Origin of the sequence: Acrocarpospora corrugata (assembly GCF_009687845.1) — a bacterium.
Taxonomy (GTDB): Bacteria; Actinomycetota; Actinomycetes; order Streptosporangiales; family Streptosporangiaceae; genus Acrocarpospora; species Acrocarpospora corrugata.
Map to the genome: position 1 here is coordinate 34926 of NZ_BLAD01000053.1, position 56682 is coordinate 91607.

Genomic DNA, 56682 nt, shown 5'->3' on the forward strand with positions numbered 1-56682 from the left:
GCGGCGGCGGGGCGGGTCTCGGTGGGGCGGGCGGCGATCTCCTGGATCCGCTCGACCACGAAACGTTCGTTCATGATGCCGAGCCAGCGGTCGAGATCCACCGCGTACATCCCCCGCAGCGCGCGGTCCTTGATCGAGGCGACCACGGGGGCGACCGCGTCCAGGGCGGAGAGTTTGCCCTCGTTGGTGTTGAGGTCGAAGCGGGCGATCATGCTGCGGATGGCGAACGCGAACAGCGGCTCGCGGCTGGCGACCAGGTCGCGGACGGCCGCGTCGCCCTGCTTGACCCGCAGGTCGCACGGGTCCAGGCCGTCGGGCTGGACCGCGACATAGGTCTGGGTGACGAACTTCTGCTCGTCCTGGAAGGCCCGGAGTGCGGCTTTCTGCCCGGCCGAATCCCCGTCGAAGGTGAAGATGACCTCGCCCTGGCCCTGGTCGAACAGGATCCGCCTGAGCACCTTGATGTGGTCTTCGCCGAAGGCGGTGCCGCAGGTGGCGACGGCGGTGGGGACGCCGGCCAGGTGCAGGGCCATGACGTCGGTGTAACCCTCGACGATGACGGCCTGGGAGCGTTTGGAGATCTCCCGTTTGGCCAGGTCGATTCCGTACAGAACCGAGCCCTTGTGGTAGATCGGGCTTTCTGGGGTGTTGAGGTATTTGGGGCCGTCGTCGGCGTCCAGGAGTTTGCGCGCGCCGAAGCCGATGACGTCGCCGGTGATGTCGCGGATCGGCCAGATCAGCCTGCCCCGGAAACGGTCGCGGGGGCCGCGGCGGCCTTCCGCGGCCAGGCCGCCGCGGAGCAGTTCCTGGCTGGTGAAGCCGCGGCCCATCAGGTGGCGGGTGAGCGCCTCCCACTCGTTGGGGGCGTAGCCGATGCCGAAGTGCTCGGCGTCGACGCGTTCGAAGCCGCGCTCGGACAGGAACCTGCGGCCGACCGCGGCCTCGGGGCTGGACAGCTGGGAGACGTAGTACTCCGCGGCGACCCGGTGCACCTCGATCAGGCGGGAGCGCTCGCCCTGCTGCCGGCCGGGCACGTAGCCGCCCTGCTCGTAGCGGAGCTGGATGCCGGCCCGCTGGGCCAGCCGCTCGACCGCCTCGGCGAAGGTGAGCGCGTCCATCTTCTGGATGAAGGTGATGACGTCGCCGCCCTCGGAGCAGCCGAAGCAGTAGTACATGCCGCGCGTGGGGGTGACGTTGAACGATGGCGACTTCTCATCGTGGAAGGGGCAGAGCCCCTTCAGATTGCCGCCGCCCGCGTTGCGGAGCTGGACATAGTCCCCCACCACATCGGCGATCTGCGAGCGCTCCCGCACGAGCGCGATGTCCTCATCACTGATCCTGCCTGCCACATCGCGAGTCTATTGGCCGCGACCGACAGCCTCGGTGACGAATGGGATGATCACCGGCGGCTCCTCCTTCTCGGGCTTCTTGGCGGGCCGGGGTTTCGGCTGCTCCGGTTTGCCCGCGCAGAGCGCCGAGCAGGCCGGGAGCGTGCCAACCCGCTCCTTGGTCGCCTGCACCGCCGGGCGAGGGGACAGCGTGCGGTTGCCGTCCCACCAGGCGTCCAGGAACGGCCACGGATCGACCATGCCGCGCCGGATCCACCAGTACTGCGGCGGCACCGGCCAGCTGACCGCGAAGTAGAGGTTGCTGGCCGTGCTGCGGGCGTTGCCGGTGTTGCCCACCCGGCCGAGCAGCCGGCCCGCCTTGACCTTCAGGCCCGGCCGGACGCCGGCGGCGATCGTGTCCAGGTGGCCGCCGAGGTAGAGCACGCCGTCCGCGCCGAGCAGGGTGACGTAGCGGCCCTCGCGGTGGGAGCCCATGTCGGTGGAGGGCTTCCACTTGTTCTGCACGTTGACCTCGCGGACCACGCCGTCCACCGGGGCCACGAAGGAGCAGCCGCGCCCGGCCCAGATGGTGGTCTTGGGGAGGGTCAGGCGTTTCCGCTCGTACGTGGTCCGGCAGCCCTTGACCGGGAAGACGTAGGTGAACCGGGAGACCTTGGGCGGCGGCAGCCGGACCGGCTCGTCGCCGGGCGGCGGCATGACGGCCGCCGCGAAGGTCGGCCCGGGGGTGGCAGTGCCGTCCACGGTCGGGTCGGCCGACAGTGCGCTCGGCGAGGGGGGAAAGGTGCTCACGCCCGCCACTCCACCCGGTGCGCTGCACGCGGCCGTGAGCAGAACGAGCGCCAGAGTCCCCGATCGCATGATCTCCACCTGCGTGACGGTACCGAAATTAGACCTCTCTTTTGTAACTGACCGCGGTGTTGATCCGGACCTATTCCCTTTAGAAGGGTGTGTCGGGGTCGGCCAGTTCGGCCGGGTCCACCCGGCGGCCGGACCTGATCAGGGCCTGGATGTCGTCCACGACGTCCCAGACGTTGACGTTCATCCCGGCGATCGCTCGGCCCTCACGCAGCCAGAACGCGATGAACTCCAGGTCCGCGCCCCGGATGACGACCTGGTCGTGGCCCTCGATGTCGCCGGAGAACTCCATGCCCAGCTCGTACTGGTCGGTGTAGAAGTAGGGCACCAGGTCGTAGCTGACCTGCTCGCCCATCATGGCGCGGGCCGCGGCCGGGCCCTGGTTGAGGGCGTTGGCCCAGTGCTCGACCCGGATCCGGCGGCCCAGCAGCGGGTGCATGGCCTCGGCCACGTCCCCGGCGGCGAAGATGTCGGGGTCGCTGCTGCGCATCGCCTCGTCGACCAGGATGCCGCTGTTCACCTCAAGGCCGGCGTCCCTGGCCAGTTCGACGTTGGGCGCGGCGCCGATGCCGGCCAGCACGTCGTCGGCCGGGAGCGACTCGCCGCCGGACAGCTCGACCGCGCGCACGTGCCCGCCGGCGCCGGTCAGCCGGGTCACGGAGGCGCCGAACCGGAACTCGACCCCGTTGCGGCGGTGCAGGTCGGCGAAGACCTCGCCGATCTGGCGGCCGAGGGTGCGGTGCAGCGGCGTCGGCTCGGGCTCGACCACGACCACCCGGCAGCCGGCCTTGCGGGCGGCGGCGGCCGTCTCCAGGCCGATCCAGCCCGCCCCGATGATCACCACGTCACCGCCGTGCCCGAAGGCGGCCCGCAGCGCCTGGCTGTCGGCCAGGGTGCGCAGGTAGTGCACGCCGTCCAGGTCCGCGCCGTCCACCGGCAGCGGGCGCGGCGTGGACCCGGTCGCGATGAGCAGCCGCCGGTACGGCAGCCGCTCCCCGGTCGCCAGCTCGACCACCCGCTCCCCCCGCACGATCCGGCCGGCTGCGACGCCGAGCCGCAGGTCCACGTCGTGCGCCCGGTACCAGCCGTCCTCGTGCACGTAGACCTCGGCCAGCTCGGCCGAGCCCTGCAGGTAGCCCTTGGACAGCGGCGGGCGCTCGTACGGGCGCTCCTGCTCGGCCGCGAGCAGCGTGATCGGCCCGTCGAAGCCCTCGGCCCGGAGGGTCTCGGCGGCTTTGGCGCCCGCGAGGCCGCCACCGATGATGACGAACCGCGAATCGTGGTGTTCGGACATGGTCAGGATGCTCCTTCGTCACGCGGACACTCGCGCAGCCGGAGTATCCGCCTGGTTGCCGGTTTCGTCGACCGAAACCGGGGATTCATGCCGTCAGCCGCGCGTGCATGGCGATGGCCGAGGCGTCGGTCAGCGAGGCGATCTGGTCGACCACGGCGCGCAGCCGCCCCGCGTCGTCGGCGGCCTGTTCGAAGGCGGGCCGGAGCGCGGGCTCCAGCGTGTCGGGCGCGCCCAGCATGATCATCGCGGCCAGTTCGGCGATGATCTCGCGCTGCCTCCCCTGGGTGGCGTGGTGGTCGGCGCGGGTCATCACGTAGTGCGCGGTGACGCCCTTGAGCAGCGCGCACTCCAGCCGGGCCCGGCGCGGCACGACCAGGTCGGCGTCGTGCCGCCCGGCCGATTCGGCCGGATACGCGGCCCGGGTGGCGTCCTGGGCGGAGCGGCAGAACCGGCCGATCGTGGTGCTGGTGAGGCGTTTGAGCGCGGCCAGGTCGGCCAGGCCGCCGTCGAACCCGGTCGGCCAGACGGGGTCGGCGGCCAGCCGGCCGAAGATGTCCTCCAGTTCGCCCAGGTCGGTGCCGGGGGCGTACCAGTCGCGGGTGGTCCGGCAGACCTCGCGCCGCTCCTCCGGGTCGCGGAGCGCCTCGGGGGTGACGTGGCCGGAGTGCAGCGCGTCCTCCAGGTCGTGCACCGAGTAGGCGACGTCGTCGGCCCAGTCCATGATCTGCGCCTCGAAGCTGACCCGGCCGTCCGGGGCGCCCTCTCTGACCCAGTCGAACACCGGCCGGTCGTCGGGGTAGACGCAGTATTTGGGGCCGGACTCCCGGCTCCACGGGTATTTGATCGCGGCGTCCAGGGCGGCCCTGGTGAGGTTGAGCCCGGCGCTCCTGTCGTCCTCGGTGAGGACCTTGGCCTCCAGCCGGGTGAGCAGCCGCAGGCTCTGCGCGTTGCCCTCGAAGCCGCCGCAGCGGCGGGCCACCGTGTCCAGCGCGGTCTCGCCGTTGTGGCCGAACGGCGGGTGGCCGAGGTCGTGGGCCAGGCAGGCGGTCTCCACCAGGTCGGGGTCGCGCCCCAGGGTGCCGGCCATCTCGCGCCCGATCTGGGCGCATTCCAGCGAGTGGGTGAGCCGGGTGCGCGGGCTGTGCATGCCGCGCTCGCCGGGCGTGACGACCTGGGTCTTGGCCGCCAGCCGGCGCAGCGCGTCACTGTGCAGCACCCGGGCCCGATCCCGCTCGAACGGCCCGCGCGGGGTGTGGCCCGGCGGCTCGGGAACCCATCGTGCCTGGTCGTGTTCGGTGTACGGCGTCACGCGTCCCCCAATCTCGGCGAAGTCTCGGCGAGGGAGTGAGACAGTACCCGCAAACACCACGCTCAATGACAAACGCGATGGAAACAGTGGCTCCCGCTCCGCTAACGAGTGTCGGATCCGGCGCGGCTGAGCGCGGCCCGGCCCGCCTCCAGCCGGGCCACCGGGACCCGGAACGGCGAGCAGGAGACGTAGTCGAGGCCGATCTCGTGGCAGAACCGGACCGATTCCGGGTCGCCGCCGTGCTCGCCGCAGATGCCGAGTTTGAGGTCGGGCCGGGCCGCGCGCCCCTCCTCGACCGCGATCCGCATCAGGCGGCCGACGCCGTCCCGGTCCAGGGACTCGAACGGCGACACCCCGAAGATCCCCAGATCCAGGTATTTCCCGAAGAATGAGGCTTCGACGTCGTCGCGGGAGAAGCCCCAGGTCATCTGGGTGAGGTCGTTGGTGCCGAAGGAGAAGAACTGGGCGGCCTCGGCGATCTGCCCGGCGGTCAGCGCGGCCCTCGGGACCTCGATCATGGTGCCGATCAGGGCGTGCACGCCGACCTCGGCGAGGATCTTGAGCGCCTCCTCGCGTACGCTCTCCAGCTCCTGGACCGCGCCGACCAGCGGGATCATGATCTCGGCGCGGGCCTTGACGGACTGCCTGGCGGCCTGCGCGATGGCGCGGACCTGCATGGCGAACAGGCCGGGGATGACCAGGCCGAGCCGGACCCCGCGCAGGCCGAGCATCGGGTTCTGCTCGTGCAGGCGCTTGACGGCGGTGAGCAGCCGGTCGTCCTTGTCGGTCCCGGCGCCGGTGGCCACCTTGACCGACAGGTCCACCAGGTCGGGCAGGAACTCGTGCAGCGGCGGGTCGATCAGCCGGATCGTCACCGGCAGCCCGGACATCGCCTCGAACAGGCCGATGAAGTCGGCCTTCTGCAGCGGCTCCAGCGCGTCCAGCGCGGACTGCCGCTCGGCCGGCGTCTCGGCCAGGATGAGGTCCTCGACCAGCTGGCGGCGGTCGCCCAGGAACATGTGCTCGGTCCGGCAGAGGCCGATGCCCTGCGCGCCGAACCGCCGCGCCCTGGCCGCGTCCTCGGCGGTGTCGGCGTTGGCGCGGACGGCCAGCCGCCGGCCGCCGTCGGCGTGGGTCATGATCCGGTGCACGGCGGACACCAGCTCGTCGGCGGGAGGCGCGCCCTCGAAGTACTCGACCACCGGCGAGGCCACCACCGGCACCGCGCCGAGGTAGACCGCGCCGCTGGTGCCGTCGATGGAGATGACCTCGCCCTCCTCGACGACGGTGTCGCCGGCGGTGAAGCGAAGAGCCTTGGCGTCCACGACGATGTCCTCCGCGCCGCAGACGCAGGTCTTGCCCATGCCGCGGGCCACCACGGCGGCGTGCGAGGTCTTGCCGCCGCGCGAGGTCAGCACGCCCTTGGCGGCGATCATGCCGGACAGGTCGTCGGGGTTGGTCTCGCGCCGTACCAGGATCACCTCGACGCCCTGGGCGGCGAGCTCGACGGCGCGGGCGGAGGAGAAGACGGCCTGGCCGACGGCCGCGCCCGGGGAGGCGTTCATGCCCTTGGTCAGCAGGGTGTTGTCCGCGCCGTCGGCGAAGCGCGGGAACATCAGCTGGGCGAGCTGGTCGCCGGTGCACCGGATGACGGCCTCGTCCAGGTCGATGAGGCCCTCGTCGACCAGCTGCACGGCGATCCGGAAGGCCGCGGCGGCGGTCCGCTTGCCGACCCGGGTCTGCAGCATCCAGAGCTTGCCGCGTTCGATGGTGAACTCGATGTCGCACAGGTCGCGGTAGTGGCCTTCCAGGCGGGCCATGATGTCGAGCAGCTGGCGGTAGGAGGTGGCGTCGATCTCCTCAAGGCGCTGTAGCGGGATGGTGTTGCGGATGCCGGCCACCACGTCCTCGCCCTGCGCGTTCTGCAGGTAGTCGCCGTAGATGCCGCGCTGCCCGGAGGCGGGGTCCCGGGTGAAAGCGACGCCGGTGCCTGAGTCCATGCCGAGGTTGCCGAAGACCATCGCGACCACGTTGACCGCTGTGCCGAGGTCGGCGGGGATGCGCTCCTGACGGCGGTAGAGCACCGCGCGCGGCGCGTTCCAGGAGTCGAAGACGGCGCGGACGGCGAGCTCCATCTGCTCACGCGGGTCGTCGGGGAACTCCCGGCCCTTCTCGGTCCTGACGATCTCCTTGTACGTCCCGACCAGCCGCCGGAAATCCGCCGCGTCCAGGGCGAGATCCTCCCGGCCGGCCTTCAGCTCCTCCAGCGCCTCGTCGAACTTCTCCCCGTCGATGTCCAGCACGGTCTTGCCGAACATCTGGATCAGCCGCCGGTAGGAGTCCCACGCGAACCGCTCGTTCCCCGACTGCCCGGCCAGGCCCCGCACCGAGGCGTCGTTGAGGCCGATGTTGAGGACGGTCTCCATCATGCCGGGCATCGAGAACTTGGCCCCGGAGCGCACGCTCACCAGCAGCGGGTCCTCGGGGTCGCCGAGGCGCTTGCCCATCGCGGCTTCCAGCTTGGCCAGGTGGGTGGCGATCTCCTCGGCCGGGATGACCCCGTCCGCCAGGTAGCTCCGGCAGGCCTCGGTGGTGATGGTGAACCCGGGCGGCACGGGCAGCCCCAGGTTGGTCATTTCCGCGAGATTGGCGCCCTTGCCACCGAGCAGATCCCGGAGATCCTTGTTCCCCTCGGTGAAGTCGAAAACGTACTTCGGCACGATGAGCTCCTTCAGCAAACGCGGACCAAACCCGCTTTCGAGGACTCTACCGATAAAGGACACCATGAAACGTCACGACTGTCACGTGTAACCATTTATGCAGGTAGAGGCCCATAAACCGGTCTAATCCAATTCAGGGAAACGTAAAAATCGGCCATTCTTTCCGAGTCACCCAGTGGTATAAACCAATTTTCCCAGAAGTGCGAAATGTTGCCTGCACGTTAATTGGTGTAGACCATTTCCGGGGAAGAAGCCCCTGAGACTATCGGGGGTATTGATGAGGCGACTGGTGGCCGTTGCCGCGCTGCTGGCTCTGTGCGTGGCTCTGGGCGCGTGCGGCTCGACCGCGCCCGCCCCGACCACGTCCGCGCAGCCCGTGGAGATCACCTGGGGGGCGTGCGACCGGACCGCGCCGTCGGCCGGCTTCCAGTGCGCCACCATGGAGGTGCCGCTGGACTACGCCAAACCGGCCGGGCCGACGGTCGGCATCGCGCTGGTCCGGCTCCGCGCCGCCGGGCCCGGCGCCAAGATCGGCTCGCTGGTCTTCAACTTCGGCGGCCCCGGCGGCTCCGGGGTCGACACCCTGCTGGACGCGGCCAGCGCGTTCCGCACCCTGAACGGGCGGTACGACCTGGTCAGCTTCGACCCGCGCGGGGTCGAGCGCAGCGACGGCGTGCACTGCCTGGACCCGAAGCCGTTCGAGGCGTTCCTGGCGGCCGAGCCCAGCCTGGACGTGCCCACCCAGACCCGCCTGCTGACCGAGTTCGCCCAGGCGTGCCAGCGGCACTCGAGCGCGATCCTGCCCTACGTCGGGACGCTGAACGCCGCCCGCGACATGGAGACGCTGCGGATCCGGCTCGGCGACCCGAAGCTCAACTACCTCGGGTTCTCCTACGGCACCCACCTGGGAGCGCTGTACGCGACCCTGTATCCCGGCCAGACCGGCCGGATGGTGCTGGACTCGGCGCTCGACCCGTCGGTGGGGCTGCTGGAGCAGTCCAGGACGCAGGCGGTCGGATTCCAGCAGGCCTACCAGAACTACCTGGCCGACTGCGCCAGGCAGGACTGCCCGTTCAACGGCAACACCGCCGTGCTCGGCCTGCTCGCCGCGCTGAAGCGCAAGCCGCTCAACGTGCAGGGACGGCTGGTCACCGACGACATCGCGCGGTCCGCCATCGCCGAAGCCCTGTACAGCGAGCTGACCTGGCCGCTGCTCACCCAGGCCATCGCCGACGGGATCGCCGGCGACGGCGCGGGTCTGCTGAACCTGTCCGACTCCTACAGCGGCCGCAGACCGGACGGCTCCTACAACACCCTGCAGTCCTCGCTGGTGGCCATCCTGTGCGCGGACACCACCAACCGCCCCACCGTCGAGGAGGCGGTGGACCTGGCCAAGGAGATGACCAAGAAGTGGCCGATCTTCGGCCCGGACGTGGCCAGCGCGGGCGGCTGCAGCGTCTGGCCCGCCCCCGGCGAGGACACCAACCGGCACATCGACGCCTCCGGCTCCGGCCCGATCCTGGTGGTCGGGGTGACCCACGACCCGGCCACCCCGTACGAGTGGGCGCCCAAGCTCACCGAACAGCTCGGCACCGGCGTCCTGCTCACGCTCAAGGGCGAGGGCCACGGCGCGTACGGCCAGAACACCTGCATCGACTCCCTGGTGAACGGCTACCTGCTGGACGGCAAGGTCCCCGACGACGGAACCGTCTGCCCCTAATCCAGCGGATCGCCGTCCGGAGCCTCGCCGGGACTGGGCCCCGGCAGCCAGAGCACGAACGTGCTGCCCGTGCCCAGTTCGGAGAAGACCCGGACCTGCCCGCCGTGCGATTCCACGATCTGACGGACGATGGCCAGGCCCAGCCCGGTGTGCCGGTCCCTGCGGCTGGCGGGGCCGCGCCAGAACCGGTCGAACACCCGGTCCCTGTCGTCGGCGGCGATGCCGGGCCCGGCGTCCCTGACGGCGGCCCAGACCCAGCCGTCCCGCTCGCCGGCCGCCACGGTCACCACGGTGCCGGGCGGCGCGAGCCGGACCGCGTTGGAGATCAGGTTGCCGACGGCGCGGCGCAGCGCGTCGTGGTCGCCGACGGTGGACAGGCCGGGGCGCAGCAGCCGCCGCAGCGACAGGTCGCGGGTGACGGCGAGCGCGGCGAACTCCTCGCACGCCTCGTTGGCGATGGCGGCCAGGTCCACGTCGGCGTCGACGAAGGCGGGCGCCTGGCGGCGGGCGGAGGCGAGCAGGTCCTCGACCAGGCGGGTCATCCGGGTGGTGGCCCGGTCCACGATGGCGACCGCGCGGCGGCGCTCCTCGTCGGTGGCCTCCGGCGCGGTCAGCACCGCGTCCAGGTTGGCCCGGATGATGGCGAGCGGGCTGCGCAGCTCGTGCGAGGCGTCGTCGATGAGCTGGCGCTGGGAGCGGAAGGCGTGTTCCAGGCGTTCCAGCATGGTGTCCACGGTCTCGGCCAGGTCACGCAGCTCGTCCCTGGGCCCGGCCAGGTTGATCCGGCGGGCCAGGTCGGTGGCCTGGATCTCGGCGGCGGTCCTGGTGATCGACCGGATCGGCCGCAGCACCCGCCCGGCCAGCACCCAGCCGATCACCAGCGCGACCAGGAAGAGCCCGGCCAGCGTGGCGAAGGAGTAGTTGCGCAGCGTCTCCATGGTGCGCACGTTGACCGCGTTCTCCACCTCCTCGACCTGGACCACAGGGATCTTCCCCAGGTACTGCCCGGACCGGGTCTGCGCCTTGGCGTACTCCACCGTGTACGGCCGCTGCTCGGTGGTCTTGGACACCGCGTAGTAGATCGCCCCCAGCAGCAGCGCCGCCGAGGCGATCAGCAGCCCGGAATAGAGCACGGTGAGCCGGAACCTGATCGTCTGCACGAAGAGCCTCACAGCGCCCCCCGCAGCCGGTAGCCCCGGCTGATCACGGTCTCGATCAGCGAGTCGCCCTCCCCGGCCAGCTTGCGCCGGAGCGTGCCCACGGTCACCCGGACCGTGTTGGTGAACGGATCGGTGTGCTCGTCCCACACGTGTTCGAGCAGCTCCTCGGTGGAGACGACGTGTCCTGGCCGGGTCATCAGATAGTGCAGCACCCCGAACTCCTTGGGGGTCAGGCTGAGCGGCCGCCCGCCCCGGTAGGCCTCCACCCTGGCGGTGTCCAGCCGCAGGTCGCCGACCTCCAGCACGGCCGTCCCGCCGGCCGAGTCGCGGCGCAGCAGCGCGCGCACCCGGGCCAGCAGCTCCGGGAACGCGAACGGTTTCACCAGGTAGTCGTCGGCGCCCTCGTCCAGGCCGCGCACCCGGTCGTCCAGCCGGTCCCGCGCGGTCACCATCAGGATCCGGACCTGGCCGCCGCGCTCACCGCGCCGGACCGCCCGGCACAGCTCGAACCCGTCCCCGCCCGGCAGGTTCAGGTCGAGCAGCACCAGGTCGTAGGCGTTGACCTTCAGTTTCTGGTCGGCGGTGGGCGCGTCGTAGGCGACGTCCACCGCGTAGCCGGCCCGGACCAGGCCGACTCTGAGCGCGTCGACGAGATCTTCCTCGTCCTCGACCACGAGCAGCCTCATCTGTCGAACCTAATCCCGGATGATGCGTTCCGCGACCGAGGCCGCCCGGTCCACCGGGATGGCGAACCCGATGCCGATGTTGCCGCCGCGCCGCGACAGGGTGGCGATCACCGTGTTCACGCCCACCACCTCGCCGCGCACGTTCACCAGCGGCCCGCCTGAGTTGCCGGGGTTGATCGAGGCGTCGGTCTGCAGCGCGGTCTGCCGGCCGCCGCTGCCGAGCGTGACCTCCCGGTCCAGCGCGCTGACGATCCCGGAGGTGACCGTCCCGGCCAGGCCGAGCGGCGAGCCGATCGCCAGCACCTGGTCGCCCACCCGGACGTCGGCGGACCTGGCCAGCATCGCCGGGATCAGCCCGGACCCGGCCGCCACCTGGAGCACCGCCAGATCGTAGGCCGCGTCGGTGCCGACCACCTGGGCAGAAAGCCGCCGCCCGTCGTGCAGGATCACGGTCACCGAGCCGGCGTCGTCGACCACGTGCGCGTTGGTGAGCACGTGCCCGGCCTGGTCGATGGCGAACCCGGAGCCGGAGGCGCGCCCGGCCTCCACCGAGACCACGCTCGGCAGCACCGTCGCCGCCGTCCCGCTCAGGCCGCCCGCCGTCGGCACCGGCCCGGCCGCCGACCTGGGCAGCGCGACCGCCGCGCGCGGCTCCTCCCCCGGCCGCCCGGCGAACCACCCGGCCGCGCCGCCCGCCGCGCCGCCGACCAGCAGCGCCACCAGCGTCGCCGCCGCCAGCGCCCCCCGCCGCCGCGGCGGTTCCAGCCGATCCGGTACGGCTCGCGCCGCCGGCCGCCACTCGATCGGCGCCTGCCGGAACCCCGGCCCGCTGGGCGTCCCGAGTCCGATGGGATCTGTCACGCGCGCCTCACCTACGGAATCCGGGAGAACCAGAGCAGGGACGTGCCGGCCGAGATGACCGCGCCGAGCAGGCCGAGGCCGACGAACCACGGCCACACCTCCTGCCGCTCGGTCCGGTAGCCGACCGAGCTGCCGATGTCGTCGTAGACGGCCCGCAGCTCGTCGCCGGAGGCGGCCTCGTAGAAGCGGCCGCCGGTGGAGTCGGCCAGGTCCTTCAGGGCGGGGGCGTCCACCGGGACCTGGATGGTGCGGCCGTCCATCTGGATCATGCCGCCCGGCGTGCCGTACGCGATGGTGGAGACCGGCACCCGCCGGGCGGAGGCCGCGCCGACGGCCTCGGCGATGGAGCGGCCGGTGGTGATCGAGCCGTCCGAGAGCAGCACCACGTGGGCGGGCGGAGGGTCCGCGCCCGCCTGCGCGTCGATCGCGCCGATCGCGTCCAGGGAGGCGAACACCGCCTCGCCGATGGCGGTGCCGGCCGAGGTGCCGAGCCGGTCGACCGCGTCCAGCACGGCCTGCCGGTCGGTGGTGGCCGGGACGGCTATCGAGGCGTATTGCGAGAACGCCACCAGACCGAGGTTGAAACGAGGGGGCAGCCCCGCGGCGAACCGCCGTGCGGCCTGCTGGGCGGCGGCGAATCTGGTCGGTTCGACGTCCTCGGCGAGCATCGAGGCGGAGACGTCGAAGGCGACGATGACGGTCGCCCGCTCCCTGGGCACCGACACCTCCGCCGTCGGCCGGGCGAATCCGAACACCAGCAGCACGAGCATGATCGAGAAGAAGGCGGCGGGCACATGGCGGCGAAATCCCGGCCCTTTCGGCGCGACGCTGGTGAGCAGGTCGAGGTTGGTGAAGCGGACCGCGTACCGGCTCCTGCGCAGGTACGTGATCAGGTAGGCGGCGACGATCGCGGCCACCGGAAGGAGCAGCAGCAGCCACTGCGGGGCCAGGAAGCTCATCCGGCGCCGCCCGCCAGCCGGGCCAGCCGGCGTTGCAGCAGGACGTGCCTGATCAGGTCGCGCAGCCAGTCCCGGTCGGTGCGCAGGGCCAGGTGGGCGGCCCCGGCGCGGCGGATCGCGGCCCGGATGTCGTCGCGCTGGGCTTCGGCGGCGGCCCGGTAGCGTTCCCGCAGCCGGGCGCTGCCGCTGGCGACCTCCTGCCGCCGGCCGGTCTCCGGGTCGACCAGGGTGATCACGCCGACGTCGGGCAGGGTGAGCTCGCGCGGGTCGGTGACCTCCACGGCCAGCACCTGGTGGCGCAGGCCCAGGTGGCGGAGCGGGGTCTCCCAGGTCGCGGCCGGGTCCAGGAAGTCGGAGACGACCACGACCAGCCCGCGGCGCGGCACGCTCCGGCGGAGCTGGTCCATGGCGACGCCCATCCGGGGCTCCCCCGCGCCGTCGCGGGGCAGGGTCATGATGGTGCGCATCAGCGCCATCAGGTGCGGGCGGCCGGTGCGGGCGGGCAGCCGCAGGACCGAGCCGGACTGGAGCAGGTGCGCGCCGATCCGGTTGCCGGTCCGCTGGGTGAGGAAGCCGACCGAGGCGACGGCGGCCAGCGCGAGGGCGCGCTTCTCCATCAGGCCGGTGCCGAAGTCCATGCTGGCGGTGGCGTCCAGCAGCACCCACACCTCCAGTTCCCGGTCCGCGATCACATCCCGGACGTGCGGCGCCGCGGTGCGGGCGGTGACGTTCCAGTCCATCCGCCGCACGTCGTCCCCCGGCTGGTACGGCCTGGCCTCCGCAGGTTCCGTGCCGGGCCCCGGCAGCAGGCCGAGATGGTCGCCCTGCAGCAGCCCGTCCAGCCTGCGGGTGACGGTGAGTTCCAGCCGCCGCAGCACCTCCTCCGGCGGTCTCACGCCGCCTCCTCCTGGGTCGGCGCGATCATCGGTTGCGGGATCGCCCGGAGCAGCTGTTCGACCAGGTGGCGGGCGGACAGGCCGTCGGCGAGCGCGTCGAGGGAGAGCACCAGCCGGTGCGCGATCACGTCCACAGCCAGGTCGGCGACGTCGCCGGGGAGCACGTAGTCGCGGCCTCTGAGCAGGGCCAGCGCGCGGGCGGCGGCGACCAGGCCGAGGGTGGCGCGGGGGCTGGCGCCGAAGGAGAGCAGGCGGGTGAGTTCGGCCAGGCCGTACCTGTCGGGGGTTCTGGTGGCGTAGACGAGGCGGACGGCGTACTCGGCGACGGCGTGGTGGACGAAGACGGTCCCGGCGGCGCGCTGGAGGGCGAGCAGTTCGTCCGGGTCGAAGATCCGGGTGGCGGCCGGGGGGTCCACACTCATCCGGTAGAGGATGGCGAGCTCCTCCGACTCGGTCGGGTAGCCGACGTCGATCTTCATCAGGAACCGGTCCCGCTGGGCTTCCGGGAGCTGGTAGACGCCTTCCGACTCGATCGGGTTCTGGGTGGCCAGCACCAGGAACGGCATCGGCACCGGATACGTGGTGCCGCCGATGCTGACCTGCCGTTCCGCCATCACCTCCAGCAGGGCCGACTGGACCTTGGCCGGGGCCCGGTTGATCTCGTCGGCGAGCACGAAGTTGGCCATCACCGGGCCGAGTTCGGTGTCGAAGCTCTCGGTGGACGGCCGGTAGACCCGGGTGCCGACGATGTCGGAGGGCACCAGGTCGGGGGTGAACTGGATCCGGGCGAACGAGCCGCCGGCCACCACGGCCAGGGTCTCGGCGGCCAGCGTCTTGGCGATGCCGGGCACGCCTTCGAGCAGGCAGTGCCCCCGGGCCAGCACGGCGACGAGCATGCGCTCGACCATCCGGTCCTGGCCGACGATCACCCTCTTCACCTCGAACAGCGCGCGTTCCAGCCGCTGGGCCTCGCTCACGGTTCGAGCAGCGAGCAGTCGTCCACCACGAGCAGCAGCTCTGCCTCCGGCTGCGGCGCGGGCGCGGCGTCGGCCGGTCCCGCGGTCGCCAGCACCAGTCCCGAGGCGAGCGCCACGGCCTTCAATCGGGATGACATGGGTCCCCTTCCCAACGCAGCAATCACCCCATGTCAGCAAACCAACGCGAAAACCCCCATAAATCAGGGTTTTACGTTGTCTTTCGGAGTCGGTCGGTAACTTTCGGTGGATGACGCCGTTTCAGCGATACCTCGCCGAAGAAGTCGCCGAAGATCACGCCGACGGACTCATCCCGCGCCGGGAAGCCCTCAGCCGGCTGGCGCTGCTCGGGCTCGGGCTGCCCGCGGCCGCCGCCCTCCTTGCCGCCTGCGGGGCCCCGGAGGAGAACGCGGCCACCCCGCCGTCCGCTCCCCCGGCGGCGAGCACGCCACCCGTGGCGGCCAGTCCGGCCGGCCCGGCGCCGCTGCCCACCGAGGAGATCACCTTCCCGGGCCCTGAAGGCCGGTTGATGGGCGCGTTCGCCTCCGCCGCCGCGGAACCGCGCGGCGCGGTGCTGGTGGTGCACGAGAACCGGGGGCTCAACGATCACACCCGCTCGGTGGCGGGGCGGCTGGCCGCGGAGGGCTACTCGGCGCTCGCCATCGACCTGCTGTCCCGGGAGGGCGGCACGACCGCGCTCGGCGAAAGCGGCCAGGTCTCGGCCGCCCTCAGTGCCGCGGCCCCGGAACGCTTCGCCGCCGACATGAAGGCCGGGCTGGACGAGCTGGAACGCCGCGCGCCCGGGGCCAAGCTCGGCGCGGTCGGCTTCTGCTTCGGCGGCGGCATGGTCTGGCTGCTGCTCTCCTCCGGCGAGTCACGGCTGGCCGCCGGGGTGCCCTTCTACGGGCCGCTCCCCGACGGAGCCGACTTCGCCGGCACCGAGGCCGCCGTGCTGGGGATCTACGGCGAGGACGACGCCCGGGTCAACGCCACCAGGGACGCCGCCAAGGCCGCGCTCGACCGGGCGGGGCTGACCAGCGAGCTGGTCACCTATCCCGGCGCCGGTCACGCGTTCTTCAACGAGACCGGCGCCCGCTACAACCCGCAGGCCGCGGGTGAGGCGTACCAGAAGCTCACCGAGTGGTTCGGCGAGCATCTGGCGGGTTAGTCGTTCAGGTGCTGGCGCAGGTAGGCCTCGACCTGGTCGAGGGCGACCCGCTGCTGGGCCATCGTGTCGCGCTCCCGGATGGTGACCGCGTGGTCCTCCAGGGTGTCGAAGTCGACCGTGATCGCGAACGGGGTGCCGATCTCGTCCTGGCGGCGGTAGCGGCGGCCGATCGCGCCCGCGTCGTCGAAGTCGACGTTCCACCGGCGGCGCAGCTGGGCGGCCAGGTCCTTGGCCTTCGGCGACAGGTCGGCGTTGCGGGACAGCGGCAGGACCGCGACCTTGACCGGGGCCAGCCGGTGGTCCAGCCGCATGACCGTGCGCTCCTCCATCACGCCCTTCGCGTTCGGCGCCTGGTCCACCGTGTACGCGTCCAGCAGGAAGGTGAGCGTGGCCCGGTCCACGCCGGCGGCCGGCTCGATCACGAACGGCACGTACCGCTCGCCGGTCTCCTGCTCGAAGAACGTCAGGTCGACCCCGGACGCCTTGCCGTGGCTGGTCAGGTCGTAGTCGGTGCGGTTGGCGATGCCCTCCAGCTCGCCCCACTCCGAGCCGGTGAAGTTGAACCGGTACTCGATGTCGACCGTGCGCTTGGAGTAGTGGGACAGTTTCTCGGCCGGGTGCTCGTAGAGCCGGAGGTTGTCCTTGGCGATGCCGAGATCGACATACCAGCGCAGGCGCTCGTCGATCCAGTACTGGTGCCACTCCTCGTCGGTGCCCGGCTTGACGAAGAACTCCATCTCCATCTGCTCGAACTCGCGGGTCCTGAAGATGAAGTTGCCGGGGGTGATCTCGTTGCGGAACGACTTGCCCTGCTGGCCGATGCCGAACGGGATCTTCTTGCGGGCCGACTGCTGCACGTTCAGGTAGTTGATGAAGATGCCCTGGGCGGTCTCCGGGCGCAGATACGCCAGGCCGGACTCGTCCTCGACCGGGCCCAGGTAGGTCTTCAGCAGGCCGCTGAACTGCTTGGGCTGGGTGAACGCGCCCTTGGTGCCGCAGTTCACGCAGACCAGGTCGGCCAGGCCGTTCTCGGGCGCCTTGCCGTGCTTGTCGAAGTAGGCCTCTTCGAGATGGTCGGCCCGGTATCGCTTGTGGCACGACTGGCACTCGGTCAGCGGGTCGGTGAAGGTTTCCACGTGGCCGCTGGCGACCCAGACCTCACGGGCCAGGATCACGCACGAGTCCAGGCCGACGACGTCGTCGCGGCCCTGGACGACGCTCTTCCACCACTCGCGCTTCACGTTGTTCTTCAGCTCGACCCCGAGCGGACCGTAGTCCCAGGAAGCGCGCAGTCCGCCATAGATCTCGCTCGACGGGTACACGAGCCCGCGGCGTTTGGCGAGACTGACGATGGTTTCCATGACGTCGGTACGACGTGCCATGAGTGAAGCTCCATCCGGCTGGGTGTCGGCGCTGGGGATTGGTATTGGCCAAGCTTAGGGGACTCGCTCAGCCCTTCGCGTACACCTGCTCATAGCCGCTGGGCTCGTTGATCATGAGCGTCATCAGCGGATACATCACCATCCGCGCTGATGAGAGGGCCCGCCGGTAGAACCCGGCGCCCTCCCACTCACTGACCAGGGCCCACAGGTTGGGTTCGTCCACCGAGCGGCTGACCTGGCCGCGGACGAATCCGTCCTGGGAGGCGAACAGATCGAGGATCTCCCTGGCCTGGGTGGTGTACTGATCGGTCTGCGCCTCTGGCACCGAATAGCGGATCACGGCGAGCATGCGCCCAGCATGCCATCCCCCCGGGCCGGGTCGCGGCGTTAGGCTCGTGACCGTGGCCGACACCTCCAAACCCCGCCGTCCCGCCCATCCGCTGGCCCGCCCGCAGGCGCCCGGGCGCAAGCCCGCGGCCAAGCGGCCGCTGCCGCCGGGCGAGCAGTTCTTCACGCCCGGTTCGACCGGATTCCGGCGTACGGCCGAGCAGCGCAGCGCGGCCGTGCTGGTGTTCCTCTACCAGTTGCCGCGCTGGCTGGTCCCGGTCGTGCTGGTCGCGCTGCTGCTGGTCGGGTTCGCGGTCGCGGACTGGCGCGGCGGCCTGGCGGTGCTGCCGGTGCTCGGGTTCGTGCTCTGGCTGGCCTACATGTCCTGGCCGTCGCTGCGGCCCGGCGCGCGGGTGCTCAGGGTGGCGCTGGCGACGTTCCTGCTGCTGGTGGCGTTGACCAGGTTCGGCCTGTTCTGACACGACTGGCCGACAAATCGGACAGTTTTGACAACCGTTTTCATTTTCCTTCATACTCGCTAGCGTGATGTCCGGAAATTTGCGCTTGCGTAGTCTCATCGCGGTCACGGGTGTGGCCCTGCTCACCTCTGCCTGCGGATCCACCGATCGAACCCCCCAATCGGCCGCCGCCGGTGACGCGCTGCACCTGGTCGCCGCCTTCTATCCGCTCCAGTGGCTCGCGCAGCGGGTCGGCGGAGCCGACGTGGCCGTGGAAGGCCTGACCAAGCCCGGCGTCGAGCCGCACGACCTGGAACTGTCCCCCCGTCAGGTGGCCGACATCCAGAGTTCCGGCCTGGTCGTCTACATCAGGGGCGTGCAGCCGGCCGTGGACGAGGCCGTCCAGCAGCACGCCGCCGACCGGGGCTTCGACGCCGCGTCGCTGGTCACCACGCTCGCCGCCGGGCCCGACGACGGCCACGGCCACAACCACGCGGCCGGCGAGGACCCCGACGACCACGAAGAGCACGAGGAAGTCGGTTACGACCCGCACATCTGGCTCGACCCGCAGCGGTTCGCCACCATCGCCACCAAGCTCGGCGAACGGCTCGCCTCTGCCGACCCGGCGCACGCCGCCGGATACCGGGAGCGGGCCGCCGCCACCGCCGCCGACCTCACCGCCCTGGACACCGAGTTCCAGCGCGGGCTGACCACCTGCGCGAACCGGGCGATCGTCACCAGCCACACCGCCTTCGGCTACCTGGCCAGCCGCTACAACCTCGAACAGGTCGGCATCAGCGGCCTGGACCCGGACGCCGAGCCCTCCCCGGCGCGGCTGGCGGAGGTGGCCGGAATCGCCCGGCAGAAGAAGGTGACTACCATTTTCACCGAGGAGCTCGTCAGCCCCAAGGTCGCCGAGGTCCTCGCCAATGAGGTCGGCGCGAAGACGGCGGTGCTCAATCCGCTGGAGAGCCAGCCCGCCAGCGGGGACTACCTGACCGCGATGCGGGGCGACCTCGCCACCCTCCGTACCGCGCTTGGATGCACATGACCGCACCTGTCGCACACAACATGCCGTCCGAAGGCGCGGGCCAGGCGGCGCCCGCGCCTTCGGCGACGGCGTTCCGGATGACCGCCGGGCGGATCAGCCTGGACGGGCGCGAGATCCTGCGCGGCATCGACCTGGCCATCGAGCCCGGCGAGGTCGTCGCCGTGCTCGGCGCCAACGGCTCGGGCAAGTCCACTCTGATCCGGGCGCTGCTCGGCCTGATCCCCCTGTCCGGCGGCGGCACCGAGCTGTACGGCGTGCCCCCCGCCCGGTTTCGCGAGTGGTGGCGGATCGGCTACGTGCCGCAGCGCCTCTCGGTCGGCGGCGGGGTGCCCGCGACCGTGCGCGAGGTGGTCGCCTCCGGCCGGATCGCCCGCCAGAGCCGCCTGCGGCTGACCAGTGCGGCCGACCGGGCCGCGGTGGCCCGCGCGCTCGCCGAGGTCGGCCTGGGCGACCGGGCCGGAGACCCGGTGCAGTCCCTGTCCGGCGGCCAGCAGCAGCGGGTCCTGATCGCCCGCGCGCTGGCCGGGGAGCCGGACGCGTTCGTGCTGGACGAGCCCACCGCCGGGGTGGACGCGGCCAGCCAGCGGCTGCTGGCCGACACCCTGGCCGACCTGATCAAGGCCGGCAAGACCGTGCTGCTGGTCGCGCACGAACTGGGCCCGCTGGAGCCGCTGATCACCCGCGCGGTCGTGCTCAGGGAGGGCTGCGTGGTGCACGACGGCCCGCCCCCGCTCGCCGTCGGCGCGCACGCGCTGCCCGGCCACGACCACGTCCACCCGCACGCCCCCCAAGCCGGCGCGGAAGCGCTCTCCGGCTGGTCGGACGCCGCCCTCGGGGCGCCGCACCGAGAACCTGGATCTCTGACGTGATCGAACTCCTCTCCCTGGACTTCATGCGGTACGCGCTGGTCGCCGCCGTGCTGGTCGGCCTGACCGCGCCCGCCGTCGGCACCTTCATCGTGCAGCGGCGGCTGGCCCTGCTCGGCGACGGCATCGGCCACGTCGCGCTGACCGGCGTCGCGCTGGGCTTCCTGACCGGGACCGCGCCGGTGCTGACCGCCGTGGTGGTGGCGGCGCTCGGCGCGGTCGCCATCGAGCTGGTCCGGGCCAGGGGCAGAACCAGCGGGGACGTCGCGCTGGCGCTGCTGTTCTACGGCGGCCTGGCCGGCGGCGTGATGCTGATCTACCTGACCCCGGGCGAGAGCACGGCGTCGCTCAACTCCTACCTGTTCGGCGCGATCACCAGCGTGACCGGGTCGGACCTGCTGGTGATCGCGATCCTCGCGGTGCTGGTGCTGGGCGTGCTGGCGATCTTCGGCCGGGAGCTGTTCGTGCTCTGCCAGGACGAGGAGGTGGCCCGCGCGGGTGGCCTGCCGACCCGGTTCCTGGGCCTGCTGATCGCCGTGGTGGCGGCCGTCACCGTGGTGGTGGCCATGCGGGCGGTGGGACTGCTGCTGGTCAGCGCGCTGATGGTGGTCCCGGTGGCGACCAGCCAGCAGCTGACCCGGAGTTTCCGGGCCACCAGGGCGCTGGCCATGCTGTTCGGCGTGCTCGCCACGGTGGGCGGGCTGACCTCCTCCTTCTACCTGGACGTGCCGTCCGGCGCGGCGATCGTGCTGCTCGCCCTCGCGGGGTTCGCCGTGGCCCTGGCGATCGGTAGATTCGTACGGCGAAGCCGTACCCGGGAGTCCACATCATGAGCAGAAGCCGCGACGCGGTTCACGAGATCCTCCGCCGGAGCGAGAGCTTCCGGAGCGCGCAGGACATCTTCACCGAGATGCGGTCGGACGGCGCGAAGATCGGCCTGACCACGGTGTACCGGGCGTTGCAGGCGCTCAACGACGACGGCCGGGTGGACGTGCTCCGCACCGACGAGGGCGAGGCGGTCTACCGGGCCTGCGCCAGCGACCTGCACCACCACCATCTGGTCTGCCGCCGGTGCGGGCGGACCGAGGAGGTGGCCGGGCCCGACGTGGAGCGCTGGGCCGAGGCGATCGCGGCCGAGCACGGGTTCGCCGACATCACCCACACGGTGGAGGTCTTCGGCACCTGCGCGTCCTGCACGGGCCGATGAGTAGGGGCGCAGGAAGGCTTCCGGGGGGATACGCTTCCTGGACAAGCTAAATACGGGGCTCGACAGGAGTCAACATGCCATTCAGTCATGACATGGTGTACTCGCTCGCCACGGCGGTCGATCTGGTCAACACCCCGCCCGCGGACATGGAGGAGCTCGCCGCCTTCGTGCTCCGCCGGAAGGTCAGCGGGGTGGAGTTCCTGAACCCCGGCGATCTGGCCGAGGTGCGCGCGCTGGCGAGCGCCTTCTACGACGTCTTCACCGCGCCCGACGATCCGGCCGCGATCGACGGGCTGAACACGCTGCTCGGGCGGACCAGGATCACGCCCAGGCTGACCCAGCACGACGGGTTCCCGCTGCACGTGCACTACTTCGCGCCCGGCGCGTCGCTGGCCGAGCATCTGGCCGCCGACTGCGGGGTGGCGCTGGCGCACGTGCTGGTCGAGGGCGAGCGGGACCGGCTGCGCAGCTGCGCCGCCCCCGACTGCTCGCACGTGTTCGTGGACGAGTCGCGCAACCGGTCCCGGGTGTACTGCGACAGCCGTACCTGCGGGAACCGGATGCACGTGGCCGCCTACCGGGCGCGGCGGCGGGCCTAGACGGCGTTGGGGATCGCGCCGCCGTAGCGGCGGTCGCGCTGGGCGTAGAGCTCGCAGGCCTGCCAGAGGTCGCGGCGGTCGAAGTCGGGCCAGAGGCGGTTGAGGAAGACCATCTCGGCGTACGCGGTCTGCCAGAGCAGGAAGTTGGAGATGCGCTGCTCGCCAGACGAGCGGACGAACAGGTCAACGTCCGGGATGTCCGGCTCGTCCAGGTAGCGGGCGAAGACCTTCTCGTTCACCCGGTCGGGCTTCACCCGGCCGGCGGCGATGTCGTGGGCGAGCTTCACGGCGGCGTCCAGGATCTCGGCCCGGCCGCCGTAGTTGACGCAGAACTGCAGGGTGAGCGTGGTGTTCCCGGTGGTCATCTCCTCGGCGGACTGCAGCTCGGAGATCACGCTCTTCCACAGCCGGCCCGGCCGCCCGGCCCAGCGCACCCGCACGCCCATCGCGTTCAGCTCATCGCGCCGCCGCCGGATCACGTCCCGGTTGAAGCCCATCAGGAAGCGCACCTCGTCCGGCGAGCGCTTCCAGTTCTCGGTCGAGAACGCGTACGCCGACAGGTACGGAATGCCGAGCTCGATCGCCCCTTCGATGACGTCGAACAGCGAAGCCTCCCCCGCCTCGTGCCCTTTGGTCCTGGGCAGCCCCCGGGCCTTGGCCCAGCGGCCGTTGCCGTCCATGACGATCGCGACGTGCCGGGGCACGAACATGCGCGGGATGGCGGGCGGAGTGGCCCCTGACTGGTGTGGGGTGGGCGGGCGAACCATGCCCCGAGGGTATTAGCTCCAGGTGTGCGGAACGTGCGCGTTCTGTGTGGAGTCGGTGCGCTCCACGTGCCGGAGTGACCGGATCCCGTGTTCCAGGTGCCACTGCAGGTAGGCGGCCACCAGGCCGCTGCACTCGACCCGGTTGCGCTGCTCGGCCGAGTCGGCGGCCGGCCAGTCGCCGCGGAGCAGCGCGATCATGAGCGCGATCGTCTCGGCGGCCGGGACCGCCGCGCCCGCGGGCCGGCAGGCGCCGCAGACCACGCCGCCCGCGACGATGGCGAACGCCCGGACCGCGTCCGCGCCGCAGCGGGCGCACTCGGCCAGCGCCGGCGCGTAGCCGGCCACCGCGAGCGAGCGCAGGAAGAACGCGTCCAGCACCAGGCGGGGCTCGTGCGAGCCGTCCACCAGCGTGCGCAGCCCGCCGACCAGCAGCAGGAACTGGCGGAGCGCGGGTTCCTTCTCGGTCTGGGTGAGCCGGTCGGCGGTCTCCAGCATGGCGATGCCGGCCGTGTAGCGGGGGTAGTCGGAGACCAGCGCCTCGCCGTACGGGCGGAGGGTCTCGACCTGGGTGACCATGTCCAGGGAGCGGCCGGTGTGCAGTTGCACGTCCACGTGGGTGAAGGGTTCCAGCCGGGAGCCGAAGCGGGATTTGGTCTTGCGCACGCCTTTGGCGACGGCTCGCACTTTGCCGGTGCGTTTGGTGAGGATCGTGATGATGCGGTCGGCTTCCCCCAGTTTGTGGGTGCGAAGCACGACGCCCTCGTCACGGTAAAGACTCACCCGCTCATGCTACTCCGGGTCACAAATAGGGAAATTTCGGTAATAATTAGGGCTCCAGCTGGGCCGGAAAAGGCGTCCTCAGCTTGGACATCGGGTTGCCGTGGGGTAAACCTGGGGTGCGACGGCTTAACTGAAAGGTCACTAAGCTTTGGCGCGCTGGCGGGCTTCCCGTACCAGATGGTTGACCCGCCGCCTGGTAACCGCCGCCCCGACTGACCCCCCGCCTGAAAGGGTGCCATGACCCGCGTGGTCCTGCTGGGCTCCTCGCCCGGCCCGATCGGTTCCGAGGCCGGTGCGCCGCCCGTCCCCCCCACGGACCTGCCGCTCCCGTCGCTGCCCGGCGCCCCCACCGTGTACGGCAGGCTGCTCAGCCAGCTCGCCGACCTCGACCCCGACCCCGTCACGATCGCCAGGCCCGCCGACGCGGCGGCGTACCGCGGCTATCCGGCGCGGGTGGCCGAGAGCGCCGACGTCGCCGGTGATCTGCGCGCGCTGGCCGACGCGGTCCAGGACTCGACCGACAACGTGCTCATCCTGCCCGCCGACGCGCTCCTCCACGACGAGCTGATCTACCAGCTGACCAAGGCCAAGCGCGGCGCGATCGCGCTGATCCTGCGCGAGGAGCGGGACGAGAACGCGCCGGAGCCGCCGCCGATCGAGGAGGCCGAGCCCGAGATCGGGACGGCCGTGCTGGAGGGCCGGCCGCAGCGCACCCGGGCCGGGCGCGGCCGGGTGATCTCGGTCGGCACCGCCCACCACGCGGTCACCCGCCCGAACGCGGCCCTGCTCGGCCCGATCCACCTGCAGCAGCGGCACGCGGCGACGCTGGCCGAGGTGGCCCGCGAGCTCGCCGACCTGGTCCACCTGTTCGGCCCGGAGGACGACGTCGCCGAGCTGCTCGTGTTCGGCCTGGTCCGGCGCGGCGTCTCGGTCGGCGTGCGGGGCCGCCGCGACCTGTTCTACCGCCGCCTGCGCGGCCCGGCGGAGACCCAGGCCGCGCTCGCCGAGATGGCCACCTTCAACGAGGACCGGGCCCGGCTGGACAACGCGGTCAAGGGCGCCGACGGCTTCTTCACCACCTTCTTCGTCAGCACCTACTCGCGTTTCCTGGCCCGCTGGGCGGCCCGCCGCGGGCTGACCCCGAACCAGGTCACGCTGATCTCGATCTTCACGGGTCTGCTGGCCGCGGGCGCGTTCGCCACCGGCAGCAGGACCGGCTACGTGGCCGGCGGCGTGCTGATCTACTTCGCGTTCGTGTTCGACTGCGTGGACGGCCAGGTGGCCCGCTACGCGCGCCAGTTCGGCGTGCTCGGCGCCTGGCTGGACGCCACCTTCGACCGGTTCAAGGAATACGCCTGCTTCGTCGGCCTGGCCATCGGCGCGACCGTGTCCGGCCAGTTCGGCGACGGCGAGGGCGTCTGGACGCTGGCCCTGGTGGCGCTGGCCCTCCAGTCGGTCAAGCACCTGCTGGACTTCTCCTTCGGGGCCGCCAACCGGCGCAAGCCGCCGGTGCCGCTGCCCACCCTGGACCTGACCGCGGCCGACGACCGGCCGCTCCGCGAGGCGCTGGAGAACCGCAAGCTGAGCCGCAGCGGTGGCGTGCACGCCGTGCTCCGGCTGTGGACCAGGGCCGGGCGGTTCCGGCCGGTGCACTGGGCCCGCAAGATGATCGTGTTCCCGATCGGCGAGCGGTTCGCCGCCATCGCCCTGGTCACCGCGTTCTTCGACCCCCGCGTGACGTTCCTCACCCTGATCGTCTGGGGCGGCGTCGCGGCCACCTACACCCTGACCGGACGTCTCCTGAGGTCGATGGCATGATCACGCAACCGCAGCAGGTCACCCCGCTCCCCGACCCGGACGAGGAGCGCCGCCGGATCCAGACCGAGCGGCTGCTCGCCTACCGCGACGACGGCCCGCTGGTCGCCGTGCTGAAGGGCCGCCTCGGGCGCGGCCTGCCGCCGGTGCCGGCCACGCTGGCCGCCGCGCTGGCGGTGATCGCGCTGGCGGTCACCGGCGTGCTCACCGACGGCGTGATCCTGCTGGTCCCGTCGCTGGTGCTGGTGGCGCTGGTGGTGCCGACCGCGGCGCGCGACCATCTGGGCCGGTTCGACTGGGTGACCCCGCCGCTGCTGCGCGGCGCCGAGTTCCTCACCATCATCCTGCTCGGCCTGGCCGAGGGCACGCCCAAGTGGCTGCTGTTCGTACTCATCTACATCGTCGGGTACCACACCTACGACACCGTCTACCGGACCAGGCAGAGCATCTGGCCGCCCGCGTGGATCTTCAAGGCCGGTCTCGGCTGGGAGGTCCGGCTGCTGGTGATCGGCGCCGGGGCCGCGGCCGGGCAGCTGACCTGGGTGGCCGCGATCCTGACCGGCTACCTGGTGGTGCTGTTCTCGGTGGAGAGCGTGACCAGCTGGGTGCGGCTGGACAAGGCGTCGGCGCTGACCCAGGCGGCCGCGGAACAGGACCTGGAGGCCAGCCCCGAAGAGGTCATGGAAGCCGCAACCGGGGACGCCGAACAAGGGTGAAATCTGTGCGAAGAACGGCTCCCGTCCGCGTGACGGGAGCCGTTTTCAGTTGGCACGGATGAGTTTGACCTTCTTGGCGTAGACGCGCTTGCCGAACAGGGTCCAGATGACCTTGACGATGGCGGGCTTGTCGGCCATGAAGTGGGCGTACTCCTCGGGGGTGATCTCCTCCAGGATGCTGCCCAGGGAGATCATCTTCTTGGTGGCGGAGTCGTTCGCCATCTCCCGGAAGGCCTGCTCGCCCAGCGCGTTCCACTCGGCCACGGTGATGTGCTCGGAGACCAGCGGGAGGATGCGCTCCTCCTCCTCGGCCAGGTGCTCGACCAGCGCGTCGCGGTGCTTGCCCAGCTCGGCGATGATCTGGTCGCGGAGGTGCGGCGAGGCGGTGCGCTCGAACTCCGGCATCAGGGCGGCGATCCGCTCCATGGTGTCGGCGACGACCTCGTGCTGGGCCTCCATCCGCAGCACCAGCTCGGCCTCCAGGTCGACCCGGGCCAGCAGCTTGGGCCAGAGCAGGTTGTCCTCGTTGGTGTGGTGGTGGTGCAGGCCGTCGGCGTAGGTGCGGTAGTAGTCGGCCACCACCCGGGCGCGGGCCACGTCCCCGGGGGCGACCCGGCCGACGACCTCGGGCAGCAGCCGGGACTCGCGCCGGAACACCCGGTGAATGATCACCATTTCCTGGACGTACGGGCGGGCTTGCGTGGACATTTCGAGCTCCTTCGTTGGCTTGTGTGGTCCTTAATCTGCTCCTGTCGTCTTGAAGCCGGCTTGGGACGGTCTTGGGGCCGTCGCGGTACTACGCTGGGCGGGTGATGGCAAGTCAGGCGGTGCGCCTGCGGGTGCTCGGTCCGCTCGACGCCCGCGTCGGCGGGCTCTCCGTCCCCCTCGGGGGACCCCGGCAGCGGGCCGTGCTGGCCCTCCTGGTGGCGATGCGCGGCGACGTCGTATCGGTCGACCGCATGATCGAGGACCTGTGGCGCGGCGAACCGCCCGCCAAGGCGACCGCCTCGCTCCAGTCGTACGTGGCGAACCTGCGCCGCACCCTGGAACCCGACCGGCCGCCGCGCGCCCCCGCCGAGGTGCTGGTCAGCGCCGCCCCCGGGTACGCCATCCGGCTGGATCCCGACGCGGTGGACGCCTGGCGGTTCGAGCGGCTGGCCGAACAGGCCAGGACGTTGAGCGGGCACGACCCGGCCGCCGCCAGGAAGGCGCTCGGCGAGGCGCTCGGCCTGTGGCGGGGCGCGGCGTTCGCCGAGGTGGCCGACGAGGAGTGGGCGGTCGCCGAGTCGGTCCGGCTGGGCGAGATCCGGCTGGGCGCGCAGGAACTGCTGGTCGAGGTGACGCTGCGCGCCGCCCCCGCCACCGAGGCGGTGCCCGGGGCCGAGCTGCTCACCCGGCGGCACCCCCTCAGGGAGGAGAGCTGGCGGCTGCTCGCGCTGGCGCTGTGGGGCAGCGGGCGGCAGGCCGACGCGCTGGCCGCGCTGCGCCGGGCCCGGCACATCCTGGCCGAGGAGCTCGGCCTGGACCCCGGTCCCGCGCTGGCCGACCTGGAACGGGCCATCCTCAACCAGGACCTCACCCTGCTCACCGCCGCCACCCGCTCCTCCGTCCCGCCGCCGGTCCAGGTCCCCGAGGCCAGGCGTCCGGCGACCCAGGGCCGGGCGGCCCCGCGCCCGGCCGAGACCCGCCCGGCCGAGCCGCTGTTCGTGGGCCGGGACACCGAGCTGACCGTGCTGGACCAGGCCGCCGCGGACGCGGGCGCGGGCGAGTCACGCCTGGTGCTGATCAGCGGCGAGCCGGGCGCGGGCAAGTCCACCCTGATCAACCGGCTGATCGACGGGCTCGACCCGGCGCGCTGGCGGATCGCCGCCGGACGCTGCCCCGAGGACGAGGGCGCGCCGCCCGCCTGGGCCTGGATCGAGGCGCTCCGCCCGCTGACCAGGGACGTGCCGCTGGGCGGCTACCAGGCCGAGCTCGCGCCGCTGCTCGGCGAAGGGCAGCTGCCCGCCGAGGGCGACGCCGCCAGCGGCAGGTTCCGGCTGCACCGCGCGGTCTGCGCCTGGCTGCGCGGCATGACCGGCGAGAGCGGCGGGACCGGGACCGGGAACGGTCCTGGGCGGGCTATCGCCATCATCCTGGACGACCTGCACCGCGCCGACGCAGAGACGCTGGGCCTGCTCACCGCCGTGGCCGAGGAGCTGGCCGGGACCAGGATCCTGCTGGTGGCCGCGTTCCGGCCGTCCGACGTGACCGAGTCGCAGGAGGACGCGTTCGCGCAGCTGGCCCGGCTCTCCCCCATCCGGCTGCCGCTGTCCGGCCTGTCGGCCGAGGACACCGGGCGGCTGGTCTCGTACATCTGCGCCAAGCCGGTCGATCCGGACACCCTGGCGTCGCTGACGGAACGGACCGGCGGGAACCCGTTCTACGTGCGGGAGAGCGCCCGGCTGCTGGACTCGGAGGGACGGCTCGGCGCGGTCCCCGACGGGGTCAGGGACGTGCTCAGGCGGCGGCTCGCCCGGCTGCCCGCGCCCGCCGTCAGCGTGCTCAGGCTGGCCGCCGTGGTAGGCCGGGAGGCCGAGGTGGAGGTCCTGGTCGGGGCCGCCGACGCCAACGAGGACGGGGTGCTGGCCGCGCTGGAGGCCGGGGTGCTCACCGGCCTGCTGACCGAGCCCTCTCCCGGCCGGGTCAGGTTCGCGCACGCGCTGGTCCGCGACACGCTGCACCAGGACCTGTCCCAGATGCGGCGGGCCAGGACGCACGCCAGGGTGGCCGACTCGATCGCCCGGCTGCACCCCGGCGACCTGCCCGCGCTGGCCCACCACTACGCCCGCGCCGCCACCTCGGCCACCGCCGAGCGGGCCATGGACTACTCGATCAGGGCCGCCGAACTGGCCACCCGCAGGTATGCCCACGACACCGCCGCCGGCCTGCTGGCCCAGGCGCTGGACTGCTTCGACCGGGTCCCCGGCGACGCAGGCGACCGGGACGCGCGCCGGGTGGACCTGCTCGGGCGGCTGGTCCGGGCGCAGGTGCTGTCCGGCGACGTGACCGGGGCCCGCGACACCCGGCAGCGGGCCATCGACCTGGCCCAGGAGACCGGGCGCGACGATCTGCTGATCATCGCGTTCACCTGCTGGACCGAGGCCACGCCCTGGCAGATCAAGCCGTACGGGGTGGTGGACGAGCGCACGCTCGATCTGCTGGCGCGGCTGCTGCGCCGGGACGACCTGGAGCCGCTGACGCGCTGCCGCCTGCTGGAGATGGTGGTGGCCGAACTCGACGGCGAGAGCGATCCGCGGGCCGGCGTGGCCGTGGCCGAACTGGCCGCGCTGGCCGAGACCCTGGACGACCCGGCGGCGCACGCCATCAGTCTGGTGGCGCAGATCAGGCGGTGCCATTTCGAGTCCGGCCCGCACCGGGTGATCGAGCTGGGCGAACGGCTCGCCGAGATCGGCGTCGCCCACGACCTGGTCGCCTACCGCTGGTACGGCGAGTTCGTGGCCGCGCGGGCGTGCTGCCTGCTGGCGGACATCCCGGCGATGCGGCGGCACCTCGATCGGGCCCACGAGATCGCGAAGTCGTACCAGATGGTGGAGGCCCGGCAGGTCGGCATGGTCGCGGAAGCCATGCTGGTCCAGGTGTCCGGGCGGTACGAGGAGGCCGAGCGGCTCTACAACGAGGCTTTCGCCACGCTGTCCCGAGCCGGTTCTATCCACGCCGACCGGGCGCAGGTGTTCTCGGTGTTCACGATCAGGTTCGCCCAGGGGCGGCTCAGCGAGTACATCCCCGTCGCGGACCTGCTGTTCGAGGTGCACGGGCCGATCGCGGCCGACATCGTGGCCCTGTGCCTGCTCGAGGACGGGCAGGTCGAGCGGGCCAGACAGGCCAGGGCGCGCGGGCGGGAGCTGCGCCGCGACTTCTACTACACCACCTACGCGGCGATGCGCGGGCTGGCGACGGCGCGGCTCGGGACCCCCGCCGAGATCACCGAGATCATCGAGGTGCTGCTCCCGATCCGGGACGTCCTGCCGGGGAGCACGTCGATGTCGGTGGCCTCCCGGCCGATCGCGCACACCCTCGGCGATCTCTATCTCGCCGCCGGGCAACCGGAGGAGGCGGCCGAGAGCTACCGGCACGCCGCCGAGATCGCGCGCAGGTACGGCGCGCGGGTGTGGGCGGCGGAGGCTGAGGAGGCGGCCCGCGGAGTGGGCTCCAAGCCGGCCCCAAGAGGCGGGCAAGAGGGCTGACCGACTGTAGGGGTGCAACCTGATGAAAAGGACACCCCCATGGCACGTCTTCTCGGCCGCCTCGGCGGCGCGTCCGCGGCCCATCCGTGGCGCACGCTGCTCGCCTGGCTCCTCGCCCTGGTCGCCGCCGTCGGCGTGGCCGGGGTCGCGGGCGGCGACACGCATGACGACTACTCGATCCCCGGCATTCCCTTCCAGGTCGGCACGGCCTATCTGGCCGATCACTTCCCCGAGCTGTCCGGCGCGTCCGCCCGGGTCGTGGTGCACGGCGACCAGGCAGTGCCAGAGCCGCTGCTGACCGAGCTGGCGGCCCGGCTGAAGCAGCTGCGCGGCGTCGCGATGGTCGCCCCGCCGCGCCTGTCGGCGGACGGCGACACCGCGCTGATCGCGGTCGGCTACCGCATCCCGGTGACCGACTTCGCCGGATCCGAGGGCGTGGACGCGCTGCGCGCCGCAGTCGGCCCGGCCGAGAAGGCGGGCTTCACCGTGGCGCTCGGCGGCGAGGTGCCGGAGAACTTCTCCGCGCCGAGCGGCTCCGCCGAGGCGGTCGGCGTGATCGCGGCGCTGATCATCTTGGTGGCGGCGCTGGGCTCGCTGGTCGCCGCCGGACTGCCCATCCTGGTGGCCCTGATGGGGCTGGGCGTGGGCACTTCGCTGATCACGCTGCTGGCGGCGCTGACCGACGTCTCCTCCACCGCGCCCACCATCGCGTCGATGGTCGGGCTCGGCGTGGGCATCGACTACGCGCTGTTCCTGGTCAGCAGGCACGTCGAGGGGCTGCGCCGCGGCCTGTCGCCGCGCGAGGCGGCGGCCGAGGCCACCGCGACCGCGGGCTCCTCGGTGCTGGTGGCCGGGCTGACCGTGCTGGTCTCGCTGTTCGGCCTCAACCTGTCCACGCTGCCGGTGTACGCCTCGTTCGCGTACGCCACCTTCGCCACCGTGGGCGCGGTCATGATCGCCTCGATCACCCTGGTCCCGGCCATGCTGGGGCTGGCCGGCCGCCGGGTGCTCCCCCGCCGCGAACGGGCCGGCGACCCGGTCAGTACGGCGGTCCGCACCGGCCCGACCAGGACCGAACGCTGGGCCCGCTGGGTCGGCGCCCGCCCGATCCGGTCCGCGCTGGCCGCCCTGGTGGTCCTGCTCGCCCTGGCCGCCCCCATGCTCGGCATGCGCACCTGGCCGCAGGACGCGGGCAGCCAGCCGGAGAGCAACACCACCCGGGTCGCCTACGACCTGGTGGCCGAGGAGTACGGCCCCGGCGCCAACGGCCCCATCGTGATCGCCCTGCCCGCCGCCCTCGTCCCCGCCGTGACCGCGGCACTGCCCGGCCAGGCCGGCGTGCAGGCCGTCGCCCCGCCGCTGGTCAAGGGCGAGGCGGCCGTCATCACCCTCGAACCCACCACGGGCCCGCAGGACGAGCGCACCACCGATCTGGTCCGGCGGCTCCGCGCCGAACTGCCAGAAGGCGTCATGGTCACCGGCAACGTCGCCGGGTTCGGCGACATCTCCGACCGCCTGGCCGAACGGCTGTGGATCGTGGTCGCGTTCGTGGTCGGCCTGTCCCTGCTGCTGCTCACCGTGCTGTTCCGGGCCCCGGTGGTGGCGCTCAAGGCGGCCGTCATGAACCTGCTCTCGGTGGCCGCCGCGTACGGCGTGATCACCGTGGTCTTCCAGACCGACGCGGGCGCGCGCCTGGTCGGGCTGCCGCACGGGGGGCCGATCTCCAGCTGGGTGCCGATCCTGATGTTCACCGTGCTGTTCGGCCTGTCCATGGACTACGAGGTGTTCCTGCTCTCCCGGATCAGGGAGGACTGGCTCGCCACCGGCGACGCCCGGGGCAGTGTGGTGCGCGGCCTGGCCGCCACCGGCAAGGTGATCACCAGTGCCGCCGCGATCATGGTGGCGGTGTTCGTCGGCTTCGCGCTGGACCCGGACGTGACGGTGAAGACCACCGGGGTCGGCATGGCCGCCGCCGTGCTGATCGACGCGACCGTGGTCAGGATGGTGCTGGTGCCGGCCACGATGGCGCTGCTCGGGCGGGCCAACTGGTGGCTGCCCGGCTGGCTGGACCGGCTGCTCCCGGCGACCGCGCACGCGGCGCCGGCGCCGGAACGGGAGCTGGTCCGGCGCTAGTCCGGGACGGTGAAGATCGCCCAGACGACCTTGCCGTTGCCCCGCAGGATGGTCCAGCCCCAGGTGAGGCTCAGCTCCTGGACCAGGAGCAGGCCGCGCCCGGACTCGGCGAAGTCATCCTCGGGGCACATCAGCGGCACCCGCTCGCTGGGGTCGCGGACCGCGCAGGCGACGTGCACGCTCTGGTTGATCAGCCGGAGCTGCACGGGGGCGACGCTGCCCCCGGCGCTCGCCCCGGTGGATATCCCGGTGGATATCCCAGTGGGCGTTTCATCGGGCAGGGCATGCCGCAGCGCGTTGGTGACCAGCTCGGATACCACCAGCTGGACATCATCCGCGACCTGCGACAGGCCCCACTCGCGCAGGGTCTGGACGGCGAACCGCCTGGCGACCGAAGCAGAGCCCGCACCCGCTCGCAGAGCGCAGCTGGCGGGTGCGGGCCAGCTCAAGTCAGGCCCCACAACCGACTCGAACTCCGGAATAAGCCAAGAGGGCACAGTCGCGGCTCCTCGGCCTGCCAGATGTGCGGTCATCGCCGTCCCTGAAGGTGAACTTTCGGCCTTCCCTGTAACATCATATGCAATCACGGATGCACGTGCATCGGTACGTACATCATCAGATTCCCGGTAAATATTCGTAACCGGGGAGTTGTCAGGTCGGTCCGAAGATCGGCTACCGGCGGCGTGCCCGCAATGCGACAATGGTTCACTGTTCCGGGAATCGTCCGTCCAACTTGGAGTCGACGTGAACGCGGTGCCTGAAGCCGGTGAGGAACCTCGGGTCCTCCCGTACTCGCGTGGTGGTCCGACCGTCCTGCGCATCCTGCTGGGCGCGCAGCTGAGGCGGTTGCGGCGGGCGAAGGGGATCTCGCCCGACGACGCGGGGCACATCATCCGCGCCTCGCACGCGAAGATCAGCCGCCTTGAGCTGGGCCGGGTGAGTTTCAAGGAACGCGACGTCGCGGACCTGCTGACCATGTACGGCCTGACCGACCCCCAGGAGCGGGCCATCCTGCTCACCCTGGCCAGGGAGGCCAACACCCCCGGCTGGTGGCACAAGTACAGCGATCTGCTGCCCAACTGGTTCGAGGTCTACGTCGGCCTGGAAGAGGCCGCGGCCGTCATCCGGAGCTACGAGGTCCAGTTCGTGCACGGCCTGCTGCAGACGCCGGACTACGCCCGCGCGGTGATCAGGCTGGGCCACGAGGACTCCCCGGACGAGGAGATCGACCGCAGGGTCGCGCTCCGGGTGGCCCGGCAGAAGCGGCTGGAGGGCTCGGAGGCGGTCAAACTCTGGTCAGTCGTGGACGAGGCCGCGCTGCGCCGCCCGCTCGGCGGCAGAGAGGTGATGCGCGGACAGGTCGAGCACCTGCTGGAGATGACGCGTAACCCGAATGTGACTCTGCAGATCGTCGGGTTCGACCGGGGCGGCCACGCGGCCGCCGGCGGACCGTTCACGATCCTGCGGTTCGACGAGCGCGAGCTCCCCGACGTGGTCTACCTGGAGCAGCTCACCAGCGCCCTCTACCTGGAGAAACCCGAAGAGGTCGACCGCTACATGCAGGTCATGAACACCCTCTGCGTGGAGGCCAGGCCGGTCACGCAGACCGCCGCCTTCCTGGAGGATGTGCTCAGATCTCTTTAGCGTGCAATCGCAAGTGCAATCACAACTGCAAACACGGATGCACGTGCACGGCATAGTGTTGCTCTCCAGAACGAGGAAACCTGGAGGGCAGGATGGACCACGTCCCCAACGCGAACGACCTGAGCGGCACCACGTGGCGCAAGAGCACCCATAGCAATCCCAGCGGCAGTTGCGTGGAGATGGCCCGTCTCTCCACCGACGAGGTCGCCTTCCGCAACTCCCGGTTCGTCACCGGTCCCGCGCTCGTGTTCAGCAGCGCGGACGTCGCCACCTTCCTGCGGGCGGTCAAGTCGGGCGAGTTCGACGATCTGGTCTCCCGCTGGTGAATGGAACGTTCTGAGCGCCGTTTCCGGGAACGGCGCTCGGCGGACGCCCCCGGTGACCCACCTAGTGCCGGAGACGGCAGGGGAGGGCGGTATACAGGGGGCGTGAAGTTGGACGAGTTGGATCGGGCCATCATCGGGGCCCTGGTCGAGGATGCCCGATCTACCTACGCCGAGATCGGCGGGCAGGTCGGGCTGTCCGCCCCGGCGGTGAAACGACGGGTCGACCGGCTGGTGCAGACGGGGGCGATCACCGGGTTCACCGCCCAGGTCGAACCGGCCGCCCTCGGCTGGACCACCGAGGCGTATGTGGAACTGTTCTGCCAGGGGAAGACCTCGCCGAGCGCCATCGCGATCGCGGTGGCCCGCCTGCCGGAGGTCGTCGCGGCCTGCACGGTCACCGGCGAGGCCGACGCGCTGCTGCACATCAGGGCCACCGACGTGCGCCACGTCGAGCAGGTCATCGAGCGCATCGCCGCCGAGCCTTTCGTGGTGCGGACCAAGAGCTCGATCGTGCTGACCCGCCTGATCACGTCAAGGCCCGCGTAACGGATCGCCGGTCCGGCCCCGGAAAACGCAATCGATCACCGCAGAGGCGCAATGTCGCCGCATTGGCGGGAAGTCGCGCTATTTCTACCCTGAAGAGAGCAACCCCGCCCTCTTTGTGGAGAAATTTCGTGATTCCTGCTCACACGACCGCGGCTGTAGTCAGCCACCGGGTCGCCACGACGCGGCACTTTCTGATGTGCCGTCCCGAGTTCTTCGGAGTCACGTACAAGATCAACCCGTGGATGGATCCCAGCAAGGGGGCCAGCGCGGCGACAGCCGTACGGCAATGGGAGGCGCTGAAGAGCGCCTACCAGTCGCTGGGGCACAAGGTCAGCGAGATCGACCCGATCGACGGGCTGCCGGACATGGTGTTCGCGGCCAACGGCGGGCTGGTCGTGGACGGCCGGATGTACGGGGCGCGGTTCGCGTTCCCTGAGCGGGCCGCCGAGGGCCCGGCCTACCTGGAGTGGTTCGAGCAGCGCGGGTATCCGGTCAGGGAGGCGGCGTTCATCAACGAGGGCGAGGGCGACTTCCTCACCCTGGACGAGGTGATCCTGGCGGGCACCGGGTTCCGCACCGACATGGCCGCGCACCTGGAGGCGCAGGAGTTCCTGGGCCGGCCGGTGATCACGCTGCGGCTGGTGGATCCGCGTTTCTACCACCTGGACACCGCGCTGTTCGCGCTCGGCGACGGCAACGTGTCCTACTACCCGGGCGCTTTCTCCGACGACAGCCTGCGGGTGCTGCGGCGGCTCTTCCCTGACGCGGTGATCGCGGGCGAGGCGGACGCGCTGGTGCTCGGCCTCAACGCGGTGAGCGACGGCAAAAACATCGTCATCAACGCCGAGGCGACCGGGCTCCGCGACACCCTGACACGGCACGGTTATCAGGTCGTTCCCGTCGATCTGACCGAGCTGCGCAAGGCCGGCGGCGGGCCCAAGTGCTGCACTTTGGAGATCCGCCTGTGAACACCCGGGATTTCATCGAGCTCAGTGAGAGCCGCAGCGCGCACAACTACCACCCGCTCCCGGTCGTGATCGCCTCGGCCGAGGGCGCCTGGGTGGTGGACGTGGAGGGCAACCGGTATCTGGACTGCCTGGCCGGGTACTCCTCGCTCAATTTCGGCCACGGCAATCCGGAGATCCTGGCCGCCGCCCGCGCCCAGCTGGAGCGGGTCACGCTGACCAGCCGCGCCTTCCACCACGACCAGTTCGCCGCGTTCGCGGCCGGGCTGAGCGACCTGTGCGGCAAGGGCATGATCCTGCCGATGAACACCGGCGCGGAGGCGGTGGAGACCGCGATCAAGGTGGCCCGCAAGTGGGGCCACGAGGTCAAGGGCATCCGCGAGCCCAACATCATCGTGATGGAGGACAACTTCCACGGCCGCACCACCACGATCATCAGCTTCTCCACCGACCCGGACGCGCACGACGGCTTCGGCCCCTACACCCCCGGCTTCACGATCGTGAAGTACGGCTCCGCCGAGGCGATCAGGGACGCCATCGACGAGAACACGGTGGCCGTGCTGATCGAGCCGGTCCAGGGCGAGGCCGGCGTGCTGGTCCCGCCGGACGGCTACCTCACCCAGGTCCGCGAGATCTGCACCACGGCGGGGATCCTGATGATCGCCGACGAGATCCAGTCCGGCCTCGGGCGCACCGGCGACACCTTCGCCTGCGACCACGAGGGCGTCATTCCGGACATGTACCTCCTGGGCAAGGCGCTCGGCGGCGGCGTCGTGCCGGTCTCCGCGGTGGCGGCCGACGCGGACGTGCTCGGCGTGATCAAGCCGGGGCAGCACGGGTCGACGTTCGGCGGCAACCCGCTGGCCTGCGCGGTCGGCAGCGCGGTGATCGCGATCCTGCGGCGCGGCGAGTTCCAGGCGCGGGCCCGCGAGCTCGGCGCCGACCTGCACGACCGGCTGCGGGCGCTGCCCGGCGTGGTGGCCGTGCGCGGGCGCGGGCTGTGGGCGGGGGTCGACATCGATCCGTCGCTGGCCAGCGGGCGTCAGGTGTGCGAGGCGTTGATGCGCAAGGGCGTGCTCGCCAAGGACACGCACGGGTCGACGATCCGGCTGGCCCCGCCGCTGACGATCAGCGCCGACGACCTGTCCTGGATGATCGGCCAGCTGGGCGCGGTGCTCAGCGAGTTCTAACCGGGCCTCCCGGGGAGGGGGACCCGGGAGATCTCGGAGAGCTGGGGCGGATCGGAGATGGTCGGGCTGTACCAGCGGGCTTCTGGCACGCCGTCCGGGAAGGTGAGGGTGGCGAGCGCGTTGGAGAACCAGGGCCCGTTGGTGATCCGCCATTTGAAGGGCGGTTTGGGGAGTCTGGCGGTCCGGGCGAGCAGCCCGCCGAACAGGCTGGCCACGCCGAACTGGGCGATGATGTTGGCCAGGCGCAGGGTCCGGCTGAGCGGGTTCCTGATCGGCGAGCAGACCAGCTGGTAGACGGGGACGTCCTTGCCCTTGGCGACGTAGGAATAGTGCACGTCGCCGGAGAGCAGCAGCACGGTCGACCCGGATCCGGCCAGCAGGGTGCAGAGCCGTTCGAACGAACGCCGGAACGCGGCCCAGTGTTCGAGATCCACGGCCTGCCGGATCCGTTCCGACCAGCGCCCCCAGCGTCTGCCCCAGGCGCCGTCGGCGAGGGCTTCGTTCCAGGCTTCGACGTGGTGGATGCCGGCCGGGAGCAGGACGGGCACCGAGGACCCGACCAGCAGCAGCTCCTGGCCGCCGTTGACCTGCTCCTCCAGCCAGGCCCACTCGGAGGAGTCCAGCACCGAACGCTCCCCCGGCACGAGATGCCGGGCGCACCGGGTGTCCAGCATGATCAGGCGCGTTCCGCCGTAGTCGCGGGAGTAGCTCCACCGGCTGGTCGTGGGGTCGGCGTCGGCCCGCTCCGCGAACGCGTCCAGGATCTCGGCGCCGTCGGCCGCCTCGCGGATCTTCAGGTAGACCTCGTCGGCGGCCCGCTCGGCCGGGGTCAGATTGCCCAGATGCTGATAGACCCAGTACGCCCCGAGCCCCGCCATCACCCGCCGCTTCCACCACGGCACCCGCGCCATCTGCTCCCGCCACGGTTGCGAGGTGTTCCAGTCGTCCCGCAGGTCGTGATCGTCGAAGATCATCGCGGTCGGCACGGTGGACAGCAGCCACCGGATCTCCGGATCCGTCCAGGCCTGCCGGTACAGCTCCGCGTACTCCTCGAAGTCCGCGATCTCGTCCACGGGCTCGGAACCGCCCCGCCGTTCCCGGATAAATTCGATCATTTCCGCCGACGGCTCGTCCGCGTACACCTGATCGCCCAGCATCAGCAGCAGATCCGGCAGGCCGTCGTCGACCGTGAGCGTGTGCCCGTACGCCCGGAGCGTGTCCACGCCGTGGCTGATCAGATGCGCCGCGTCATGCGGCACGCTCGTCCGGCACGACCCGAACACCACCGTCTCCAGCCGCGCCACCGGCCGGATCACACTCCGCTCCATCCCCTCCTGCGGCCACACCTCGGCCCCGTCCACCTCCACCTGGTACGGCACCGCCTCCCGGACCGGCACATCGACCAGCGCGTAGTGATGCCCGTGCACCGTGAAGGTCCGCTCGGACACCCGCTCCTCCCCCGCCACGACGCTGACCGTGCAGGGATCACTGGTCTCAACCCAGACGGTCGCCGTCGACCCGTCCACATGCCGCAGCAGCGGCCCGATCACAAGGTGTGCCACCCCCAAGGAATACCGCAGCCACGTCACGGCCCGCACCATCGCCCCGACACGCTCCAAAGCGGTGAACCCGCCTGCCCATTCCGCCGATACGGCATATTCCCCCGGGCCGTGGGGCCAGGATTGGATCACAGTAGAGGCGTCGCCCGGGGATCGGTGCCGGTGGGAACGTTCCGTCAACGACGACGGGGCGTGCCGGAGTCGTTCCCGGGGGGCGCACCGACACTAGATGGAGGAGCACTCTCCGACATGACCATCACGGACTTCCCGACAACGACGTCGGGAATTCGGGGCGGGGTCGCGGGTCAACAGGCGTTGGACGCGGCCCAGTTCCAGCTCGCCGAGGCAGTCCGCTTCCTCGGGCTCGATGACGGCCTGCATCGCATGCTGGCCACTCCGCGCAGATCCCTCACCGTCTCCGTTCCGGTCCGGCGTGAGGACGGGCGGATGGAAGTGGTGCAGGGATACCGCGTCCAGCACAATCTCTCGCGCGGGCCGGCTAAGGGCGGGATTCGCTTCCATCCGGACACCGATCTGGCCGAGGTGACCGCGCTCGCCATGTGGATGACGTGGAAGTGCGCGCTCGTCGGCATTCCGTACGGGGGCGCGAAAGGCGGTGTCGCCGTGAACCCGGACCAGCTCACCGTACGGGAGCTGGAGCGGGTCACCCGGCGCTACGCCAACGAGATACAGCCGCTGATCGGCCCGGAGAAGGACATTCCGGCGCCGGATGTCGGCACCGACGAGCAGACCATGGCGTGGATCATGGATACGTACAGCGTGAACGCGGGTTACTCCGTGCCGGGGGTCGTCACCGGCAAGCCGACCCTGCTCGGCGGTTCGCTCGGGCGCGCGGGCGCGACCTCGCGCGGGGTGCAGATCGTGGCGTCGGCCGCGCTGGGCGATCCCGCCGGGCGCACGGTCGCGGTGCAGGGGTTCGGGAAGGTCGGGGCGCTGGCGGCGCAGTACCTGGCGGACGCCGGGTGCCGGGTGGTGGCGGTGTCCGACGCGTCGGCGGCGATCTGCGCCGAGCGGCTGGACGTCGCGGACGTGCGGGCGTGGGCGGCCGAGCACGGCGGCCTGCTCGGCTATCCGCGGGCGGACGCGATCTCGCATGACGAGCTCATCGAGATGGATGTGGACGTGCTGGTTCCTGCCGCCCTGGAAGGGGCGCTGACCGGGGCGAACGCGCGTCGGGTGCGGGCCCGGCTGATCGTGGAGGGGGCGAACGGGCCGACCAGCCCGGAGGCCGACCTGATCCTGGCCGATCAGGGCACCACGATCGTGCCGGACATTCTGGCCAACGCCGGCGGCGTCATCGTGTCGTATCTCGAATGGGTGCAGAACACCCAGGCGTATTCGTGGAGCGCGGACGAGGTCGAGGTGAAGTTGCGGGACCTGATGGAGGGCGCTTTCCGCGAGGTGCGGACGCTCTCCGCCGACCGGGGAATCAGCCTGCGGCAGGCGGCGCACGCGATCGGGGTGGGCAGGGTGGCGGAAGCCCACCGGCTGCGCGGCCTCTATCCCTGATTGACGATCTGCTCGCAGAGCAGGTGAGTTTCCAGAGCATCGCCGGCATCGAGCAGCCGGCCCGCGCCGACCGCGTCCAGGAAGGCGAGGCAGGCCTGCTCGATGCCGCGTTGCCGGGGGACGGGCGTCCAGTCCGGCCGCCGGACCAGGGTCTCCCCCGGCGTGAAGTCGACGACGTCGCCGAGGTTGACCACCCGGCGTTTGACTCCGCCGCCCATGGTCTCGCAGGTCTCCTCGGCGGCGCCGCTGACCCTGCTCATGATCCCCAGGGCGGTGAAGCCGTCGCCGTCCAGTTCGAGCACGACGTGTTCCAGTAGCCCGTCCGCCACCCGGGTCCTGATCCGGGTGGCGGTGACCTCGCCGGGGGCCAGGAAGCGGAGGGTGTCGACGACGTGCACGAAGTCGTCGAAGATCGCCGTACGGGGGTCCTCGGCCAGGCCGGACCGGTTCTTCTGCATGATCACCAGGTCGCGCGGGAGTCCGGCCAGGGCGGTGTAGCCGGGGGCGTGCCGGCGGTTGAAGCCCACCATCAGCGACAGCTCGCGGGTCCTGGCCAGCTGGACCAGCTTCTCCGCGTCGGTGAAGTGGTAGGCGAGCGGTTTGTCGACGAAGACGTGCACGCCCGCTTCCAGGAGCCGGGTGACGATCTCCACGTGGGCGGCGGTGGCCGCGTGCACGAAGGCCGCGTCGATTCCGGCGGCGATCAGATCCGCCACCCGGGTGAACCGGTCCTGGATCCGGTATGCCGCGCCGAGTCGCCGGAGCTGTTCCGGGTTCCGCGTGCAGAGGCGCAGGTCCAGTCCGGGGATGGCGGCGAGCACCGGCAGGTACGCCTTCGTGGCGATGTCGCCGAGCCCGATGATTCCGAGTCGCATCCCCCGACCCTACTCACGATCGAAGGGACGCTTTGAGAGCTTCGTCCAGCGGGGTGGGGGACATCCCGAAGGTCTCCTGGAAGGCGGAGGAGTCCAGCAGGAACGGCCGGTCGAACTGGTAGCGAGTCTCGCGCATCTCCCGCATGAACGGCTGGACCAAGCCCATCGCCTTGATCACCCAGTACGGCACCTCCATGATCCGGGGAGCCCGCGCCCCGGCCAGGGCGGCGGTGCGCTCGGCGATCGCGCGGGAGCTGATCGCGGGCAGGGTCGGCACGTGCCACGGCCGCCCATAGGCCCGCTCGTCCGAGCCCGCGATCGCCAGCGCCCGCGCCACATCGGGCAGGTACGTCCACGCGTGCGGGATATCGGGGTCGCTGAGCACGGTGACCCGCTTGCCCGCCCCCGCCGGAATGATCACGTACGGCGACAGGAACCCCTGATTCGTCGATCCCGGCCCGAAGTAGTCCGAACCCCGGATTTCGGTGGTCCGCACCCGCCCGGCCTCGTGCGCGGCCAGCGCCTGCCGCCACATCTCGGCCCTGACCTTGGCCTTGGTCCCGGTCGAGGCCAGCGGCAGGTCCTCGGTCATCGGGCCGTCCACCGGGCCGTAGCTGTACAGGTTGCCGAGGATGACGTAGCCGGCCCCGGTGGATTCCGCGGTGCGGAGCATGGCGTCCGCCATCGGCGGCCAGTCGGTCGGCCAGCGGTGGTACTGCGGGTTCACGCAGTTGTAGAGGACGTCGGCGCCCTTGGCGGCGCGGGAGAGCGCCCCGAAGTCGGCGGCGTCGGCGGCGATCTTGGTGACGGGTTCGGCTCCGGAGCCCGAGCGGGTGATCTGGACGACCTCGTGGCCTTGGTCGTGGAGGAGCTGTGCGAGCTGCCGGCCGACCTGACCGGCACCGATGACGACGTGCTTGCCCATGATGTGTCTCCTACTTCTCGACTTCCGCCTTCAGGGCGGCTAGGTAGCGGTCGTGGCCTTGGCGGAGCTTGTCCGGTCCGTACAGGACGGAGGCGAACAGGCCGGCCAGGGATTCGGACATGGTGACGCGGGTGTGGCCGCCGTCGAGCGGTTCGAGCAGGTGGCGGTCGACGGCGCGGTAGCCGAAGACGACGCCGCTCCAGGTGAGCTCGCGGCCCGGATCGACCACGGCGAACCGTGAGGTGATCTTCAAGCTGCCGATCCGCCAGCGGAAGGATTCCCCGGGGGCCATGGCGCCCAGTTCCAGGACCTGGTGCTCGGGGTACCAGGCCGACCATCCGCGCAGGTCGCTCAGGACTTTCCAGACCTGGGTGACCGGCGCGTCCACCACGACGGTGGAGGAGGAGGTCACGGGGGCCCGCTCGTCGATCCGGCCCTTCATCGCGTAGCCGGTGTGGAGGTCTTCGAGGGCCGGCCCCCGGTACAACAGTGCGCTCATCGCCAACTCCCTGGGATCATCGCTTCCTTCTGTGAGCAATGCTCTCTCATCAGAGCACCACTCGTCAAGAGCACTGCTCTCGATTTAACGCAGCGCTCTGATATGGTGCTCAGGTGAGCGCAAGCCGTACCGCACGGGAACGTGTCAGAGCCGAACTGGTCCGAGAGATCACCGATATCGCCCGGAGGCATCTGGCCAGCGACGGGGCGAGTGGGTTGTCGCTGCGCGCGATCGCCCGCGAGATGGGCATGGTCTCCTCCGCCATTCACCGATATTTCGCGACGAAGGATGACCTGCTTACGGCGCTGATCGTGGACGGGTACAACGCCTCGGGCGCGGCCGTCGAAGCCGCCGACGCCGCCTGCTCGCCCGCCGATTTCACCGGCCGCTGGCTCGCGGTCAGCCACGCGCTCCGCGACTGGGCGCTCGCCCAGCCGCACGAATACGCCCTGATCCACGGCTCCCCCGTCCCCGGCTACCGCGCCCCCCAGGACACGATCGCCCCAGCAGCCCGGACCACCATCGTCTACGGCCGCATCATCGCCGAAGCCCACAGCGCCGGCCGCCTCACGCCGCCGGACATCGGCCTCACGGTCCCCGCCATCCTCAGCACGGACGCCCAGGCCGTCCGCTCCGTGATGCCCGGCGTCTCCGACGACGTGGTCGCCCGCGCCATCACCGCCTGGACCGGCCTGTACGGAATGATCAACTTTGAACTCTTCGGCCAGTTCCACAACGTGATCAACCACAGAGCCGAGTTCTTCGACCACAACTCGCGCATCCTGGGCCGCCTCCTGGGCCTCCCCGGCTAGTCACGCTCCGCCGTGGTCCGGTGCGAAGGGCCGTGCGGGTCTGCGCAGTGGGCCGTGGTCGCGCCGATGGTCAGGAGTTCGCCGGGGGCGTGGTCGACCTGGAGGGTGGTGTGCTCGATGCCGTACTGGTCGTGCACGAGCTGTTCGGCGAGGACGCGGACCGCGTGGCAGTCGGCGCCGGGTTCGACCAGGATGTGGGCCGACATGGCGGCGTAGCCGGAGGTGACCTCCCAGATGTGCAGGTCGTGCACCTCCACGACGCGCTCCAGCGCCGCGGTCCTGGTGCCGATCTCGGTGGGGTTCATGCCGACGGGAGCGGCTTCCATGAAGACCCGGCCCGCGTCGCGGACCAGGCCCCAGCCGGCTTTGAGCATGAGCGCGGCCACCACGAGGGCGGCGATGGCGTCGGCGCGCCCCCACCCGGTCAGCCACACCACAGCTCCGGCGACGGTGGTGGCGATGAAGGCGAACAGGTCGTTGAGGATGTGCTGGTAGGCGCCCTCGACGTTGAGGCTGGCCCGGTTGGCGCGGGACATCAGCCAGGTGGCCGCCAGGTTCACCGCGATCCCGGCCAGTCCGGTCACGACCACGTAGAGCCCCTCCACCTGCGGGGGCTCCACCAGCCTGCGGACGCCTTCGACGATGAAGTACACGCTCAGCAGCAGCAGCGTGATGCCGTTGATCTGGGCGGAGATGATCTCGGCACGCTTGAGGCCGTAGGTGAAACCGCCCTGCGGGGGGCGCGCCGAGATGCGCATCGCGATCAGTGCGAAGACGATCGCGATGGCGTCGGTGAGCATGTGCCCGGCGTCGGAGATCAGCGCTAGGGACTGCGCGGCGAACCCGACGACGACCTCGGCCGCCATGAACCCGACGATCAGCGCGAGCGCGCCCTTCAGGTAGCGGCGGTCGGCCTCCTGGGTGACCCCGTGACCGCGCCCATGGCCGTGCCCGTGGTCAGACATCGTTTCGCTCCTCGTCATGGCCGATGTGCGTGATCGCAAGATCGAACAGCATCCTGACGTGCGAGTCGGCCAGCTGGTAGTAGGCCATCCGCCCGGACCTGCGGACCTTCACCACCCGGTGGGTCCGCAGCAGGCGCAACGCGTGCGAGGCCGCCGACATGCTCTGCCCCGTGGCCGCGGCCAGGTCGCAGACGCACATCTCGCCGCCCTCCAGCAACGCCGCCATCAGGCGCAACCGGCCGGGATCGGCCAGCAGCGAGAAAACGTCGGCGAGATCCTGCACGACCTCCTCGGACGGCAGCGCCCGCCGGACGGACTTCACCCGCTCCGCGTCCACCACCGGCGTCGGGCAGGCATCAGGGGACAGCGCCACTACAACACTTGAATCATTGTTCATACGTCGAGTCTGAGGGCGCCGCCGAGCCCTGTCAACAACTCCCATTCGCAGACTTGAACACTTGCTCATACGTGTAAACGTTTGGTAAGTGGATATCTACTCTCCGTAATGAACGCAGGTAGAGGCCTGTCCTGTCTAGAGGAAGTGCACGATGACCTTCGATGGACGATCTCCTGATGTGGCGGTCTGGCTGGCCGTCGCCCTGATCACCCTGTCCACCCTGGTCGGAGCCTGGCTGGCCCGGCGCAAATCCCGGCAGGTCACCGCCTTGCTGGCGGTCGCCTCCGCGCTGATGCTGGTCACCGCGTTGATCGACATGCTCCCTGACGCCTGGGAGGGGGCCGCCGAGAACGGCCTGCCGGTGTGGATGCTCGGCCTGGCCATCCTGTTCGGCTTCCTGGTGATCACCTATTTCACCCGGCGGGGCTGCGGGCACGACCACGAGAGCGGCAGACCGGCCGGTGGCGTGCACCTGCCCGGCGCGCATCGCCGCGTCAGGGAGATGCTGAGCGCCGCCGTCTTCGGCGGCATGGGTACGGCTGCCGCCCTCTCCATGCACCGCGCGGTCGAGGGCGCGACCCTGGCGTTGACGGCGTCCGCGGTCGTGGTGCTCGCCCTCGTCGTCCACTCGACCAGTGAGGGGCTCGCGTTGACCGCCCTGCTCGACATGGCGAAACGGCGGCTGGCGCCGTGGCTGACGGTGTCCTGTGTCGCCCCGGCGGTGGGCGTCGTGATCGCCACGATCAGCCCGATCCCGCCGCAGGTGGAGCCGATTCTGATCGGGGTGGTGGCCGGAGTGCTGCTCCGTACCGCCGTGGTGGGCCTGAAGCTGGCGGCCAGCAGGCAGGAGGACGGGCGGCTGCCCCGGCGGCACCTGCTCAGCGCGGCCGGGCTCGCCGCGACCCTGGCCGTGGTCATCGCCGCCATGCACCTGATGCCCGAGGACCAGACGCAGGCGTCCCTCGACCGGGCGATGGCCACCATGCCCACACCGTCTCTCAGGCCGCCTCTCGCACCGTCTCCCGCGCCGCCGAGCTCCTCTCTCCCGCAGTTCGCGCCCCGGGACAGGGAGCATCTGCGCGCGGCCCTGACGGTGGGCCAGCTGAGCCTGGCCCAGGTGCTGGCCAGCACAGACAAGCTGACGCGCGGGACCTACATCGGGTGGCTCCTGCGGGGCCTGCCCGGCTACCGCCCGGCCGACGTCCGGCGTCTGCTGGCGGCCCGGAACATCAGCCCCACCGGCGCGGTGGGCGATCTCACCCCACGCCAGCGCGCCTACCTGCTGGAAGCCGTCTCCTCCGCCCGAAAGGCACGGTGAACCATGGACCACCCGAACCTCTGCGACAAGGTGATGACAGCGGAGACCGTCCGCGCCAAGGTCTTCGCCACCGCCCGGCTGCGCCCGGGCTACGACCTCGCCGACGTGGACGTCTTCCTGAGCGAGGTGGAGACCAGCCTGCGCTGGCTCCACCAGGAGAACGCGCGACTGGCCGCCCTGGCGAACAACAGCGGCGGGCTGTCCCCCCGGACGGCTGCCCTGATGATCACACACGCCCAGGAGGAGGCCGCCGCGATCATCACCCAGGCCGAGACACGGGCGCGGGACCTCGTCGAGGAGGCGCGGGAGACCGCGCGGCACGCCGCCGAAATCCTCGGCGAGGCCCACGCCGCAGGCACCCGCGAACGCCGGCAGCTCGAAGAGCGTCTCGCCCAGCTCCAGAGCCTCATCGGCCGGCTGTCCGACGGTTAGTGCGGTGGCCAATGGTGTTCACCGGCTCGGGGCTCCGCGATCGCCGAGATCGGGGAGCCACTTCGACCCGGCGAAGGTTCGTGGTCACCGCGTAGCGAGAAATCAGCGCTGGCGTTGCCGGCGATCACGGTCATGAGCTGCGATAACTCGGAGACGGGCCGATAGGTCCTCAGTAGACGTCGCGGACGTATCTTCTGGTCGCCGCGAGTTGCTTGACGTATGCGGCGGCGTTGTCGGTGGAGAGGTCGCCGTGGGTGGCGACGATCTCGCGGAGGGTGTGGTCGACGTCCTTGGCCATCCGGGTGGCGTCGCCGCAGACGTAGAGGTGCGCGCCGTCCTCCAGCCAGGACCAGAGCTGGGCGCCCTTCTCGCGCATGCGGTCCTGGACATAGATCTTGGTGCGCTGGTCGCGGGAGAAGGCCAGGTCGAGGCGGGTGAGGAAGCCGTCCGCGTGCAGGGCGGTCAGGTCCTCCTCGAAGTAGAAGTCGGTGGCCCGGCGCTGTTCGCCGAAGAAGAGCCAGTTGGGGCCCTGGTGGCCGAGGGCGCGGCGTTCGTCGAGGAAGCCGAGGAAGGGGGCGAGGCCGGTGCCGGGACCGATCATCACCATGGGGGTGGCGGGGTCGGCTGGGGGGCGGAAGTAGGTGGTGGGCTGGACGTACAGGGGGATGGGGGTTTGCTGAGCCTGGGTGAGGTAGGCGGAGCAGACGCCCTGGCGGGCGGTGCCCTTGGGGTTGTCGAAGCGGATGACCGAGACCATCAGCCGGATTTCGTCCGGGTCGGCGAGCGGGCTGGAGGCGATCGAGTACTGGCGTGGCTGGAGCCGCTTGAGGAGCTTCACCCACTCCTCGGGGGTGGCCCGGACGGCCAGGTCGGCGATGACGTCGACGGCTTGGCGGCCCCAGGTCCATTTGGCGAGTTCGCCTTCGTTGCCGGGTCTGAGAGCTTTGACGAGGTCGCGGTCCTGGGTGCGTTCCGCGGCGAACCTGAGCAGATCGGGTATGATCTTGGTGATGTCGAGGTGCCGTGTCAGCGCTTCGCCCAGGGAGATCTGCCCCGCGTCGGGCAGCTCGACCGTGGCGTCGGCACGCAGGCGAGCCACCTTGAGCCACTCCGCGACGAGCGCCTCGTCGTTGACGGGGATCACGACCAGGGCGTCTCCCGCCCGGTACGGCAGCCGCCCCTCGGTGCCGAACACGAACTGCCGGACTTCCTTGGCCGATCCCGGGCGGCTGAGCAGGCGGTTGCCCACCAGCGGCGCGTAGAAGGGTGATTTGCGGCTCGGTGCGGGGGTCAACGGCCGGGCGAGTGCCGTGATCATGCCATCCAGCCAGTTGTGTGCCCGCTCCTCATCGCCCGGCTCGCAGTCCACCCTGGGCGCGAGCCGCTCCGCGCCGAGTTCCCCCAGGCGCTGGTCCAGCCGGCGGCCGTGCCCGCAGAACGCCTCGTAACTGGAATCACCGAAGGCCAGCACCGCGAACCGGATCCCGTCGAGGCGGGCGGCGTCCGGCCGGGCCAGCTCCTCCCAGAACCCGGTGCCGTTGTCGGGGGGTTCGCCGTCGCCGAACGTACTGGAGATCACCAGCACATCGGCGTCCCGGGGCAGCCCGGCGGCCTGATCCATACCGACCAGCCGGGCCGCCCGCCCTGACTCGGCCAGCCGCTGGGCGCTCGCGGCGGCGAACTCCTCCGCGTTGCCCGTCTGGGATGCCCAGAGAACGACGACCTCACGGACAGACGACTGCACGGCAGCCGTGTCGCGAGACGCCTGCATAGGAGCCGTGTCGCGAGGCGCCTGCTCAGAAGCTGTGTCGCGCGAGGGCTGCGCGAGGGCAATGTCGCCATACGGCTCCACGGAAGCCGCCTCGCGGGAGAACACGCCTGCCAGAACGCCGTTGATCCACAGTGCGTGGCCCGGGTCGATTGGCGCGTGCTCCGGCAGGATCGGCGTCCCCGCTCCCCCGGTCTGCGCCAGCCCGGTCAGGAACCCGGAGAGGTAGCGCCGCTCTTTGTCGGAGAGCGGCGGCGGGGCTGAATCAGGGATCCCGAAAAGGTCCGCGAGGACAGCGACCTCGCGACCGACCTGCCTCGGAGCGAAGTCCGAAGCAGGTACCTCGGAAGAGGCCTGCTTCCGAACCTTGTCGGCGTGGACCGGTGCCCCCACCGCGGCGCTCTCGGCAGGAACCTGGGTGCGCTGCGCGACATCGCCGGCGTAGAGATCAGGGACGCTCTCGACGGAGGCATCCGAGCGTCTCGCCGCATCGTCGGCAGAGGGATCGGTGCGCTTCGGGGCGTGTTCGGCGGGGACCTTGGTCAGGGAGACCGCGCAGACCTTCAGTTCTGGCTGGAAGGAGATGGGGTCGACCGCGTCGTTGGTGACGGCGTTGACGCTGAGGTACTCGCCGAACAGGTCGTTCCAGTGGAACGGCGCGAAGCAGGTGCCGGGGAGGACCCGGTCGGTCAGGACGGCGGGGAGTACTGCTCGGCCGCGCCGTGACTCCACCGCGACCAGGTCGCCTTCGGCGATGTCGCCGGCGTCGGCAGGGTTGATTTCGACGAAGGGGCCAGGGTTGAGCTTGTTCAGTTTGGCGATCTTTCCGGTCTTGGTCAGGGTGTGCCACTGGTGCTGCAACCGGCCGGTGTTGAGGACGAACGGGTAGGAGTCGTCGGGGAGTTCGGCGGCGGGCAGATGTGGCCGGGGGAAGAAGACCGCGCGACCGCTTACTGTGGCGAAGGCCAGACGGGGGCGCTCCCCGTCGGGCCGGGTCAGCAGCGCCTGGCTGCCGCCGTCGTTGCGGTAGCGGACGGGATTGCGTCTCTCGCCGCCAGGAAGGCTCGGCCACTGCACGGGCGACTCCCGGAGCCGGGCGTACGTCACTCCGCGCACGTCGTAGCCCGTTTTCGGGTTCCACGCCTGCTTGATCTCCTCGAAGATCTCTTCGGCGTCGCGGTAGGTGAAGGCGTCGGCGAAACCCATCTCGCACGCGACCCTGGCGATGAGCTGCCAGTCCGGCAACGCCTGCCCCGGCGGATCGACGGCCTGCCGCAGCAGCGTCAGATTCCGCTCCGAGTTGATCATCACGCCTTCCGTCTCCGCCCACAACGCCCCCGGCAGGACCACATCCGCGTAGGCGTTAGTCTCGGTGGCGGCGAAGACGTCCTGGGTGACGACGAACTCGGCCGCCTCCAGCCCGGCGATCACGGTCTTGCGGTTGCCGACGCTGGCGACCGGGTTCGTACAGATGATCCAGCAGGCTTTGATCCCGCCCTCGGCCATCCGCTCGAACATCTCGACCGTGCCCCGCCCGACCTCCGTACGCAGCGTCCCGGACGGCAGCCGCCACAGCTCCTCGACGAAACGCCGGTCCTCCGCCACCAGCACCGACCGCTGACCGGGCAGGCCAGGACCCATGTAGCCCATCTCCCGGCCGCCCATCGCGTTGGGCTGCCCGGTGAGCGAGAAGGGACCACTCCCGGTGCGGCAGATCGCGCCGGTCGCCAGATGCAGATTGCACAGCGCGTTGGTGTTCCAGGTGCCGTGGGTGCTCTGGTTGAGGCCCATCGTCCAGCAGCTCATCCACTCCCCGGCCGCGCCGATCCAGTCGGCGGCCCGGCGCAGGTCGTCCTCGGGGATCCCGGTGACGGCGGCGACCGTCGCGGGCGGGTAGTCGCGCAGGAACTCCGGCATCGCCTCCCAGCCCTCGGTGTGCTCGGCGATGAAGTCCCTGTCGATATGACCGTTCTCGACCAGCAGGTGCAGCAGGCCGTTCAGCAGGGCGAGATCCGTACCGGGCCTGATCTGCAGGAACAGGTCGGCTTTCGCGGCGGTGGCAGTGCGCCGGGGATCCACCACGATGAGCTTCGCGCCCGCCTTGACCCGGTCCAGCAGGCGCAGGAACAGGATGGGATGGCAGTCGGCCATGTTCGCGCCGATGACGAAGAACAGGTCCGCGTGGTCGAAGTCGTCGTAGGAGCCCGGCGGCCCGTCCGACCCGAGCGACAGCTTGTAGCCGCTGCCCGCGCTGGCCATGCACAGCCGCGAGTTCGACTCGATCTGGTTCGTCCCGACGAAGCCCTTGGCCAGTTTGTTCGCCAGATACTGGGCTTCCAGCGTCATCTGACCGGACACGTAGAAGGACAGCGCGTCGGGCCCGTGCTCGTCCAGGATCGCCCGCAGCCGCCGAGCCGTCTCCTTGATCGCCTCGTCCACGCCGACTTCGGCCGGCTCCGCGCCCCGATCGGCGCGCACCAGCGCCGCACCGAGCCGCCCCGGCGCGGCGGCCATGTCGGCGCTGGTCGCGCCCTTGGTGCAGAGCCGCCCCGCGTTCGCCGGATGGGCGCGATCGCCGGACACCTTCACCACGCGGCGGCGGCCGGCGGCGTCGGTGTCGACGTCCATGACGATGCCGCAGCCGACGCCGCAGTAGGAGCAGACGGTCCTGACGGGAACGGTCAACGAGTTCTCCAGCGCCGAGGATCCACGCAGGAAACATAAGAACGAGGCGTTACGCGAGTGTCACGCGCGACGGTTCGCGGCGGTTACATGAATTTCACCGCCGTCGCCCGATCGCACCGCTCACCCGTGCGCACCGCCTTGACCTCGGCGTACGCCGCCGGCACCGGGCCCAGCGCCCCACGCCGGAGCATCGTCGCCGGCCGACTCCGTCAGGCGAAGCGCCGCCGCCGCCGTCTCGTACCGCCAGGAGGCGACCGCCAGGTCGAGGCCGTGCGCGGCGTCGCACTGGTCCCGCAGACCGGTGACGATCGGGCGGAGGCGTTCGGCCTGGCTGTCCAGGAGCGGGCGGGTGTCCAGCCCGGCCCGGCCGAGCAGGGTGAGCTTGATGAGGAATTCGGTGCGGATGTCGCGGATGTGGCCGACCGGCCGTACCAGCCAGCCCGTCACCGCGACCCGGCCGGACTCGGTGACCCCCAGCAGCCGTCGTTGCGGTCCGCTGCTGCCCGGCGCGTTGCCGAGCGACTCGGCCAGTCCCAGTTCCAGCAGCCGGTCCAGCGCCCGGTAGACGAGCGGCCGCGGGACCTGCCACACCGTCCCGACCGGCCCGGTGGGCGAGGTGAGCCGGGCGATGGCGAAACCATGCGTGGGCGCCTCGGCCACGATCGCGAGCGCGACCCATTCCGTCAGCGACAGGGCTGGTGATTCCACGACCCCAAGGGTAGGGCGATGGGGACTGATCACAAGCGGTCAAGTAGTCTCATCGTGACTAGATCGGCGTACGGAGGACTCCTCGGTGTTCTGTTGGCGGCCGGCCGGATGACGCCTCCCAACGCGATCTGCCTCGGCGGCCCGTGCCACGGCCTGCTCGTCCACATCGACCAGGACGTCGGCGTACTCCGGATCGACCACCAATCACTGCCGCGCGCCCGCTACCGGGTGACCGCCCGGCGCGTGCACCACCCGTCCGCCGCCCGCGCGTTCATCGTCCTGTCCTGGGCCGATGACCCCGAAGACGAGGCCACCGACCCGGACGACTAGCTCAGCGACCGGCCCGGTTCACGGCCGAGATGATCGCCTTGAGCGACGCGGTCGTGGTGTTGGAGTCGATGCCGACCCCCCAGAGCGCCTGCCCGCCGATCTCGCCCTCCACATAGGAGGCGGCCTTCGCGTCGGTGCCCGCGCTCATCGCGTGCTCGGTGTAGTCGAGCACCCGGACATCCACCCCCACCGAAGCGAGCGCGTCGCAGAACGCCGAGATCGGCCCGTTCCCGCGCCCCTCGATCTCCCGGATCTGCCCGTCCACCCGGACGTCGGCGCTGATCACGTCCTGCCCGTCGGCCGAGGACACGTTCCGGTGCGCGAGCAGCCCGAGCCGCCCCCACGGCTGCTCCGGATTGGGCAGATACTCGTCGGTGAACACCGACCACATCGCCGCCGGGGTCACCTCGCCGCCGAGGGCGTCGGTCCGCGCCTGCACCACCCGGGAGAACTCGATCTGGAGCCGCCGCGGCAGGTCGAGGTGGTGGTCGGCCTTCATGATGTAGGCCACGCCGCCTTTGCCCGACTGGCTGTTGACCCGGATGACCGCCTCGTAGGTCCGCCCGATGTCCTTCGGATCGATCGGCAGGTACGGCACCGCCCAGGTGAACTCGTCCACCGGCACCCCGGCGGCGGCCGCGTCCCGCTCCAGATGATCGAAGCCCTTCTTGATCGCGTCCTGGTGCGACCCGGAGAACGCGGTGTAGACGAGCTCGCCGCCCCACGGGTGGCGCGGGTGCACGGGCAACTGGTTGCAGTACTCGACCACCCGGCGGATCTCATCGATGTCAGAGATGTCGACCTCGGGGTCGATGCCCTGCGAGAACAGGTTCATGCCCAGCGTGACCAGGCACACGTTGCCGGTGCGCTCGCCGTTGCCGAACAGGCAGCCCTCGATCCGGTCGGCGCCCGCCTGGTAGCCGAGCTCGGCGGCGGCCACCGCCGTGCCCCGGTCGTTGTGCGGGTGCAGGGAGAGAATGATCGAGTCCCGGTAGGCCAGGTTGCGGTGCATCCACTCGATCTGGTCGGCGTACACGTTCGGGGTGGCCATCTCGACGGTGGCCGGCAGGTTGATGATCACCTTGCGGTCCGGGGTGGGCTGCCATACGTCGTTGACGGCGTCGCAGACCTGCACCGCGTACTCCAGCTCGGTGCCGGTGAACGACTCCGGCGAGTACTGGAAGTAGATCTCGGTGTCGCCCATGTCCTCGGCGAGCTTCTTGCACAGCTTGGCGCCTTCGACCGCGATAGCGGTGATGCCGTCCTTGTCCTGCCCGAACACGACCCGGCGCTGCAGCGTCGACGTCGAGTTGTACAGGTGCACGATGGCCTGCCTGGCGCCCTTCACCGACTCGAAGGTGCGCTCGATCAGCTCGGGCCGCGCCTGGGTGAGCACCTGGATCACCACGTCGTCGGGCACCCGGCCCTCTTCGATGATCTGCCGGATGAAGTCGAAGTCGGTCTGCGAGGCGGCCGGGAAGCCCACCTCGATCTCCTTGTAACCCATCCGGACCAGCAGCTCGAACATCTTGAGCTTGCGGTGGGCGTCCATCGGGTCGATCAGGGCCTGGTTGCCGTCCCGCAGGTCGACCGCACACCACCGCGGCGCGCGATCGATGACCTGATCGGGCCAGGTGCGGTCAGTCAGGCGGATCGGCTCAAACCGCGGATAGCGCTGGAAAGGCATGGGGCTGCGCTGCTGCTGGGGGTACATGGAGAGTGGCTCCTGGATGTCGGGTTCACCGGAAAGTGGCCGACGCGCATGGCTCGCTCCGCGACGAGGGAGCCGGCCTTACTCCTACAGGCCCTCGCCGCGGCAGCTAAGAAGCAGACCGCGCAGCATGTCTTGCACAGTAGCAGACCCACGGGAGCCCCAGAGACCGCTCGCCCGGGACGTAGAGTGACGGAAAACACGAGAAGGGGGCCAGGCATGCGAGACAACGAGATCCTCTCCAGGATCGGCGAGCTGGTGGAGGAGGAGCGCGAACTGCGCGACCGCCTGGCCGCGGGCGAGGTCTCCAGCAACGAGGAGCGGGCCCGGATCAAGACCCTGGAAGAGTCGCTGGACCAGTGCTGGGACCTGCTGCGCCAGCGCCGCGCCAAACGCCAGGTCGGCGACAACCCCGACAACGCCGAGACCCGCTCGGTGAACGAGGTCGAAGGCTACCGCCAGTAAAATCTGTCGCCCGGGTCCGTCCTGACCGGGTTTGCTGGACTTTATGGATATCGAGCGTCTTGACTACGCCGACCCCGGCGATCGCCTGCACGCGTTCCACGCCATAGCCGCCGCGCATCCGCCCGGCCCCGTCTCGTCCTTCGCCCGATTCGCCGTCGTGGCCCAGTCGGGCTGGGTGGCGGAGCGCAGCGAGACCTACCTCGCCCGGCTCGACGGCCAGGTGGTGGGCGGAGTCACCGTGCGCTTCCCCGGCTCCGAGAACACCCACATCGCGACCTTACCCATCTTCCTCGTCGCCGCCGCCCAGCGCCGGCGCGGCATCGGCAGCGCCCTCCTCGACCACGCCGCCGACCGGGCCCGAGCCGACAACCGCACGATCCTCCTGGCCGAGGGCACCGCTGAGGCTTTCGCCCAGGCCCGCGGCTTCAAGGCCGTCTCCGCCCAGGCCAGGCGCCTCCTCGACCTGACCGCGGTCGACTGGGCCGCCTACCGGGCGGCGGGCGCCGCCCTCGACCCGGCCTACGTGCTCGACCGCTGGCAGGACGCCGCCCCGGACGACCTGGTCGACGACGCCGCCGCCCTGATGTCCGCCATGAACGACGCCCCCGTCGACGACATGGACATCGAGCCCGCCCGCTGGAACGCGGCCCGCATCCGCGCCTTCGAGGCCGGCTGGCGGAGAGGCGAGCAGATCGCCTACACCACGGTCGCCCGGCACCGCGCGACCGGCCGGGCCGTCGGGCTGACCCGCCTGATCGTCGACCACACCCGCGACGGCTGGGCCCGCCAGACCGACACCGCCGTCCTGCGCGACCACCGCGGCCACGGCCTCGGCCTGCAGATGAAGTACGCCAACACCCTCTGGTTCCACGAACGCGAACCCACCACGACCCGGATCGTCACCTGGAACGCCCTCACCAACGCCCCCATGATCGCCATCAACGAACGCATGGGCTACACCGTCATGGACGTCCAGACCGAGTGGCAGCTGCCGCTCTAGACCTGTTTCCCGCGCATCGGTGACCGTCAGCGGAGTTGTCGGGGCTCGGTGCCCAGGAGGGAGTGCCTACATAACGGCCGCGAGGAGGCGATACCCGTCGGGCAGCCAAAGTGCTCGATCGCCTCAGCGGCAGAGTCCGGGATTTACCTCCCATCGGACTGATCTCATAGCACCGCGAGAGCCCTCATGGGCTACATGCCGAGCCAGGAGGTAAAAGCGGCGAGGGAGTCAGTGCGGCGGCGTTCTATGCGCGCGAGCATCCGCAGGGTCTCCCGGACCTGGGGGTGGTAACGGGCTTGCTGCGGGGCCAGCTTCCTGGCGGTGATCAGCGAAGCCAGCGCGGCGTCGCGGTCGCCCACATAGAGGTGGCCGCGGGCGAGGTCGATGTAGTGGTGGGACACCCGGTTGGGGGTGACGCCGGTGAACCCGCCAATGGCGGCTGCGCGTCGTACTGCCTCAGTTCCGTTGCCGAGTTCGACGGCAAGGCCGACCGACCAGATGGCGACGTTGGCGCGGTTCACCGTCATCCGGTAGTGATCGGCGTTGGCGGGAAGGTGACCTGCGGCGCGGGCCGCCTCCGCTAGGTGGAGGTCCGCAGCGGCGGCGTTACCCGCGCCGCGGGCCGCCGCGAGCGCCGACTGCAGGTGCGACCAGCCCCACGCCGCCCACGCCTGCGGCGGGCCCGAGTCGGATGGCTCCCGGTGGCCCGCCGCGCGGCGTCCAGCAACCTGGCTGCCACCTGGCCCCGGTCGACCTGGATCAATTCGGCCGCCCGCAGACTGGTACCGATGACGATCGCGTACGGGTCACCGGAGCGCCCGGCCGCCTGGGCATAACGCTCGGTCATCGACTGAGCCAGGTCCGGGTAGCCGAGGACGCGGGCGACCATGCGTGCGTTTCCCCAGGTCTCGGCGAGCATCGCCTGGATCTCGGGTGCCAGGGTGTCAGCCGCGTTGGCTGCGGCGGTGCGGAGGTCCGCGAGCAGGCTGGGGAGATCGTCGCCGAGCCGGAGAAGCTGGACCCGGTGAGCGAGCTGGCTGGCGGCGGCCACGCGGGCTCGCAGTTCGGCGGCAGGCCGTGGCGCGATCCCATCGTCCGGGATCTCGGACATGGCGACCTCGGCGCGCATCGGCCCAATCGCCGCATGCGCGCGATCTGAGTTCGCCGTGGCGCCTCGGAACGGCTGGCCCTGAAGTTCAGCGGGCGAGGAATTCAGCGCCCGGGCCACGGCCCCGATGAAAGCCGGGGTCGCCGGCACCTGCCCCTGCTCGACGCGGCGCACCAGGCTGAGCGACACGCCAGCCAATCCGGCGAGCCGGGCCTGGGTCAGCCCTCGCAGGCGCCGCAGTTGCGCTGCCCGCTGGCCGACCGATTCATCAGGCATGCCGGTCCTTCCGCCGCGCGGTCGGGTCAGCTTCCACATTACGCACGCCAGGCTCCCGGGCTAACAAATTCCTTGTTACCACGGCGCTGCCGCGTCGACTTACGTTCTGTGCGAGACGAATCACGGCAGGCGAAACCGGGTGCGGAGTACCTGGCCATCGCCAGCCGGGATCGCCTCAGGTCATGGGCCAAACCAGATGGGAAAGGAGAAACCGGTGGCCACGATGATGACGAAGCCGGGAGCGGAGGCAGCGCCGGTCAGTGCACCGAGCCTGGACGAGGACATCGCCGCCTTGTTCAGCCTCGACCCGAAGGCGGAGCCGACCGTCGACCTGGACGGCTACGGCCGT

General features: G+C 70.9%; 54 protein-coding genes (1 of these 54 cut by a window edge). 25 read left to right on the top strand and 29 right to left on the bottom strand.

All coding sequences use genetic code 11. The annotated features are described in order from the left end of the window. The 5 genes from dnaG to ppdK form a co-directional block, all read right to left on the bottom strand. The coding region (dnaG, locus tag Acor_RS19115) for a DNA primase (protein ID WP_155338148.1) at positions 1-1349 on the bottom strand (1349 nt) is incomplete at its 3' end. A 9-nt stretch (positions 1350-1358) separates the two neighbouring features. Further along, entirely contained in the window at positions 1359-2138 is a 780-nt protein-coding gene (locus tag Acor_RS19120) for a M23 family metallopeptidase (protein WP_246238770.1), read from the bottom strand. Between the two features lie 148 nt (positions 2139-2286). Next, on the bottom strand, positions 2287-3498 hold the full coding sequence (locus Acor_RS19125) for an NAD(P)/FAD-dependent oxidoreductase (protein ID WP_155338046.1): 1212 nt from the start codon (positions 3496-3498) through the stop codon (positions 2287-2289). Between the two features lie 85 nt (positions 3499-3583). Further along, positions 3584-4807 (bottom strand): deoxyguanosinetriphosphate triphosphohydrolase, encoded by a 1224-nt coding sequence (locus tag Acor_RS19130; protein ID WP_155338047.1) that lies wholly within the window; start codon positions 4805-4807, stop codon positions 3584-3586. 101 nt (positions 4808-4908) lie between these two features. After that, positions 4909-7527: a pyruvate, phosphate dikinase gene (gene ppdK, locus Acor_RS19135; RefSeq protein WP_218034367.1), complete on the bottom strand. Its 2619-nt coding sequence runs from the start codon at positions 7525-7527 to the stop codon at positions 4909-4911. Positions 7528-7804: 277 nt separating this feature from the next. Here ppdK and Acor_RS19140 point away from each other — a divergent pair, with 277 nt between their 5' ends. Further along, a complete protein-coding gene (locus tag Acor_RS19140) occupies positions 7805-9247 on the top strand; it encodes an alpha/beta hydrolase (protein ID WP_155338049.1) in 1443 nt (480 codons plus the stop codon). Here the strand turns inward: Acor_RS19140 and Acor_RS19145 are convergent. From Acor_RS19145 to Acor_RS19175, 7 genes are read right to left on the bottom strand one after another with little or no spacing between them, the layout of a single operon-like run. Next, the gene (locus tag Acor_RS19145) at positions 9244-10419 is read right to left on the bottom strand and encodes a sensor histidine kinase (RefSeq protein WP_155338050.1); all 1176 of its coding nucleotides are present in this window, start codon (positions 10417-10419) and stop codon (positions 9244-9246) included. The genes Acor_RS19140 and Acor_RS19145 overlap by 4 nt on opposite strands. After that, positions 10416-11093, bottom strand: coding sequence for a response regulator transcription factor (locus tag Acor_RS19150; RefSeq protein WP_170316996.1), 678 nt, complete (start codon positions 11091-11093; stop codon positions 10416-10418). Before Acor_RS19150 ends, Acor_RS19145 begins: the two co-directional genes overlap by 4 nt. Positions 11094-11102: 9 nt before the next feature. Then, entirely contained in the window at positions 11103-11954 is an 852-nt protein-coding gene (locus tag Acor_RS19155; RefSeq protein WP_155338051.1) for a S1C family serine protease, read from the bottom strand. 11 nt (positions 11955-11965) lie between these two features. Then, positions 11966-12913, bottom strand: coding sequence for a VWA domain-containing protein (locus Acor_RS19160; protein ID WP_155338052.1), 948 nt, complete (start codon positions 12911-12913; stop codon positions 11966-11968). Next, the gene (locus tag Acor_RS19165; protein ID WP_155338053.1) at positions 12910-13809 is read right to left on the bottom strand and encodes a DUF58 domain-containing protein; all 900 of its coding nucleotides are present in this window, start codon (positions 13807-13809) and stop codon (positions 12910-12912) included. Before Acor_RS19165 ends, Acor_RS19160 begins: the two co-directional genes overlap by 4 nt. Next, complete coding sequence (locus Acor_RS19170) at positions 13806-14786, bottom strand: AAA family ATPase (protein WP_422664817.1); 981 nt, start codon at positions 14784-14786, stop codon at positions 13806-13808. The genes Acor_RS19165 and Acor_RS19170 overlap by 4 nt, the downstream gene beginning before the upstream one ends. Next, the gene (locus tag Acor_RS19175) at positions 14783-14923 is read right to left on the bottom strand and encodes a hypothetical protein (protein WP_155338054.1); all 141 of its coding nucleotides are present in this window, start codon (positions 14921-14923) and stop codon (positions 14783-14785) included. Before Acor_RS19175 ends, Acor_RS19170 begins: the two co-directional genes overlap by 4 nt. Positions 14924-15033: 110 nt before the next feature. Between Acor_RS19175 and Acor_RS19180 the strand changes: the two genes are divergently transcribed. Beyond that, on the top strand, positions 15034-15951 hold the full coding sequence (locus tag Acor_RS19180) for a dienelactone hydrolase family protein (protein ID WP_155338055.1): 918 nt from the start codon (positions 15034-15036) through the stop codon (positions 15949-15951). Here Acor_RS19180 and Acor_RS19185 read toward each other — a convergent pair. Beyond that, positions 15948-17312 carry a glycine--tRNA ligase gene (locus Acor_RS19185; RefSeq protein ID WP_422664819.1) on the bottom strand — a complete coding sequence of 455 codons (1365 nt, stop codon included), beginning with the start codon at positions 17310-17312 and terminating at the stop codon, positions 15948-15950. The two genes, Acor_RS19180 and Acor_RS19185, sit on opposite strands and share 4 nt — an antisense overlap. Positions 17313-17400: 88 nt before the next feature. Then, positions 17401-17682: an antibiotic biosynthesis monooxygenase family protein gene (locus Acor_RS19190; protein WP_155338057.1), complete on the bottom strand. Its 282-nt coding sequence runs from the start codon at positions 17680-17682 to the stop codon at positions 17401-17403. A 52-nt stretch (positions 17683-17734) separates the two neighbouring features. Between Acor_RS19190 and Acor_RS19195 the strand changes: the two genes are divergently transcribed. The 6 genes from Acor_RS19195 (at position 17735) to Acor_RS19220 (ending at position 21841) form a co-directional block, all read left to right on the top strand. Continuing rightward, positions 17735-18139, top strand: coding sequence for a DUF6703 family protein (locus tag Acor_RS19195; RefSeq protein WP_155338058.1), 405 nt, complete (start codon positions 17735-17737; stop codon positions 18137-18139). An 85-nt stretch (positions 18140-18224) separates the two neighbouring features. After that, on the top strand, positions 18225-19169 hold the full coding sequence (locus tag Acor_RS19200) for a metal ABC transporter substrate-binding protein (RefSeq protein ID WP_246238772.1): 945 nt from the start codon (positions 18225-18227) through the stop codon (positions 19167-19169). Continuing rightward, positions 19166-20038, top strand: coding sequence for a metal ABC transporter ATP-binding protein (locus Acor_RS19205; RefSeq protein WP_155338060.1), 873 nt, complete (start codon positions 19166-19168; stop codon positions 20036-20038). Before Acor_RS19200 ends, Acor_RS19205 begins: the two co-directional genes overlap by 4 nt. Then, positions 20035-20868, top strand: coding sequence for a metal ABC transporter permease (locus Acor_RS19210; RefSeq protein ID WP_155338061.1), 834 nt, complete (start codon positions 20035-20037; stop codon positions 20866-20868). The genes Acor_RS19205 and Acor_RS19210 overlap by 4 nt, the downstream gene beginning before the upstream one ends. After that, positions 20865-21242, top strand: a complete 378-nt coding sequence (locus Acor_RS19215) for a Fur family transcriptional regulator (RefSeq protein ID WP_155338062.1) — start codon at positions 20865-20867, stop codon at positions 21240-21242. The genes Acor_RS19210 and Acor_RS19215 overlap by 4 nt, the downstream gene beginning before the upstream one ends. 74 nt (positions 21243-21316) lie before the next feature. Continuing rightward, the gene (locus tag Acor_RS19220) at positions 21317-21841 is read left to right on the top strand and encodes a CGNR zinc finger domain-containing protein (RefSeq protein ID WP_155338063.1); all 525 of its coding nucleotides are present in this window, start codon (positions 21317-21319) and stop codon (positions 21839-21841) included. Here Acor_RS19220 and Acor_RS19225 read toward each other — a convergent pair. Further along, positions 21838-22608 (bottom strand): isoprenyl transferase, encoded by a 771-nt coding sequence (locus Acor_RS19225; protein WP_155338064.1) that lies wholly within the window; start codon positions 22606-22608, stop codon positions 21838-21840. The genes Acor_RS19220 and Acor_RS19225 overlap by 4 nt on opposite strands. Before the next feature lie 12 nt (positions 22609-22620). Then, complete coding sequence (gene recO, locus Acor_RS19230) at positions 22621-23388, bottom strand: DNA repair protein RecO (protein ID WP_155338065.1); 768 nt, start codon at positions 23386-23388, stop codon at positions 22621-22623. 237 nt (positions 23389-23625) lie between these two features. Here recO and Acor_RS45480 point away from each other — a divergent pair, with 237 nt between their 5' ends. Together Acor_RS45480 and Acor_RS45485 are read left to right on the top strand one after the other, a co-directional pair. Further along, on the top strand, positions 23626-25206 hold the full coding sequence (locus Acor_RS45480) for a CDP-alcohol phosphatidyltransferase family protein (RefSeq protein ID WP_155338066.1): 1581 nt from the start codon (positions 23626-23628) through the stop codon (positions 25204-25206). Beyond that, positions 25203-25919 (top strand): DUF5941 domain-containing protein, encoded by a 717-nt coding sequence (locus Acor_RS45485; protein WP_155338067.1) that lies wholly within the window; start codon positions 25203-25205, stop codon positions 25917-25919. The genes Acor_RS45480 and Acor_RS45485 overlap by 4 nt, the downstream gene beginning before the upstream one ends. A gap of 45 nt (positions 25920-25964) precedes the next feature. Here the strand turns inward: Acor_RS45485 and Acor_RS19245 are convergent, their stop codons facing one another. Then, positions 25965-26627 (bottom strand): hemerythrin domain-containing protein, encoded by a 663-nt coding sequence (locus Acor_RS19245; protein ID WP_155338068.1) that lies wholly within the window; start codon positions 26625-26627, stop codon positions 25965-25967. A gap of 104 nt (positions 26628-26731) precedes the next feature. On the opposite strand from Acor_RS19245, the gene Acor_RS45490 reads away from it, so the two are divergent. Together Acor_RS45490 and Acor_RS19255 are read left to right on the top strand one after the other, a co-directional pair. Next, positions 26732-30166: an ATP-binding protein gene (locus Acor_RS45490; RefSeq protein WP_155338153.1), complete on the top strand. Its 3435-nt coding sequence runs from the start codon at positions 26732-26734 to the stop codon at positions 30164-30166. Positions 30167-30205: 39 nt separating this feature from the next. After that, a complete protein-coding gene (locus Acor_RS19255; protein WP_155338069.1) occupies positions 30206-32299 on the top strand; it encodes an MMPL family transporter in 2094 nt (697 codons plus the stop codon). Here Acor_RS19255 and Acor_RS19260 read toward each other — a convergent pair. After that, positions 32296-32748: an ATP-binding protein gene (locus Acor_RS19260; protein ID WP_218034369.1), complete on the bottom strand. Its 453-nt coding sequence runs from the start codon at positions 32746-32748 to the stop codon at positions 32296-32298. The two genes, Acor_RS19255 and Acor_RS19260, sit on opposite strands and share 4 nt — an antisense overlap. 304 nt (positions 32749-33052) lie before the next feature. Between Acor_RS19260 and Acor_RS19265 the strand changes: the two genes are divergently transcribed. The 5 genes from Acor_RS19265 to rocD all read left to right on the top strand — a co-directional run bounded on the left by Acor_RS19265 (position 33053) and on the right by rocD (position 36970). Further along, complete coding sequence (locus Acor_RS19265; RefSeq protein ID WP_246238790.1) at positions 33053-33943, top strand: helix-turn-helix domain-containing protein; 891 nt, start codon at positions 33053-33055, stop codon at positions 33941-33943. A 92-nt stretch (positions 33944-34035) separates the two neighbouring features. After that, complete coding sequence (locus Acor_RS19270) at positions 34036-34269, top strand: DUF397 domain-containing protein (RefSeq protein WP_155338072.1); 234 nt, start codon at positions 34036-34038, stop codon at positions 34267-34269. A gap of 102 nt (positions 34270-34371) precedes the next feature. Next, positions 34372-34815, top strand: a complete 444-nt coding sequence (locus Acor_RS19275) for an Lrp/AsnC family transcriptional regulator (RefSeq protein WP_218034370.1) — start codon at positions 34372-34374, stop codon at positions 34813-34815. A 194-nt stretch (positions 34816-35009) separates the two neighbouring features. Beyond that, positions 35010-35783, top strand: a complete 774-nt coding sequence (gene ddaH / locus Acor_RS19280) for a dimethylargininase (protein ID WP_155338154.1) — start codon at positions 35010-35012, stop codon at positions 35781-35783. After that, on the top strand, positions 35780-36970 hold the full coding sequence (gene rocD, locus Acor_RS19285) for an ornithine--oxo-acid transaminase (RefSeq protein ID WP_155338074.1): 1191 nt from the start codon (positions 35780-35782) through the stop codon (positions 36968-36970). The genes ddaH and rocD overlap by 4 nt, the downstream gene beginning before the upstream one ends. On the opposite strand, the gene Acor_RS19290 is transcribed toward rocD, so the two are convergent. Continuing rightward, positions 36967-38532 carry an alkaline phosphatase D family protein gene (locus Acor_RS19290; protein ID WP_155338075.1) on the bottom strand — a complete coding sequence of 522 codons (1566 nt, stop codon included), beginning with the start codon at positions 38530-38532 and terminating at the stop codon, positions 36967-36969. The two genes, rocD and Acor_RS19290, sit on opposite strands and share 4 nt — an antisense overlap. A 246-nt stretch (positions 38533-38778) precedes the next feature. Here Acor_RS19290 and Acor_RS19295 point away from each other — a divergent pair, with 246 nt between their 5' ends. Beyond that, entirely contained in the window at positions 38779-40059 is a 1281-nt protein-coding gene (locus tag Acor_RS19295) for a Glu/Leu/Phe/Val family dehydrogenase (RefSeq protein ID WP_155338076.1), read from the top strand. Here the strand turns inward: Acor_RS19295 and Acor_RS19300 are convergent. Genes Acor_RS19300 through Acor_RS19310 form a run of 3 tightly spaced genes read right to left on the bottom strand, consistent with a single transcriptional unit; the run spans position 40050 to position 42358 of the window. Beyond that, on the bottom strand, positions 40050-40934 hold the full coding sequence (locus Acor_RS19300) for a Gfo/Idh/MocA family protein (protein WP_155338077.1): 885 nt from the start codon (positions 40932-40934) through the stop codon (positions 40050-40052). The genes Acor_RS19295 and Acor_RS19300 overlap by 10 nt on opposite strands. 13 nt (positions 40935-40947) lie before the next feature. After that, entirely contained in the window at positions 40948-41859 is a 912-nt protein-coding gene (locus tag Acor_RS19305) for an NAD-dependent epimerase/dehydratase family protein (RefSeq protein WP_155338078.1), read from the bottom strand. A gap of 10 nt (positions 41860-41869) precedes the next feature. Next, positions 41870-42358 carry an SRPBCC family protein gene (locus Acor_RS19310; RefSeq protein ID WP_155338079.1) on the bottom strand — a complete coding sequence of 163 codons (489 nt, stop codon included), beginning with the start codon at positions 42356-42358 and terminating at the stop codon, positions 41870-41872. A gap of 113 nt (positions 42359-42471) precedes the next feature. Here Acor_RS19310 and Acor_RS19315 point away from each other — a divergent pair, with 113 nt between their 5' ends. Beyond that, positions 42472-43170, top strand: a complete 699-nt coding sequence (locus tag Acor_RS19315; protein WP_155338080.1) for a TetR/AcrR family transcriptional regulator — start codon at positions 42472-42474, stop codon at positions 43168-43170. Here Acor_RS19315 and Acor_RS19320 read toward each other — a convergent pair. Both Acor_RS19320 and Acor_RS19325 read right to left on the bottom strand, forming a co-directional pair. Next, on the bottom strand, positions 43167-44135 hold the full coding sequence (locus Acor_RS19320) for a cation diffusion facilitator family transporter (protein WP_155338081.1): 969 nt from the start codon (positions 44133-44135) through the stop codon (positions 43167-43169). The genes Acor_RS19315 and Acor_RS19320 overlap by 4 nt on opposite strands. Next, positions 44128-44532 (bottom strand): ArsR/SmtB family transcription factor, encoded by a 405-nt coding sequence (locus tag Acor_RS19325; protein WP_155338082.1) that lies wholly within the window; start codon positions 44530-44532, stop codon positions 44128-44130. Before Acor_RS19325 ends, Acor_RS19320 begins: the two co-directional genes overlap by 8 nt. Before the next feature lie 151 nt (positions 44533-44683). Here Acor_RS19325 and Acor_RS19330 point away from each other — a divergent pair, with 151 nt between their 5' ends. Continuing rightward, entirely contained in the window at positions 44684-45850 is a 1167-nt protein-coding gene (locus Acor_RS19330; RefSeq protein WP_155338083.1) for a ZIP family transporter, read from the top strand. Between the two features lie 3 nt (positions 45851-45853). After that, complete coding sequence (locus Acor_RS46320) at positions 45854-46282, top strand: DivIVA domain-containing protein (protein WP_422664818.1); 429 nt, start codon at positions 45854-45856, stop codon at positions 46280-46282. Positions 46283-46451: 169 nt separating this feature from the next. Here Acor_RS46320 and Acor_RS19340 read toward each other — a convergent pair whose 3' ends face one another. Together Acor_RS19340 and Acor_RS19345 are read right to left on the bottom strand one after the other, a co-directional pair. After that, a complete protein-coding gene (locus Acor_RS19340) occupies positions 46452-50735 on the bottom strand; it encodes a bifunctional nitrate reductase/sulfite reductase flavoprotein subunit alpha (RefSeq protein WP_155338084.1) in 4284 nt (1427 codons plus the stop codon). 120 nt (positions 50736-50855) lie between these two features. Continuing rightward, complete coding sequence (locus Acor_RS19345) at positions 50856-51443, bottom strand: PadR family transcriptional regulator (RefSeq protein WP_170316997.1); 588 nt, start codon at positions 51441-51443, stop codon at positions 50856-50858. A gap of 54 nt (positions 51444-51497) precedes the next feature. On the opposite strand from Acor_RS19345, the gene Acor_RS19350 reads away from it, so the two are divergent. Further along, on the top strand, positions 51498-51773 hold the full coding sequence (locus tag Acor_RS19350; RefSeq protein WP_155338086.1) for a hypothetical protein: 276 nt from the start codon (positions 51498-51500) through the stop codon (positions 51771-51773). Position 51774: 1 nt separating this feature from the next. Here the strand turns inward: Acor_RS19350 and leuA are convergent, their stop codons facing one another. Continuing rightward, positions 51775-53487, bottom strand: coding sequence for a 2-isopropylmalate synthase (gene leuA / locus Acor_RS19355; protein WP_155338087.1), 1713 nt, complete (start codon positions 53485-53487; stop codon positions 51775-51777). 216 nt (positions 53488-53703) lie between these two features. Between leuA and Acor_RS19360 the strand changes: the two genes are divergently transcribed. Continuing rightward, complete coding sequence (locus Acor_RS19360) at positions 53704-53949, top strand: DUF2630 family protein (RefSeq protein WP_155338088.1); 246 nt, start codon at positions 53704-53706, stop codon at positions 53947-53949. A gap of 43 nt (positions 53950-53992) precedes the next feature. Beyond that, positions 53993-54949 (top strand): GNAT family N-acetyltransferase, encoded by a 957-nt coding sequence (locus tag Acor_RS19365; RefSeq protein WP_155338089.1) that lies wholly within the window; start codon positions 53993-53995, stop codon positions 54947-54949. A gap of 191 nt (positions 54950-55140) precedes the next feature. On the opposite strand, the gene Acor_RS19370 is transcribed toward Acor_RS19365, so the two are convergent. After that, positions 55141-55476 carry a hypothetical protein gene (locus tag Acor_RS19370; protein WP_155338090.1) on the bottom strand — a complete coding sequence of 112 codons (336 nt, stop codon included), beginning with the start codon at positions 55474-55476 and terminating at the stop codon, positions 55141-55143. A 53-nt stretch (positions 55477-55529) separates the two neighbouring features. Next, positions 55530-56333, bottom strand: coding sequence for a helix-turn-helix domain-containing protein (locus Acor_RS19375; RefSeq protein WP_170316998.1), 804 nt, complete (start codon positions 56331-56333; stop codon positions 55530-55532). A 214-nt stretch (positions 56334-56547) separates the two neighbouring features. Between Acor_RS19375 and Acor_RS19380 the strand changes: the two genes are divergently transcribed. Further along, positions 56548-56682: the 5' portion of a hypothetical protein gene (locus tag Acor_RS19380; protein WP_155338092.1), read on the top strand. 54 nt of this gene lie beyond the right edge of the window; 135 of the gene's 189 nt are visible here — the first part of the coding sequence; the start codon lies at positions 56548-56550; the stop codon falls past the right edge of the window.

Bases quoted from the DNA above. Each gene is read 5' to 3' on its own strand.
- Acor_RS19125 (WP_155338046.1), bottom strand. From the start codon at position 3,498: ATGTCCGAACACCACGATTCGCGGTTCGTCATCATCGGTGGCGGCCTC.
- Acor_RS19140 (WP_155338049.1), top strand. From the start codon at position 7,805: ATGAGGCGACTGGTGGCCGTTGCCGCGCTGCTGGCTCTGTGCGTGGCT.
- Acor_RS19150 (WP_170316996.1), bottom strand. From the start codon at position 11,093: ATGAGGCTGCTCGTGGTCGAGGACGAGGAAGATCTCGTCGACGCGCTC.
- Acor_RS19160 (WP_155338052.1), bottom strand. From the start codon at position 12,913: ATGAGCTTCCTGGCCCCGCAGTGGCTGCTGCTGCTCCTTCCGGTGGCC.
- Acor_RS19175 (WP_155338054.1), bottom strand. From the start codon at position 14,923: ATGTCATCCCGATTGAAGGCCGTGGCGCTCGCCTCGGGACTGGTGCTG.
- Acor_RS19180 (WP_155338055.1), top strand. From the start codon at position 15,034: ATGACGCCGTTTCAGCGATACCTCGCCGAAGAAGTCGCCGAAGATCAC.
- Acor_RS19185 (WP_422664819.1), bottom strand. From the start codon at position 17,312: ATGGAAACCATCGTCAGTCTCGCCAAACGCCGCGGGCTCGTGTACCCG.
- Acor_RS19190 (WP_155338057.1), bottom strand. From the start codon at position 17,682: ATGCTCGCCGTGATCCGCTATTCGGTGCCAGAGGCGCAGACCGATCAG.
- Acor_RS19205 (WP_155338060.1), top strand. From the start codon at position 19,166: ATGACCGCACCTGTCGCACACAACATGCCGTCCGAAGGCGCGGGCCAG.
- Acor_RS19215 (WP_155338062.1), top strand. From the start codon at position 20,865: ATGAGCAGAAGCCGCGACGCGGTTCACGAGATCCTCCGCCGGAGCGAG.
- Acor_RS19220 (WP_155338063.1), top strand. From the start codon at position 21,317: ATGCCATTCAGTCATGACATGGTGTACTCGCTCGCCACGGCGGTCGAT.
- Acor_RS19225 (WP_155338064.1), bottom strand. From the start codon at position 22,608: ATGGTTCGCCCGCCCACCCCACACCAGTCAGGGGCCACTCCGCCCGCC.
- Acor_RS45480 (WP_155338066.1), top strand. From the start codon at position 23,626: ATGACCCGCGTGGTCCTGCTGGGCTCCTCGCCCGGCCCGATCGGTTCC.
- Acor_RS45485 (WP_155338067.1), top strand. From the start codon at position 25,203: ATGATCACGCAACCGCAGCAGGTCACCCCGCTCCCCGACCCGGACGAG.
- Acor_RS19245 (WP_155338068.1), bottom strand. From the start codon at position 26,627: ATGTCCACGCAAGCCCGCCCGTACGTCCAGGAAATGGTGATCATTCAC.
- Acor_RS45490 (WP_155338153.1), top strand. From the start codon at position 26,732: ATGGCAAGTCAGGCGGTGCGCCTGCGGGTGCTCGGTCCGCTCGACGCC.
- Acor_RS19255 (WP_155338069.1), top strand. From the start codon at position 30,206: ATGGCACGTCTTCTCGGCCGCCTCGGCGGCGCGTCCGCGGCCCATCCG.
- Acor_RS19270 (WP_155338072.1), top strand. From the start codon at position 34,036: ATGGACCACGTCCCCAACGCGAACGACCTGAGCGGCACCACGTGGCGC.
- ddaH (WP_155338154.1), top strand. From the start codon at position 35,010: ATGTGCCGTCCCGAGTTCTTCGGAGTCACGTACAAGATCAACCCGTGG.
- Acor_RS19295 (WP_155338076.1), top strand. From the start codon at position 38,779: ATGACCATCACGGACTTCCCGACAACGACGTCGGGAATTCGGGGCGGG.
- Acor_RS19300 (WP_155338077.1), bottom strand. From the start codon at position 40,934: ATGCGACTCGGAATCATCGGGCTCGGCGACATCGCCACGAAGGCGTAC.
- Acor_RS19305 (WP_155338078.1), bottom strand. From the start codon at position 41,859: ATGGGCAAGCACGTCGTCATCGGTGCCGGTCAGGTCGGCCGGCAGCTC.
- Acor_RS19310 (WP_155338079.1), bottom strand. From the start codon at position 42,358: ATGAGCGCACTGTTGTACCGGGGGCCGGCCCTCGAAGACCTCCACACC.
- Acor_RS19320 (WP_155338081.1), bottom strand. From the start codon at position 44,135: ATGTCTGACCACGGGCACGGCCATGGGCGCGGTCACGGGGTCACCCAG.
- Acor_RS19325 (WP_155338082.1), bottom strand. From the start codon at position 44,532: ATGAACAATGATTCAAGTGTTGTAGTGGCGCTGTCCCCTGATGCCTGC.
- Acor_RS19330 (WP_155338083.1), top strand. From the start codon at position 44,684: ATGACCTTCGATGGACGATCTCCTGATGTGGCGGTCTGGCTGGCCGTC.
- Acor_RS46320 (WP_422664818.1), top strand. From the start codon at position 45,854: ATGGACCACCCGAACCTCTGCGACAAGGTGATGACAGCGGAGACCGTC.
- leuA (WP_155338087.1), bottom strand. From the start codon at position 53,487: ATGTACCCCCAGCAGCAGCGCAGCCCCATGCCTTTCCAGCGCTATCCG.
- Acor_RS19360 (WP_155338088.1), top strand. From the start codon at position 53,704: ATGCGAGACAACGAGATCCTCTCCAGGATCGGCGAGCTGGTGGAGGAG.
- Acor_RS19365 (WP_155338089.1), top strand. From the start codon at position 53,993: ATGGATATCGAGCGTCTTGACTACGCCGACCCCGGCGATCGCCTGCAC.
- Acor_RS19370 (WP_155338090.1), bottom strand. From the start codon at position 55,476: ATGACGGTGAACCGCGCCAACGTCGCCATCTGGTCGGTCGGCCTTGCC.
- Acor_RS19375 (WP_170316998.1), bottom strand. From the start codon at position 56,333: ATGCCTGATGAATCGGTCGGCCAGCGGGCAGCGCAACTGCGGCGCCTG.